Source organism: Streptomyces sp. NPDC090499, from assembly GCF_044769305.1.
GTDB lineage: Bacteria > Actinomycetota > Actinomycetes > Streptomycetales > Streptomycetaceae > Streptomyces.
In genome coordinates, this window is the sequence record NZ_JBIVXP010000001.1 from 242,639 (window position 1) to 300,309 (window position 57,671).

A 57,671-nucleotide genomic window follows, 5' to 3' on the forward strand; every position below is an offset into this window, starting at 1 on the left:
TGCCGCCCCGGACCGTACCCCTCGCGCACTCCCCCGCGCCCCGCGAGCCTCGTCGCGCGCCCTGCCCGGTGGCGGCTCAGCCCGCAATAGTGGCCGGCCGATCCCGCTGTACCTCGCGCTGTGCCGGGTGACCGGCACGACACCGGAGTGGTCCCGCCCCCTGAGCGCCTGACACCGCACGGCCCCGGCCGACAGTTCCGGCGCGACTCCCCAGCGACTCCGTGCCGCCCCGGACCGTACCCCTCGCGCACTCCCCCGCGCCCCGCGAGCCTCGTCGCGCGCCCTGCCCGGTGGCGGCTCAGCCCGCAATAGTGGCCGTTCGTCCACGGGCACGTACCCGGACACGGGCACGGACACCGCCGCGGACGGACACGGACGGCACGGACGGACACGGTCTCGGCCCCGGGGAGGATCGCGGTGAGGAAGAAGCGGGACACGGCGGCGCCCGAGACGTCGGAGTCCGAGCAACTGCTGTTCGGCGGACCGCTCCGCTACGACATGGGCTGGAGCCAGCACGGCAACGCCTTCCTGGAGCTGGACTTCCGCGCCATGATGACCCGGCTGCCCGGCATGCTCGCGTCCAGTCTGCGGCTGGCCCGGCAGGCGGACGCCGGGGCCGCGCGGATCGTGCTGGCCGCTCAGGTGGGCGTCGGAGTGACCCAGGCCGCGAGCCTGCTCGCCGTGAACAGCGTCCTCGCCCGGCTGATCGGCACCGGCTCCGGCACCGTCGAGGAACGGCTGCGCAGCGCCGCCCCCGCCCTGGTGGCCCTGGCCGTCGTCATGTCCGTGGCCGCCCTGCTGCGCGCCGCGTCCACGTACGCAACCGGCCGTCTGGAGCCCAAGGTCGAGCGGGTGGCGACCGCGATGTACCTGGAGCGGGCCGCGGCCGTCGAACTCGCCGCGATCGAGGACCACGCCTTCCACAAACTGCTGGACACCGCGCAGTACGGCGCCTCCTCGGCGCGCCGCATGATCATGTACGGCACGCGCGTGGTGAACGCGATGATCTCGCTGATCACCGCGGCCGGTGTGCTGACGGTGCTGCACCCGGCCCTGCTCCCGCTGCTGATCACGATGACAATCCCGAGCGCCTGGGGCGCCCTGACCAACGCCCGGCGGCGCTACGAGTCGTACCACACCTGGGTACAGCACGCCCGCGCCGGCCACCTGATCGGAGCCCTGCTCACCGAGCCGGAGGCGGCGCCGGAGATCCGGGTGCACGGGGTCGGCCCGTTCCTGCTGCGGCACTACCGGGCGATGTCGGAGACGGCGGAGGCGGAACAGGCCAGGTTGGCCCGGCTGGCGGCCCGTACCGGCCTGATCGCGGCGGCCTGGACCGGCCTCGCGACCGTCGCCACGTACGCGACGCTCGGCGGGCTGCTGCTGAGCGGGGCGATGGCCCTGTCGGTGGCCGGTACGGCGGTGATCGCGATCCGCAGCGGCTCGGCGAGCCTCAGCACCCTCGTGCTGGAGATCAACACGCTGCACGAGGAAGCACTGTTCGTGGGCGACCTGGAGCGGCTGTACGTCGAGGCGGCACAGCGGGCGATCCCGCTCGGCGGTGACCCGCTGCCCGAGGATCCCCAGGAGATCCGCTTCGAGAACGTCACCTTCACCTATCCGAGTGATCATCCGGACGAGAACGTCCGCCCCGCCCTGGACGACGTCACGCTCAGCATCCCCGTCGGCCGGATCGTCGCCCTGGTCGGCGAGAACGGTTCCGGCAAGACCACCCTGGTCAAGCTGCTGGCCGGGCTGTACCAGCCGGACCGCGGCCGCATCCTGTGGGACGGCGTCGACGCGGCTCGGGCCGACCGGCAGCGGCTCGCCGAACGCATCGCCATGGTCGCCCAGAACTTCAAGCGCTGGCCTTTCACCGCCAAGGTCAACGTGGCCGTCGGCCGCTCGTCGGCGCCGCTCACCGACGAGCGGCTGGCCGCGTCGGTCGCGGAGGCGGGCGCGCAGGACGTGGTCGAGGACCTGCCACGCGGTCTGGACACCCTGCTGGCCCGCCACTTCAGCGGCGGGCACGAGCTGTCCGGCGGCCAGTGGCAACGGCTGGGCATCGCGCGGGCCGCCTACCGGCGCGGTCACATCCTGATCGTGGACGAGCCGACGGCCGCCCTGGACGCCCGGGCCGAGCTGGAGGTCTTCGAGAAGATCCGCGCGCTGGCGGGCACCGGGCAGACCGTCGTGCTGATCACCCACCGGCTGGCGTCGGTCCGCCACGCGGATCTGGTGCACGTCCTCGACCAGGGCCGGCTGGTGGAGTCGGGAACCCCCGACGAACTGCTGGCCGGCGGCGGGGTCTACGCGGAGCTGTACGCGCTCCAGGCGGACCAGTTCGCGGCGAAACTGCCGGTCCGCGAAGCCGGTTGACGGTCACGGCCCGGCTAGGCCTCGACACCGCCGGTGCCGCGCACGATGACCAGGAACGTGTCCGTGGCCAGATCCATCACGACCTCGGCGGGCAGCCCTTCGAGCCGCCGAGCCTGCGCGAACTCCTCCGCAGGCCATGATCCTCGCGGTCCGCCTGCGGGAAAGCGTTCGAGCACGGTTCGCCCGTTCACCATCCTGCACCTCCAGAAATGCGTCTTACCTGTAGGAGTTAACGCTCTGGAGAACGCGAACGGCTCGCCCGGTGACGCTACTGAGACATACCCGACACACGGTCGGGGCGGACGGTGAGGGTCCGTTGACTCTCGGCATACTTTCGGCCACTTCCGTGACCGACTGTGTCAGTCTTCGTACTCGTCGTGATAACGGATGCGGTCACTGCCCTCCGGCAGCCGGCCGAGGGCCGTCAGGTCGAGCAGCGAGGTGGCCGGGCCGAGTCCGTCGAGACCGCGGCCGTACACCGAGTAGGTGTGGAAGACCCGGTCGTACTCGCGCAGGAAGCAGCTGATGCCGGGCCGTTCGACCGGTTCGTCGTCCACGACGATGGTCGCCTCGAAGTCGCGGTTGAAGTCGCGTTCGAAGTCGGTGTGGCAGGACGAGTACCAGGGCAGCGTCCAGCCCATCCGCGCCTTGAACGGCAGGATCCTGGTGAACGGCGCCCGGGAGACCGCCGCGAACGAGGTGCCGCGCGCCCGCAGATGGGCTAGGTGGCCGACCTGGTCGAGGAAGGCGGCGCAGCAGGGGCAGCCGGCCTCCCACTCCGGGGCGAACATGAAGTGGTGGACGACGAGTTGGGCCCGCCCCTCGAAGAGGTCCAGCAGGGTCGCCTTGCCGTCGCCGCCCTCGAAGACGTACTCGGGGTCCACCTCGACCATGGGCAGCCGGCGCCGCTCGGCGCTCAGCGCGTCCCGCGCCCGCGCGAGTGCCTCCTCCTTGCGCAGTAACTCCGCACGCGCGGCACGCCACCGCTCACGCGAGACGATCTCCGGAAGCGACATGGACCCTCCAGTACGACGGTCGGTTCCGGGTGGTGACCGCGGGAGGGAGGAGAACTCATCGGCGCGGCCGAGATTTTTTCCGTACCTTCCTCACTCCCCGCGCCGACGCAGCCGCGTACCCGTCAGGTGTCGTACTCCAGGATGCGCCGTCCGTGTCCGCGGCCGACGAGTCCGGCGGGAGCGGAGCCGCGCCCGGCCCGGCCCGGCGCCGCGGTCTGCGGGAGCGGAGCTCGTCGCCCCGACGTAGGGCACGGTCCCCGGCCCGTGCGAGCCGAGCCGCGCATCCGGTCCGGGCCCTGTCGCGAGGCGGCCCGGACGAGCACGCTGGCCGCACCACCTCCTGGAAGGAGCCCGGCATGCTCCTGGGCACCTGGAACCTCGAAAACCTCTACCGGCCCGGCAGCCCTTACGGCCCCAAGGACAAGTCCGCCTACGAGGCGAAGCTCGCCGCCCTCGCCGCCGTGATCGGCGCGCTCGACCCGACCCTGCTCGGCGTACAGGAGGTCGGCGACCCCGACGCCCTGGCGGACCTGGCCGAACTGCTCGGCCCGAACTGGCGGTTCGCACTCTCCTCGCACCCCGACGGCCGGGGCATCCGGGTCGGCTTCCTGGCCCGTACCGAGCTGACAGCGGCCGCCGACACGGCCGCGTTCCCGGCCGGCCTGCGCCCGGTGCAGACGGACGACTCGGGCGCGACCGCCACCCAGGCCGGGCGCGGCTTCCTGGCGGTCACGGTGCAGGGCCCGGCCGGACCGCTCACGGTGGCCGTGGCCCACCTCAAGTCCAAGCTCCTGACCTACCCCGGCGACCGCTTCTACCCGCACGACGAGGGCGAACGGGCACGTTACGGGGCGTACGCCCTCTACCGGCGCGCCGCCGAGGCGACGGCACTGCGGGCGCTGGCGGACGAACTGCTGGCCGGGCAGGGCGCGTCCCGCGACGTCGCGGTCCTCGGCGACCTCAACGACGAGGTACAGGCGGCCACCACCCAGATCCTCCTCGGCCCGCCCGGCTCCGAACTCGGCACCCCCGGCTACGACCACGCGGACAGGGGCGACGCCGTACGGCTGTGGGACGTCGCCCCGCGCATACCGGCGGAGCAGCGTTACTCCCGTGTCGACTCCGGGCGGCACGAACTGATCGACCACGTACTGCTCAGCCACCGCCTGGTGCACCGGCTGACGGAGGCGGGCACGGGCCTGCCCGGTACGACCGCGCCGCCGAGGCTGCCGTCGGTGGGCGCGGATCCGGCGGAGCGGCGGGGGGTCGCGGGGTCGGACCACGCGCCGGTGTGGGCGCGCTTCACGGACTGAGAGGTCCACGGCGGTCACCGGCTCCGGCCTCTGTCACCCGCTCCCGTGATAATCGTCCCGCCGACGTCCCCGAACGGCTGGAGCCCGCCTTGCCCGCACAGCCCACGCAGCCCGCACAGCCCGCACAGCCCGCACTGTACGACTTCGCCACCTGGGAACCGGTGCTGCGGCTGTTGCAGGCCGCCCCCGCGGAACGGCCCGCCGCACCGGACATCCAGGTGTCCGGACACATCGGCCGGTTCGGCTGGAGCCTGCTCCTGCGGCGACCCGCTCCGCAGCCGGGCCGGGCGGCTCAGGTGGAGGACGTCCAGGAGGAGTACGACGCGGTGGGGCGCGTACAGGCCGCGCTCACCGAGGCCGGTACCGACGCCATGTCCTTCGTCGCGGAGATCCGGCCGGACGGGCGGACCGTGCTCCACCTGATCGGCCCCAGCCCCGCCGTGACACCGGCCGGCGGGGGTCCGCACCCGGGTGCGCTCGTCCTGGTCGAGAACGCCGTGCCCCAGCCGTGGCGGCGGCTGCCCGACCCGGTCCCGGAAGCCCCGACGCACCCCTCCGCGGACCCCGCCCTGCTGGCGCGGACGCTGCGCGAGCGGCTCCCCGGCGCCGTCGGCGCGACCGGGGCGGAGCTCGCCGAGGCCGAGGCACGGCTCGGTGTCCCGCTGCCCGAGGAGCTCAGGGCGCTGTACCGGGTGACGCGGGCGCACTGGGAGCACTGGGACGACCCGGAGGACAGCTACGCGGCGGCCGGCTGCGAGCTCTTCCCGCTGGACGAGCTGTACCTGGCCGAGGCGGGGACCCGGCAGGCCGACTGGCGGTTCGCGGCGAAGGACGCGGTCGTCACCCCGCCCGACGCCGCCGTGCAGGGCCTGGTCGGCTCGCCGGGCTGGATCGTCTTCGGCGACAACGGCGGCGGCGACCGGATCGCGGTGGACCTCACGCCCGGCCCGTGCGGCCACACCGGCCAGGTCATCATGATCGGTCACGAGGACCACACCGGTGCCGACCTGCTCGCCGACTCCCTCACCGACCTGGTGGTGAACCTGCCGGAGGACGTCCGGCGGAGCGGCGCGGCCGGCCACCTGCCGCCGGCCGTGGCATACGTCAACCACCGGGGCATCGCCGGCGTCGAGGAGGCCGCGCACCCCGATCTGGAGGTGCTGAGCATCGGTGTGGTGGAGGAGGGCCGGCGGTTCGGGCTCGCCCCGGTCACCGGGCTGCCCCGGCTGCGTACCCTCAGCGCCTACCCGGACACGCTCGCCGACCCGCTGGAGATCGCGAAGCTGACCGGCCTCGAGTTCCTGGAACTGGGCCCGGAGGACTGGCGCGTCCTGCTCGACGCCTCGGCAGTGCCGCGCGGCCTCCTGGCGGCCGCCGTCGGGGTGCGCGGCAACCAGCCGCCACTGCCGGTCGTGGCGCTGGCCAACGAGATCCTCGCCCTGTGGAACCGCCCGCCCATACCGGTCACGGTGCTGGAGGGCGCTCTGGGGCAGTGAGCTAGGCGGCGACCGGCATCCGCGGCACCACGACCCCGAGCCGCCGCCCGCCGCGCTCCAGTTCTCCTGCCAGGTCTTCGAGTTGCCGGGTGTGCCGGTCGGTCAGCCGTCCCGTCTCGTCGAGGTGCACCGCGCACGCGGTGGTCGTGTCCACGAGCCGTTCGAGTACGGCGGCCACCGCCTCCGTGCCCTCGGTGCGGCGGGCGAGGGCGGGGAGTTCGGCGGCGCCGAGGGCGATGGCGGCACGGGCCTCGGCGAGGGTGCGGTAGGCCTCGCGGCGCAGGGCCCACCGTTCGCCGCGGTCGCCGGACCCGCTCAGGACGTGGTCGAGATAGGCGTGCGCGGCCCGCCCGGCCGCCGCGAGCCGGGCCCGTACCCCGCCGCCCCGCCGCCCCGCCAACGGCAGATGGCCGACGATCAGCACGAGCGCACAGGCCAGCAGCGTCTCGCCGATCCGGCTGACGGAGGCCTGCGGTTCGCCGCCGACCATGACCAGGGCGAGCACGAGGACGGTGACGACGGCGGTCTGGGCGCCGAAGTGCCGGGTGGCCACCGGGATCACCGCGCCGCAGACGGCGACCAGGGCGACGAGTCCCTCGGGCCTGGGCAGTACGGCGGCGAGGCCGGCGAAGACGAGGGCGCCGAGCACGGTTCCCGCGGCCCGGCACAGCACCCGGGAGGCGAGCGGCCCGAGGTCGGGCTTGACGAGGAAGACGGCGGTGGCCGGCAGCCAGTACCAGTGCTGGTGCTCGCCGTACCAGCGGGCGTGGTGCAGGGCCTGGGCGATGGCGGCGCTGGCCCCGAAGCAGAGGGCGACCCGCAGCCCGTACTCGCGCCCGCCGCTGCCGAACGCGGCCCGCACGATGTCGGCGGCGCTGCGGCGCCGGGCGGGCGGCCGCTGCCCGCCGCCCTCGGGCTCGGCCCGGTCGAAGGCCGCCGCGGCGCGCAGCAGGGCGTCGTCGAGGGCGCGCAGCGCGGGCGCGGACCGCGAGGGCGCGGGCAGCGGGCCGGTACCGCCGTTGGCCCGGACGGCGACGGCGAGCCGCCGGGGCCCCTCGGCCGCCCGCGCGGACACCGGCTCCCCGGCCCAGGCGAGCGCGGTGGCCGCCTCGGCGAGGGGCAGGGCCGCGGCGTACTGGGCGTGCAGCCGGCGTTCGGCGGCGGAACTGGCGTACCGCCGCAGCCGGGGACCGGTGAGCGCGTCCTGGGCATGGTCGAGCGCGGCGGTGAGGGCGACGCGCCGGCGGCCCGCGGCCTCGCCGCCCACCGCGTCGAGCAGGTCGGCGACGGCGTCGTACACGGCGGCGACGGCGGCCCGCTCCCCGTCGAAGCGGAAGTCACCGGCGAGGGCGCCCGGGGTGGGCAGGGCCAGCCGCAGCACCACCAGCCACCCGGCGCCGGCCAGAAAGGCGAGGGCCCGCTGCCAGCCCGCCTCGGCGACCGGCATCCCGGCGCCGATGGCGGCGGCGACCAGCAGCTGGGTCCCGGCCCCGGAGGCGACGGGCCCGACGGCACTCATGCCGCCGGCGACCAGCCCGAGGCCGGTGAGCAGCAGGGTCAGGGGGACGGCGGTCAGGTGTTCCCCGCCGTAGGTGCCGACGAGCAGCCCGAGCGCTCCGGCCGCGGCGGGCGCTCCGAGCCGTCGGACGGCGGACCGCCGGCTGCCCGGCCGGTCGTTGATCCCGGCGAGCATGGCGGCGATGGCGGCGACGACACCGAGGGAGGTGCGGTGCAGCAGGACCGCGGCGAGCAGCAAGGGCCCGGCGGCCAGCGCCCCTCGCGTCACCGCGCTCCAGGACACGGGCCCGCGCTGGGCGCGCAGGGCGTGGGCGAGCCAGGGCGGCAGGGCGATACGACGGGACACGGGGCTCCTGTCCGGACGAGGGCGGGGTGTGCCTTCGGGCGACGGTGGCCGGGCTGTTGGCTTCGGTGTCCACGGTAGATCGCGTTCCGGTACGAAAAGGTGCGTTCGCATTTCGCGGGTGTGACAAGTGCCCCGGAGAGCCGCGTTCATTATGAACGCAATTCCCCGCGGGCCCGGTTCGGAACGGAACGCGAGCGGGCCCGGGGGCGTAGCCTGCCCCCGGGCCCCGGAATGCCGCCCATCGTCACACGCCGGCACGCTTGAGAACCCGGGTCAGTCGTGAGGTCGCCGCGTCCTTCCTTTGGACCACCACGCATCGAGCTGCGCGGGCAGGACTTGAACCTGCATTTCGACGTGCTGGGGCCCGGGCCCGGTCGATCCGGCGATCGGCGGCGAATGCTGAGTCTGGAGCGAGAGTCTGAGATTCAACGCGGCCCGCCCGGTGTGCGCGGTGTGCGTTGTCCACACTGTGCGCACTGTGGGTTCGACCGCTCTTCACGACAAGGCTCAGCTTCAGCTTTGCGCTCCTCGCGCACCCCGGCCGCAGGGGCCGGGGAGTCTGGAAAGGCTATCCGAAGAGATAGCCGAACACGGCGTCCCCGACCCGCTGGTCGACGACGTCGGCGCCGTTCGCCTCCTCCCGGGCGAACTTGACGGCCTGCTGCAACTTCTCGACCCGGTCGAGGAGTTCGTTGACCCGCCGGGCGGGCAGGGCACCCGAGAACTTCACGGTGGTCCAGTACCCCACCGGCACGTCCTCGTAGTAGACCTCGACCTGGGCCGGATGCTTCTCGGTGGCCTCGGCCTTCACGTGGTTGCGGGGCACCTTCCTGGTGCGCAGGGTCCGCACCGGCTCGGTCTTCCACGCGTCGGTGGAGGGGTCCTGCACCCACGACTCGGAGGCGTCGAGGACGGGCAGCTTCCGCACAAAGGTAGTGAGGTCGACGAGCTGCTTCTCCAGGAACAGCAGGTAGGCGACGGGCACGTCGGCGACCAGCACCCGCCCGTCCACCTTCACGTCGGCCCTGGCCTCGCAGTTGGCCCAGTCCTTGGTGGCGGTCACGTCGAAGAGCCGCGTCAGCGTGGCCGAGGTCTCCCGCAGCACGTCCTCGGCCTTGACCTGGACCCGCGTGGACTCGGGCGGCAACTGCTCGCCCTCCTCGTCCTTCGGCTGGTACGTCCGCGAGATACCGGCCAGCAACGCGGGCTTCTGCAGCCCGTGATGAGCCGACGTCAGGTCCTGATGCGCCTTGGACTTGATGCCCTTCTCGACCGCGATGATCTGATTGAGTTTCGCCACGTGAGGGAAGGTAGCAGCGGCAACTGGCTTATTCCCAAGCATTTTTCGAGCAGCCCGAATAGGCCACGCGACGCCGGGCTGCGAGTCGGCCTCACTCGCGGCCCGGACCAACTCCCTGGATTCCGCGCGCAATCCGCCGAGGATGTCATCGCCTTTCCACAACCCGGCCCGCTCCACAAGCCGCTTCTCGTTCGTCACCCACTCGCCCCGGGCGCAGTGCGGAGATCCGGCCGGCGGCGGGGAACCGGGGCCGGCTGCCCCGCGCCCGGCCGGGAAATTCAGGTGCGGCCGCCCGGTGCGAGCGCGGATGATCGTCAGGTTGTCCGCCGTTCACCACAGGAGCCCCCGTGATCCAGCGCGTCACCACCCCGGCTCTCTTCCCGCCGCCCGGCTACTCGCACGTCTCCGTCGTGGAGGCCGGCACGAAGCTCGCGTTCCTCGCCGGTTCCGTTCCGCTGGACGACGAGGGGAAGCTCGTCGGCGAGGGGGATCCGCCGCGGCAGGCCGAGCGGGTGATCGCCAACCTGCGGGAGCAGCTCCGTTCGGTCGGCAGCGACCTGGAGCACGTGCTGGCGACGGACGTGTACGTCGTGAGCAGTGAGCCCGCGGTGCTGTCCAGCGTGTGGGAGGTCGTCGAGGCCTCGGGACTGAGCGCAGGGCCGCACTCGTCGACGCTGGTCGGGGTCGCCTGTCTGGGCTACACCGGGCAACTGGTGGAGATCACGGCCACGGCCGTCGTGCCCGACGGGGCGCGGGGGTGAACGACGGGGTCGTACTGCGCCGGGCAGCCGGGCCGGATGCCGCCGGGGTCGCCGACGTCTGGCTGCGGTCGTTCGACACCGCCCTGCCCACCGTCGTCCGGCCGCGTTCGGACGACGAGGTGCGCGCGTACATCCGGGACGTCGTGGTACCGGCGCGCGAGACCTGGGTCGCGGAGGCGGCCGGGCGCGTCGTGGGCATGATGGTGCTCGCGGAGGATCTGCTGTCCCAGCTGTACCTGGCCCCGGAGTGGCGGGGGCGCGGCATCGGTGACCGGTTCGTGGCGCTGGCCAAGGAACGCTCCCCGGCGGGGCTGACGCTCTGGACCTTCCAGGTCAACAGGCCCGCGCACCGGTTCTACGAGCGGCACGGCTTCGTCGCCGTCGAGCACACGGACGGGAGCGGGAACGAGGAGCGGGAGCCGGACGTGCGGTACGTGTGGCGGCCCTGAGCCGGTCCCGGCCCCTGTCCCGAGCGGGCACCAGCACTACGGCCGCCCCGGCGCGGCCCCCCACACCCGGCTCTTCGCCAGCGGCTTGCGGTAGCTGCCCGCCCGGCTGGTCGTGAGCCCCAGCGTCACCAGCGACTCGGCCAGCTTCACCGCCGCGCCGACCCCGTCGACCACCGGGACCCCCAGCTTCTCCCCCACCACCCGCTGCAGCCCCGTCATCCCGGCGCAGCCGAGGACCAGGACCTCGGCGCCCGCGTCCCGGACCCGCTCGGCGGCGGCGAGGAACGCGGCCTCCGTGCGCCCGGGGTCACCGGCGAGGTCGAGGACGCCGAGTCCGGTGCCGGCGACGGCGACGCAGTTGCGGGCCACTCCGGCGGTCTCCAGGCTGTCCTCGATCTGCCCGCGCGACCGGTCCAGGGTGGTGACGACGCCGTAGCGGCGGCCCAGCAGGCAGGCGAGATGGGCGGCGGCCTCGGTGATGTCGACGACCGGCACGTCCACCAGCTCCCGGACGCCTTCCCGCCCGTGCTCGCCGAAGCCGGCCATGACCACCGCGTCGTAGGCCGGACCGGTGTACGTCCGCAGCGCGTCCAGGACCGCCGCCGCCGACAGGTAGCTGTCCAGCCAGCCCTCCGCCGACTCGGGCCCCCAGTGCGGGGTCAGCCCGGTCACGGCGGTGCCCGGGCCTGCCGCGGCCCGGGCACCTCGTACGATCTCCTCGGTCATCTCCTGCGTGGTGTTGCAGTTGGTGACGACGATCCGCACGTTCGTCAGACCTCCTCGGCGACGGGGGCGGGGACGGGGGCCGGCGCGCGGTCACCGCGGCACAGTGCCAGGTACAGGCCCGCGGCCAGGGCGGTGCCGATGAACCAGGAGTACGGCGCCACGTCGCTGAACGTCTTCACCAGCGCGAGCACGGCCGCGACCGCCGCCGCGGGCAGGAACGCCCACAGAGCCTTGGGGTTGACGCCCGTGCGGTAGTGGTACGGGGAGCCGGGGGACGCGTCGAAGAGCTGCTGGACGTCCACCCTGCCGCGCTTGATCACGTAGTAGTCGACCATGATCACGCCGAACAGCGGGCCCAGGAAGGCGCCGAGTCCGCCGAGGAAGTAGTTGACGACGGTGGGGTTGGAGAAGAGGTTCCAGGGCGTGACGACCAGCGCGGCCACCGTGCTGATCATGCCGCCGACCCGGAAACTGATCTTCTGTGGCCAGACGTTGGCCAGGTCGTACGCGGGTGAGACGAAGTTGGCGACGATGTTGACGCCCATGGTGGCGACCGCGAAGGTCAGCGCGGCCACGACCAGGACCCAGGTGTTGCCGACCTTGGCGACCAGTTCGGCCGGGTCGGTGATGGCCTCGCCGAAGACCTCCAGGGAGCCGGCGGTGACGATCACGGAGACGACCACGAAGGCCGTGGAGTTGATCGGCAGGCCCCAGAAGTTGCCGCGGCGGACGGTGCGGTAGTCGGGCGCGAAGCGGGAGAAGTCGCAGAAGTTGAGCATCAGGGTGCCGTAGGTGGCGAGGATCAGGCCGATCGCGCCGAACCACTGCCGCCACTGCTCGCCGGTGGAGACCGGGTGCGGGGTGGAGGTGAGCGAGATGGTCCAGTGCGCCTTGGCCAGGATCCAGACCGCGAGGGCGATCATGACCAGCCAGATCGCCGGGCCGCAGAAATCCTGGAACCTGCGGATCGTCTCCATGCCCCGGCTGATGATCGCCGCCTGGACCAGCCACAGCGACACGAAGGAGATCCAGCCCAGCGTGTCGAGGCCCAGGAAGGAGCTCTCCGTGAGGGACTTCAGACCCGGCCAGGCCGCCAGCAGCATCACGTTGACGGCGACGGACGCCAGGTAGGTCTGGATGCCGTACCACATGATGGCGATCACGGCCCGGATGAGCGCCGGGATGTTGGCGCCCCAGACACCGAAGCTGATGCGGCTGACCACCGGGAACGGCACGCCGTGGCGCTGGCCGATCCGGCCCATCCAGTTCATGCCGACGTAGATGAGCACGAAGCCGACGAGGAGGGAGGTGAAGACCTGCCAGACGTTCATGCCGAGGACCAGCAGGCCGGCGGCGAAGGTGTAGTTGCCGAGGTTGTGGACGTCGGACATCCACATGGCGAAGAGGTCGAAGACCTTCCAGTTCCGCTGCTCGGCGGGGGCAAGGTCTTCGTTGGTGAGCCGGGGGTCGGGGACGAACACGGTTGCGCCGGTGGCTTCGGCGCGGTCGGCGAGGGACACGGGGCCTCCAGGGAACCAACCGGTGTACCAGCTTTTGGTATACCAAACTGCGGTCATGGTGCTCCCGTCAAGCGTTCCGACCGATGTCCGTCCCGTTACGGCTCCGTAAAAGCCCTCCGGGTCGGCGAAAATGACCTCATGGGCTCCCCCACCACGAAGATCGAACCTCTCGGCGCGGTACGCGAACGCGTCCTCGCGACCCTGCGGCAGGACATCATCGCGGGGCGGCTGGGCCCGGGCGACCGGCTGGTGGAACGCGAGCTCGCCGAACGGTTCGGGGTGTCCCGGGTGCCGGTCCGGGAGGCGATCCGGGCCCTGGTCGCCGAGGGCTTCGTCCTCTTCGAGTCGGCCCGCCGCACGGTCGTGCGCCGGCTGACCCCGACCGACGTCAAGGAACTCTTCGAGCTGCGCGAGGCGTTGGAGGTGTACGCGGCCGGGCTGGCGGCGGCCCGGGCCACCCCGGAGGCACTGGCCGAGCTGCGGGAACTGCTCGACCGCGCGGCCGGGGCGACCGCGGCGGACGACGCCGAGACCATCACCGACATCAACACCCGTTTCCACGACCGGATCCTGGCCCTGGCCGGCAACAGCCTGCTCATCTCGGTCATGGAGCCGGTGGACGGCCGACTGCGCTGGCTCACCCGGCGCAACGAGGAGTGGCCGCAACTCCTCACGGAACACCGCGAGTTGTACGACGCGATCGCCTCCGGCGACCCGGACCGCGCCCGCGCCCGCGCACTCGGCCACGTCCAGGCCAACTACCGGTCGACCGTCCGGCACCTGTTCGGCGAGGACATCGGCGACCAGCCGCGGGATCCGGCCGCCGAGTAGCCATCCACAGGAACACCAGTTCGCACAGGAATCTCCTAGAGTTCTCCTCACCAATGAAGATCGAAACGGATCCGCACGGACCGGAGCCGGAACCGAGAGGACCGGAGACGGATCGGCACGGACCGAACGGGGAGGGCATGACCATGGTGAGCAGGCGGGGGCTGTTGAGCGGGGCCGCGCTGGCGGGCATGGGCGCGGTGGCCGGCATGACGGTGGGCACGGGGAGTGCCGCCGCCGACGAGCCGCTGGACACGCCGTTCACCCCGGTCGCCGCACCGCATCTGGCCGAGGCCGAGCAGCTGGTGCGGTACCAGCGGCTGCTGGCGGCCGGCTACCTGCCGACGGGACCGGCCGGGCACTGGCCGCTGGACGGCACCGGCGCCGACCGCTCCGGCCTGGAGCACCCGGTCACCCTGGGCCCGGGGGCGAGCTGGACCGCGCTCCGCGCGGGCGGCGAACTGAGCTTCGACGGCACCGCCGGTGCCTACGCCGCCACCGCCTCCGTCCTGGACACCACGGCCCCGTTCACGGTCACGGCCTGGGTCCGGCTGGCCGAGGACGCCGTGCTCACGAACATGTACACGGCCGTGAGCCAGGACGGCGGCAGCGTCAGCCGCTTCCTGCTCCAGTACGACGACACGGCCGGGACCTGGGCGTTCAAGGTGCGCAGCGAGGACCAGAGCACCAAGGTCTCGGCACTGGCCGCGGCCCGGGTGACGAAGACGGGCGTCTGGACCCACCTGGCAGGTGTCTGGGACGGCACCCGCGTCCAGCTCTACGTGAACGGCGTCCTGGAAGGCAGTGCCGACACCGCGCTGTCCTGGGCGGCGACCCAAGGTTTCAGCATCGGCCGGGCCCGCTGGGACGGCGGTTACGCGAACCGCTTCAAGGGCGCGGTCGACGACGTCCGCGCCTACGGCCGTGCCCTCGACGCCGATGAGATCGCCCTGGTCAGCGGGCGTACGGCACGTGCGAACAACGTCTATCTGATGGACACGGCGGCGACCGTGACCTGGGGCCGCCCGGACGACCTGGCCGGCTGGGTGGCCCGGGCCCGCTGCTCGTCCTTCGTCACCGCGGTCCTCAGGCACACCTACGGCTGGGCCACCGACACCTACTTCCTCCAGTACTTCCAGGAGAAGGGCCCGGAGGCCGCCGACTACTGCTCGGCGTTCCGCAACGGCACCGCCGGACCGCGCTTCCGCCGCATCCGCAAGGTCGCCGACCTGCGGCCGGGCGATCTGATCGCCGTCGACTACAACGGACAGGACGCGGAGAACACCGGGCACATCGTCATGGTCCGCGAGGTCAAGGGCGTCTTCAGCGGGGTCACCGACTTCACCGGCGAGACCCAGTACGCCGTCGAGATCGTCGACTGCACCTCCGACCCGCACGGCGTCTACGGACTCAGCAACTACCCGCGCTACCCGGACACCCGCATGGTCAGCAACGTGGCCGGCGAGAACTTCCAGGGCGTCGGCATCGGCCACATGATGTTCTACGCCTCCGACGCCACCGGCGAGTTCTCCCGGTACCGCTGGAGCGTCAACTCCTCCGCGTCCACCGGCACCCACACGGTGGACGACCGCCCGGTGGCGGCGGCCCGGATCGTCTGAACCCCGCCGCTCACGCCGGTCACCGTGTCGGCCGTCAATCCAGTCCGGCCGCCTCCGCCGCCGCCCGCAGCACCTCGCGGAGCATCTCGGGGGTGAGGCGGCCGGTGAAGGTGTTGCGCTGGCTGACGTGGAAGCAGCCGAAGAGGTCCAGGCCGCCGAGGCCGACCCGGGTGCCGTGCGCGAAGGCCGGGCGGGGCCGGGGCACGGTCCAGCCCGCCTCCGCGAACGCCGGCAGCGCGGCCTGCCAGCCGAAGGCGCCGAGCACGACGGCCGCGCGCAGGGTCGGCCGCAGCAGCGTCAGCTCCTCGGTCAGCCAGTGACGGCAGGTGTCACGCTCCCCGGGGGTCGGCTTGTTGTCGGGCGGGGCGCAGTGCACGGGCGCGGTGACGCGCACGCCGTACAGCTCCAGGCCGTCGTCGGCGCGCACCGAGGTCGGTTGCGAGGCGAGCCCGACGTCACACAGCGCCTGGTACAGCACGTCGCCGGAGCGGTCGCCGGTGAACATCCGGCCGGTGCGGTTGGCACCGTGCGCGGCCGGGGCGAGGCCGATGATCAGCAGCCGGGCGTCCGCGGGCCCGAAGCCGGGGACGGGCCGGCCCCAGTACGTCCAGTCGGCGAATGCGGCCCGCTTGGTACGCGCCACGTCCTCCCGCCAGGCGACCAGACGGGGACAGGACCGGCAGCCGCCGACGCGCTGGTCGAGGCGGGCGAGCCGGGTGCGAGGGGCGTGGTCCACGTTTCAACGGTAGGGCCGGGGCCAGGTTTGCCGAAGCGGCTCGGGCGGGGGCGGCGGGGGTACGCGAGGGCGCCGTGTCGGTCTGTGCGGGGGGCGGGCGCGGGTGGTGTGTGGCTGGTCGCGCAGTTCCCCGCTCCCTGCCGGGGCGCGGTGGTGGGCCTCGGTAAAACGGTTCCGTCGCTTTCGGCCCGGAGAGCTAAGGTCGGGACATGGCTTCTGAGGATGCGGACGACGGCAGGGAGCAGACGAGCGGCGAGGCAGCCGAGGCTCCCGCGCCCCCGGCTCCCGACCCGGCCGCGATCGCCGCCGCCGTCGCCGCTGCCGAGGCCGCGGGTCCCGCCCCCGGTGAGAACGTGCGGATCGACAGCTGGATCTGGGCCGTCCGACTGGTCAAGACCCGCTCCCTGGGGGCCACCGCCTGCCGGGGCGGACATGTCCAGGTGAACGGCGAGCGGGTCAAGCCCGCCCACTCCGTGCGCGTCGGCGACGAGGTGCGGCTGCGTCACGAGGGGCGGGAGCGGGTCGTCATCGTGAAGCGGCTGATCCGCAAGCGGGTCGGCGCCCCGGTGGCCGCCGTGTGCTACATCGACAACTCCCCGCCGCCCCCGCCCCGCGAGGCCTTCTCCGCCATCGGCATCCGCGACCGCGGTACCGGCCGCCCCACCAAGCGAGACCGCCGCGAGCTGGAACGACTGCGCGGCCTCGGAGGCATGGGCGGCATGGGCAGCATGGGCGGAGCGGGTGGGGCCGGCGCGGGCGGGATGGGCCCGGCAGGCCGGACGGGCGGTGGACGCCCCCACGGACGGTGATCCACCGGCCGGCCCGGTCGGCGTCCGGCCCGTCCGGGGAACCCGGCCCCGCGTCCGCTCGGCGGGGTCACCCGCGCCGGGTCGCCGGTACCGCCTTCACCCACGTCCCGTCCTCGGTCAGATACTCGGCCACCTCCAGTCCCGCCTCCGCGAGCGCCTCCTCGAACTGCTCCGGTGTGAGCGGCCGGGTCAGGAAGGTCTGGGTCCAGGTCGCGTCCGGGAACTCGTACTCCGCGTGCACCGAGTTCACCCCGTCCCCGACCGGCTCGGCCGACAGGATCCGGACGGTGTAGCCGCCGGGGTCGACCCGCTCCCTCGGCACCTTCGCGTGGTAGTCCGCACCCTCCCGCTGGATGAGCACGAAGCCGCCGTCCGCCACGTGCGCCGCGCAGGTGCGCAGCATGCCCCGGCGCACCTCCGCGTCCCCGGTGTGCACCAGGAACGACGCGAGCATCACCACGTCGAACTTCTCGCCCAGGTCGAGCCCTTCGATGGTGCTGCGTATCGTGCGCGCCCCGCGCACGCGCGCCAGCATCTCCGCCGACTCGTCCACCGCTGTGACCGTGAACCCGCGCTCCAGGAGCGGATGCGTCATGCGCCCCACACCGCTGCCCAGCTCCAGGATGCGGGCACCGGCCGGGACCGCCGCCTCGATGATGTCCGGCTCGGCTCCCGCGGTCAGGCGCGAGTAGAGCTCGACCGCGCAGCCGTCGGGGGTGATCGCTCCCGGACCCGTCCCCTCGTACCCCTCACGCATTTCAATCGTCATGCCCGGACAACGGCCGGTCCCCGCGCCGCCGTTCCCGCACCCCGGCAGTTCACTCGTTCGAGCAGTTCGAAAGCCCGACGGGAACTTTCCTGCGGAGGCGGCGGTTGACGGCCGTCACCGGTCCCACGGGAACCATCCGTGCCCGACGTACCAGTGGCCGCCCGCCCGCAGGTGGTCGCCGACCGCACGCTCCACCGACGTCCGCCGGGGCAGGTCCCGTACCGGCAGGTCCGGGTCGCCGAAGACGAACCCGACCGGTGTGGCGTCGGCCGGCTCCGGGTCCTCCCAGCCGGGCCGGAACCGGTCCTGGAAGCGGACGATGTTGGAGTCCGCCGCGAGGTGCCGGCGCAGCTGCGGATCGAGCAGCCAGGAGTGGCAGGTCGCGACGGCGTGGGGCTCCTCGGGGAAGTGCCGGGCGAAGAACTCCCGGGCGTGGTCCAGGGAGCGGTCGCAGGCGGCCGGGGTGAGCGGCCCGAGGAAGTCGGGGATGTGCAGGTCCAGGGAGGGCTCGCCGCCGGTCACCTCGGTACCGGCCGATCTGATCGCCTGCGCCGTGCGCTCGCCGAGTCCCGTCCGCTCGTACTGCAGCCGTCCCAGCTGGTAGAGCCGCCCGCAGAAGTGCCGGGTGAGCCAGTGCCCCTGGCGCGCTCCGAGCCCTCCCCTGCCGTGCCGCCTGCGGTGCAGTGCCATGCCGCGGCCGAGGTCGGCGAGCGTGTGGCGGGAGACGTCGTCGGGGATGCCGCGCGCCCGGTGCACCGCGCGGGCGTGCGGCACCGCCGCGAGGAAGACGTACACGAGGAAGTACTCGCCCAGGGCGGCCGGGGCCTGGGCGGCCCGGTCGGCGAGCCCGGACGGGTCGTCCACCTCCCGGACGGCACCGGTCACGTCCTCGGCGCCCGCCGCCACCAGCCGCCCCACCCCGGGGTCGGCGGCCACGGCCCGCCGCAGGGCCACCACCTCGTTGATGTCCTCGTGCGGCACGGCGAGGTCGAGGAGCAGGTCGGGCAGGTCGGCGGCGTCCGGCAGCACGGCTGGGTCCCCCTTGGTGAACGTCCGGTCGAGGAGTACGTTGCAGAAAGGAACGGTGATCCGGGATGCGAACAGGCAGTGAACCGGTGACCGCCCGCAGTGCCCTGCGGGCGCGGTTGTGGCTGAGCGTGTGGGGGCTGGCCTGGGCCGTCTTCGGCACGGTGGTGTTCGCGCTGGTGGGGCGGCCCGGCTGGGCTGCCGCCTGCGGGGTGCTGTGGCTGGTGGCCACCGTCGACATGGCCGTGGTCCTCAGGCACATCCGGCAGGGCCCGCACTATCAGCCGGGCCGCGATGTGCCGCCGTACCAACCCGCGGACAGCCGCCCCCCGCCGTTCCGGCACCCGCCGCAGCACGGTCACCCCTGAGGGAGCGTCCGGACACGTTCCGTCGGCTCACGCGTCGCTGTCGAAACGGGCCGCTTTCAGGTACTCCGGGTTCGGGTCCAGGGCGGCCGCCAGCCGGAAGTGGCGTATCGCGAGGTCGGCGCGGCCCTGGCGCTGGTAGGTGCGGCCGAGCGCGAAGTGGGCGAACGCGTTGTCCGGCTCGCGCTCCAGGACGATGGTGAACTCCAGCTCGGCGGGGCGCAGTTGCGCGGCGGCGAAGAAGGCACGCGCGCGCAGCAGCCGAGCGGCGGTGTTCTCGGGGTGCGCGCCGATCACTCCGTCGAGCAGCTTCACCGCGCCCCGCGGGTCCCGTGCGTTGAGCAGCTGCTCGGCGGCACGGAAGTCGATGACATGCGTCTCCGGAGTACGTCCGGTCGAACCGCTGGTCTCGGGCACGGCAAAGTCCTTCCCTCACTGAAGCGGTTCAACGCCCGGACGGGTGCCCGCTATTTCGTGGCCGCATTCGGCTCGTCCGGACCGGCCGTCCGCGCGCGGCGCAGGAGGTCGGCCCACACCTCCCCGACCCGCTGCCGCAACGCGTCCAGGGGCACGTCGTTGTCGATCACGATGTCCGCGACCGCCAGGCGCTTCTCGCGCGTCGCCTGCGCGGCCATGCGGGCGCGGGCGTCCTCCTCGGTCATCCCCCGCAGCCGGGTCAGCCGGTCCAGCTGGGTCTCGGGAGCGGCGTCCACCACGACCACGACGTCGTAGAGCTGCGCGAGGCCGTTCTCCGCGAGGAGCGGGACGTCGTGGACCACCACGGCGTCGCCGGCGGCCGCGCTCTCCAGCTCGCGGGACCTGGCCCCGACGAGGGGGTGCACGATCGCGTTCAGTACGGCGAGTCGCGCGGGGTCGGCGAAGACGATCGAGCCGAGCCTGGGCCGGTCCAGGCTGCCGTCGGCGGCCAGCACCTCCGGGCCGAAGGTCTCGGTCACGGCGGCCAGACCGGGGGTTCCGGGCGCGACGACCTCACGCGCGATGCGGTCGGCGTCGATCAGCACCGCGCCGTGCCCGACGAGCAGCCGCGACACCTCGCTCTTGCCGGCTCCGATCCCGCCGGTGAGGCCAACTTTCAGCATGCCCCGAAGCTTAGGCCCTGCCACCGACACCGGCCGGGACAGGGCCCGGTCGCCGTCGCACCGGCCGGGGGCGGCGGGCCCCGGCCGGTGCGTGGTCACGTGCGGGCGCGGTGCGGGTCTCAGTTCTCGCCCTCCCGCTCCGCGAGGAAGCGCTCGAACTCGAGGCCGATCTCGTCCGCCGAGGGGATCTCCACCGGCTCGGCGAGCATGTTGCCCCGGGTCTCGGCGCCCGCGGCCGCGTCGTACTGGTGCTCAAGACCCTGCACGAGGGCGGTCAGCTCCTCGTCGCCCTCCTGGATCTGGCTGTCGATCTCCGTCTGGGTGCGGTACGCGTCCGTGCGCAGGGCGTGCGCGATGCCCGGGAGGACCAGGCCGGTGGCGGCCGTGACGGCTTCCAGGACGGTCAGGGCGGCGTCCGGGTAGGGCGAGCGGGCGATGTAGTGCGGCACGTGCGCGGCGACGCCCAGGACGTCGTGCCCGGCCTCCATGAGGCGGAATTCGAGCAGCGACTCGGCACTGCCGGGCACCTGGGCCTCGTCGAAGGGGCTGCGGTGTCCGGGGACCAGGTCGGTGCGGTTGCCGTGCGGGGTGAGGCCGACGGGGCGGGTGTGCGGGACGCCCATGGGGATGCCGTGGAAGTTCACGGACAGGCGGACGCCGAGCCGTTCCACGATCTGCCGTACGGCCGCGGCGAAGCGCTCCCACTCGACGTCCGGCTCGGGGCCGGACAGCAGCAGGAACGGGGCGCCGGTGGCGTCCTGCACCAGGCGGACCTCGATGCTGGGCTCCTCGTACTCGGTCCAGCGGTCCCGCTTGAAGGTCAGCAGCGGGCGGCGCGCCCGGTAGTCCACGAGCCGGTCGTGGTCGAAGCGGGCGACGACCTGGTGGGGCAGCGAGTCGAGCAGCCGGTCGACGATCTGGTCGCCGGTCTCGCCCGCGTCGATGTATCCGTCGAAGTGGTAGAGCATGACAAGACCGGCCGACTCCTGGGCCAGCGCCATGTCGACGACGGCCAGCCCCTTCGGCTCCCATGCGTACAAACCCTGCGGATCAAGCACTGTGACCGCTCCTCCTCGTGTTCGTACGGGTCAACGCGGCACTGGCCACAGGCATTCCCGCCGCCCCACCGAACAGGCCCCTCTCACCGCCTTCTCATACCGGGAGGCCTGCTGGTACCGGAGTCAGGCCGTCATCACGCGCGCGTGGAGCGCCGTCACCGCCTTGCGTGCGGAGCTGAACGCGCCGTGCTGCCAGGCGTCCGTGTAGCTGAGCCAGTCGCCGGCGAACCAGACCCGGCCCGCGGGCTCGGTCAGGGGCTTGTAGCGCGCGTCGTCGGGGCCGCCGGGGGTGTCGTGCCAGGCGGCCTCCAGGTGCGGTGTCTGGCGCCAGTGGTGGGAGAAGGAGGAAGCGAGTTCGGTGCGGTACTTGTCGCCGTAGATCTTCACTCCGGCGGCGACCGCGCGCCGTTCCCGCTGGGCCGGGGTGAGCCTGGCGTAGGAGTCGGCGTCGTCGTCGTAGTTGTAGTAGCCGATGAGTACGCCCCGTTCGCCGTGGAAGCCGTACGAGGGGTGCCAGATGTGGGTGACGTCCTGGTCGGTCTCGGTGATGCCGCCGTAGATGCGGTGGTCCAGCTCCCACCAGCGGGAGCGGTATTCGAGGCCGATCTTGGCGGCCGACGACGGGGTGACGGCCGCCAGGGCGTTCTGCACGCCGGAGCCCAGGTTGTGCGGGACCTTGGCGAGGATGTTGGGCGGCATGGCCGCCACGCAGTAGTCGGCCTCGACGGCCCTGGTACGGCCGCCCTGGGTGTACGTCACGGTGACGCCGTGACCCGTGTCGGTGATCCTGGAGACGACGGCTCCGGTATGTATGCGCCGGTCGCCTATCGCCCGGGTGAGCGCCTTCGGTATCCGGTCCATGCCGCCGACCGGCTGGAACATCAGCATCGCCTGGTCGAAGCCGAACTCGAAGGAGAAGTAGCGCCCGACTCCGCTCGCGAGCACCGCGGAGGCGGTCGGGACGTCGCCGAGGAGCACACCGGGGGTGCCTGCGGCGGCCGGTACGGTCGTGTATCCGCGCCGTTCACCGCCTTCGTAGGTCAGTTTGTCGCCGAGTTCGCCCCAGTCCTTGAGGAACTCGACGAGCCGCTCCTGGTCGGTGGCCGTCAACGCCCCGTCCAGCGCGCCCTTGTCGGTCGCCTTGGCGAGCAACTCGGAGACGTAGCCGTACACGTCGGCCTTGGCGGTGCGGTACCGCTCGGGCTTCGTCATGCCGGCGGACTCGTTGTACAGGTACGCGTCGGCGTTGACGTTCGTGAACACCTCGATGGGGACGCCGAGTTCGCGACAGTAGTCGAGGGTGATCATCCACTGCGGGATCCGGGCCGGCCCGGCGTTCATGTAGTGGCCGTCGGCGAACCGCGCGGTCTGCGTGTTGCCGTACAGGTCGGTGGTGGAGTCCCCGCCGCGCACGGTGAAGTTGCGTCCGCCGGTGCGGTCCCTGGCCTCCAGGATCGTACAGTCGTAGCCGGCCTTGCCGAGTTCGTAGGCGGTCGCGAGGCCGGCGATGCCGCCGCCGAGGACGACGACCTTGGCCGCGGCGCGCCCCGTGAGGGTGAAGTCGCTCGCGCTGGGCGCCCGGAACGGCTGTTCGCGCTGGGCGGCCTGGGCGGTGGGGGCGAGACCGAGCGCTCCCATGGTGGCGAACATGGCGCCGGCGCCACCGGTGAGACCGACGTTTCTCAGAAACGACCGCCGGCTCGTCCCCGACCCGTACTGAGGCTGTGTCATGACGCGACTCCCCTTCCGATCTTGAACGAAGACCGGGGAAGCGTCCCAGCGCCGCGTTACGGCCCGGCGGCTGTTCGTGTATCCCACACGTTTCGACGGTCGGGAGCGCGACGGCCATCAACTCCCTTGGGAGCGCGGGGAACTGCGCGCCCGGCCCGCACCGGCCGCCGGCCGAAGTGCGACCGGACCGCACGAAGCCGCAGTGCATCCGGACCGCACGAAGGGGCCGCACCTCGAAAGGTGCGGCCCCTCAGTTACCGGCTAGGCCCAGCGGCCTGCGATCAGCTCTGGCCGCCGGCCAGCTTCTCGCGCAGCGCGGCCAGCGCCTCGTCCGAGGCCAGCGCACCGGAGGTGTCGGCGCCCTCGGAGGAGTACGAACCGCCACCGGCGGCCGGAGCCGCACCCGCGGCGTCGCCGCCCTCGGCAGCGGCAGCGGCGTCGGCCTCGCGGCTCTTGATGACCTGCTGCTGGTGCTGCTCGAAGCGCTGCTGCGCCTCGGCGTACTGGCGCTCCCACTCCTCGCGCTGCTTCTCGTAGCCCTCGAGCCAGTCGTTGGTCTCGGGGTCGAAGCCCTCGGGGTAGATGTAGTTGCCCTGGTCGTCGTAGGACGCGGCCATGCCGTACAGGGTCGGGTCGAACTCGACCGAGGCCGGGTCGGCACCGAAGGACTCGTTGGCCTGCTTCAGCGAGAGGCTGATGCGGCGGCGCTCGAGGTCGATGTCGATGACCTTGACGAAGATCTCGTCGTTGACCTGGACGACCTGCTCCGGGATCTCCACGTGGCGCTCGGCCAGCTCGGAGATGTGGACCAGACCCTCGATGCCCTCGTCCACGCGGACGAACGCACCGAACGGAACCAGCTTGGTGACCTTACCCGGGACGACCTGACCGATCTGGTGGGTCCGGGCGAACTGCTGCCACGGGTCTTCCTGGGTCGCCTTCAGCGACAGGGAGACGCGCTCGCGGTCCATGTCGACGTCGAGGACCTCGACGGTGACCTCCTGGCCGACCTCGACGACCTCGGACGGGTGGTCGATGTGCTTCCAGGACAGCTCGGAGACGTGGACCAGACCGTCGACGCCACCCAGGTCCACGAAGGCACCGAAGTTGACGATCGAGGAGACCACACCGGAGCGGACCTGACCCTTCTGGAGGGTCGTGAGGAACGTCTGGCGGACCTCGGACTGGGTCTGCTCCAGCCAGGCACGGCGGGACAGGACCACGTTGTTGCGGTTCTTGTCCAGCTCGATGATCTTCGCCTCGAGCTCCTTGCCCACGTAGGGCTGGAGGTCGCGGACGCGGCGCATCTCGACCAGGGAGGCCGGGAGGAAGCCGCGGAGGCCGATGTCGAGGATGAGACCACCCTTGACGACCTCGATGACGGTACCGGTGACGATGCCGTCCTCTTCCTTGATCTTCTCGATGGTGCCCCACGCGCGCTCGTACTGGGCGCGCTTCTTCGAGAGGATCAGGCGGCCTTCCTTGTCCTCCTTCTGGAGGACGAGGGCCTCGATCTCGTCACCGACGGCGACGACCTCGTTGGGGTCGACGTCGTGCTTGATCGAGAGCTCGCGGCTCGGGATGACACCTTCGGTCTTGTAACCGATGTCGAGCAGGACCTCGTCCCGGTCGACCTTCACGATGACGCCGTCGACGATGTCGCCGTCGTTGAAGTACTTGATCGTCTCGTCGATCGCGGCGAGGAAGGCTTCCTCGTTACCGATGTCGTTGACCGCTACCTGCGGGGTGGTGGCGGTGGTCTCGGTGCTGCTCGTCATGTGAGAAAGGGCTCCGGTACGGACATTGAAGTCGTAGGTACTGCTTACGCCGGGAGCCTGTTTCGCTCTGTAGAAGCCGGACAGCCTAGGAAGCGCCACCTGAAACCACTGGTGGCGCCTCGACAACCGAGGGGACATACAACAGATGCGAGCGCAGCCTGCTACGTCTGAGGTGCGCAGGCCCGCAGCGCAACTTGTAGCATACGGGGGCAGCCGGGCAGGGTCAATGCGCGAAGGCGCACACCCGGGGCGGAACACCGCATACCCGGCACAAGAAACGTCCCACCAGGCCACGCACGCCTGAAACACCTCGTCCGTGACACGCCCGTGACGGGGTTGCACGGAAGAGTACGACGAGGGAGCCGATCATCCAAGAGCCCGATTCGTTCGACCTGGAAGCGGCCGGTGCGACGGCCGGCGCCGAGGCCGAACCGGAAGCCACCCGGCGTGCCGCCGGGGTCGCGGAGAGCAGCCGGGCCAACCGGGGCTGGTGGGACCGCAACGCCGACGAGTACCAGGTCGAGCACGGCACGTTCCTCGGCGACGACCGTTTCGTGTGGGGTCCCGAGGGCCTCGACGAGGTGGAGGCGGAGCTGCTCGGCCCCCCGGAGGAGCTGAAGGGCAAGGACGTCCTGGAGATCGGAGCCGGCGCGGCCCAGTGCGCGCGCTGGCTGGCCGCCCAGGGCGCCCGGCCGGTGGCCCTGGACCTGTCGCACCGCCAGCTCCAGCACGCGCTGCGTATCGGCGGATCGTTTCCCCTGGTCTGTGCGGACGCGGGCGCGCTGCCCTTCGCGGACGCCTCCTTCGACCTGGTGTGCTCGGCGTACGGGGCGCTTCCCTTCGTCGCCGATCCGCGGCTGGTGCTGCGCGAGGTGCGCCGCGTGCTGCGGCCGGGCGGCCGGTTCGTCTTCTCGGTGACCCACCCGGTCCGCTGGGCGTTCCCGGACGAACCCGGCCCCGAAGGGCTCACGGTCTCGGCCTCCTACTTCGACCGGACGCCGTACGTCGAGCAGGACGAGGACGGCCACGCGGTCTACGTCGAGCACCACCGGACGCTCGGCGACCGGGTCCGGGACATCGCCTCCTCGGGTCTCCGGCTCGTCGACCTGGTGGAGCCGGAGTGGCCGGCCTGGAACACCTCCGAATGGGGCGGCTGGTCCCCGCTGCGCGGCAATCTCATCCCGGGGACGGCGATCTTCGTGTGCGAGCGGGACTGAGCGGCACAAGATCACAAGATAAAAGATCACGCGCGCGTGCGCGATCAGCTGAAGCGCACGCGTGAAGCGCACGCGCGCGTACGGGCCTCCCCGGGGGCGTACGACACTAGGGGGCGTGATCCGTTACGACGCCCTGGACGCGCTGCCCGTGCGGCAGGCCCTGCCCGGCCTGCACGACGCCCTGGACGGGCACGGCACCGCCGTCCTGGTGGCACCGCCCGGCACCGGCAAGACGACGCTGGTGCCGTTGGCACTGGCCGGGCTGCTGGGCGAGGGGCCGACACGGCGGGTGGTGGTGGCCGAGCCGCGCCGGATCGCCGCCCGCGCGGCGGCCCGCCGGATGGCCTGGCTGCTCGGCGAACAGGTCGGGCGGAGCGTCGGCTACACCGTGCGCGGCGAGCGGGTCGTGGGGCGGCACACGCGCGTGGAGGTCGTCACGACCGGTGTGCTGCTGCAGCGCCTGCAGCGCGACCAGGAGCTGTCCGGCGTCGACGCCGTGATCCTGGACGAGTGCCACGAACGCCATCTGGACGCCGACACGGTGGCGGCCTTCCTCTGGGACGTGCGGGAGACGCTGCGGCCGGAGCTGCGTCTGGTGGCCGCGTCGGCGACCACGGACGCGCAGGGCTGGGCGCGGCTGCTGGGCGGGGCGCCGGTCGTCGCGGCGGCCGGTGTTCCGTACCCGGTGGAGGTGGTGTGGGCGCCACCGGCCCGGCCGGTCCGGCCGCCGCACGGGATGCGGGTCGACCCGGCGCTGCTCGCGCACGTGGGGTCGGTGGTGCGGCGGGCCCTGGCCGAGCGGGACGGGGACGTGCTGTGCTTCCTGCCGGGCGTGGGCGAGATCGCGCGCGTGGCGGGCCGGCTGGGCGACCTGGGAGACGTGGCGGTGCTCCAGGTGCACGGCAGGGCACCGGCCGCCGTCCAGGACGCGGTGCTGGCGCCCGGGACCGGGCGCCGGGTGGTGCTGGCCACGGCGGTCGCCGAGTCCTCGCTCACCGTCCCCGGCGTACGGGTGGTCGTCGATGCGGGGCTCGCGCGGGAGCCGCGGGTGGACCACGCGCGCGGACTGAGCGCGCTGGCGACGGTACGGGCGTCCCGCGCGGCCGGGCGGCAGCGGGCGGGGCGGGCCGGGCGGGAGGCGCCGGGGGCGGTGTACCGCTGCTGGTCAGAGGCCGAGGATGCCCGCCTGACGGCCTTTCCGGCCCCGGAGATCAGGGTGGCCGACCTGACCGCGTTCGCCCTTCAGACGGCCTGCTGGGGCGATCCGGGGGCCACCGGACTGGCGCTGCTGGACCCGCCGCCGGCCGGGGCGATGGCGGCGGCCCGGGAGGTGCTGACGGCGATCGGCGCGGTCGACTCCGCCGGCCGGGCGACGGACCGGGGGGTAGGGCTGGCCCGGCTGGGGGTGCATCCGCGGCTGGGGCGGGCGCTGCTGGACACCCCGGGCGGGGGCGCCGAGGTGGTCGCGCTGCTGAGCGAGGAGCCGCCGCGGGAGTACGGGGACGACCTGGCGGCCGCGCTGCGCGCTGCCCGGCGGGGCGGTGACGCCTACGCCGGACGCTGGCTCGCGGAGGTACGGAGGCTGAAGGCGGACGGCGAGCGTGCTTCGGCGGACGGCGTGGACGACCGCACCGTGGGTCGCGTCGCCGCGCTCGCCTTCCCCGAGCGTGTCGCCAGGGCCGACGGCGGGTCGTATCTGATGGCCTCCGGCACCCGGGCCGAGCTCGGTGAGGGCAGCCCGCTGGGCGGTGCGCCGTGGCTCGCGGTGGCCGTGGCGGACCGTCCGGTCGGCAGCGGACACGCGCGCGTGCGGCTCGCCGCGGTGGTGGACGAGGACACGGCCAGGTCGGCGGCGGCCCCGCTGTACGCGGAGGACCAGGAGGTCCGCTGGGCCGACGGGGACGTCGTCGCGCGGCGGGTGGAGCGGCTGGGGGCGATCGAGCTCGCGGTGCGGCCGCTGCGGGACGCCGACCCCGCCCTCGTACGCGAGGCGCTGCTCGACGGGTTGCGGCGCGAAGGACTCGGCCTGTTGCGGTGGACGCCGGACGCCGCCGTGCTGCGGCAGCGGCTCGCTTTCCTGCACCTGCACCTCGGGGAGCCCTGGCCCGACGTCTCCGACGACGCGCTGCACGCGCGCGTGGACGAATGGCTGGAGCCGGAGCTCGGCCGCGCCCGCCGACGGGCCGATCTCGGGCGGATCGACGCCGGGGAGGCGCTGAGGCGGCTGCTGCCGTGGGCGGGCGGGGAGGCCGGGCGGCTGGACGAGCTGGCGCCCGAGCGGATCGCCGTACCGAGCGGGTCGCGGATCCGGGTCGACTACGGCACCCCCGAACAGCCGGTGCTCGCCGTGAAGTTGCAGGAGATGTTCGGTCTGCAGGAGTCGCCCGCGGTGGCCGGGGTGCCGGTGCTGGTGCATCTGCTGTCGCCGGCCGGGCGCCCCGCCGCGGTCACCGCCGACCTCGCCTCGTTCTGGCAGGACGGCTACAAGGGCGTACGGGCCGAGCTGCGCGGGCGGTATCCGAAGCATCCCTGGCCCGAGGATCCCGCCACGGCCGAGCCGACCCGGCACACCAACGCACGGCTCAGGCGCTGACCGGTTCCGGGACCGGGGTGCCTGCCGGTGCCGGGTCGGCGGGGCGGCGGCCGCGGGCCTCCAGGCAGAGGGAGAGGGCGAGCAGGGCGACACCGAGGGACAGGAACCCCCAGGGGAGGTAGGAGGTCAGCATCAGGACGAGGGTGCGGTTGTGCTTGACCAGGGCGACCGTGCTCTCGATGTAGTCCTCGCGCATCTTCACGTCGCCGGCGAAGGCCGTCACCTTGGCGCGGCCGCCCAGCAGGGTGCCGCCGCGCAGCTCCTCCTTGTGGATCTCCTCGCCGTAGACGGGCGCCCCGGTGGCGGGCTCGACCCAGAACTTCCGGACCGTGGTGTACCACCGTGTGGTGCCGGTCTTGGCGATGCTCTCCGGGGTGATGCCCTGCACCGGCAGCTTCTTGGGCATGGGGACCTTGGTCCAGGGGATGGTCTGCTCGAAGTAGTAGACCTTGACGCCCCGGAAGGTCTGCGTCCCCTTGTAGTGGATGGGGTTGGTGGTGCGGGTCTGCGCGTCGAAGTACTCGTAGTCCCGTTTCTCGGTCAGGAACGGGAACTTGAACTCGATGCCGTCCCGGGTCACCGGGTCGCCGTCGACCATCTCGCCGGTGGCGTGCACGGGTTCCTGGCTGTGGGCGTCGAAGATGTAGCGCTCGGGGATCTCGGAGACCATCTTGCCGTCGGGCCCCTGGACGTAGGACAGGCCGTCCCAGACGACGACGTCCCGGCCCGCCGTCTTCTCGATCTTCTGCGCGGCCGCCACGTTGCCCTTGAGGGTCTGCACGATGGTGACCTGGGGGACCTTCTTCGCCTTCATGGTGCCGTAGTCGAGGAGCGTGGCGTCCTTCGCCACCAGGACCATGTCCTGGTACTGGTTCGCCGGGATCTTGGCGAGCCGCGGGAAGGCGTACCAGCGCAGCAGCGGGGACAGCGCGGCGAAGAACACGGCGAAGGCGAGCAGGACCAGACTGGCCTTGCGGCGCATCTCGGCCTCCCGGGGCGGCGGTTACGGGTGTGAGGGCACCGTCGTGAGCAGCGGCTTCGGGGACGTCCTTCCGTCCGGCGACCCGAGGGCGCTGACCGTCACCACCAGGACGAGCGCGACGGCGAGACCGGTCGCGGCGGCGATCAGGGCACGCATACGGGACCTCCCTACGGCCGACGACTTCCTGATGGATCGTCAGGTCCGGGGGCACCGTAGCAACGGGAGGGTGAGATGAGAACAGGTCGTACGACGACGAGGGCGCCGTCCCGCGTCGGCGGGAGGGCGCCCTGGTGGTCGTACGGCGGTGGGTCAGGAGGACGCGGAAGCGCTCGGGGAGGCGGAGGCCGACGCCGATGCGGAGGCGCTCGGTGACGGGCTCGGCGAGGGGTCGGCCGCGGCGACCGTCAGTTCCACGGTGAGCGTGGCGCCGCCGGTGGTGGTGATGCGGAGCAGGAACGTGCCGGTGGTGTCGTCCGCGTACAGCTTGGGCAGCGTGAGCCCGCCGTCCGCGTCCGTCTGGAGGTCGGTGAGGGTGCGGACGGCGTTGCCGTTCGCGTCCTTGAAGTAGGGGCCCTTGTCGTTCTCGCTCGTGTCGTCCGCCGACTTGATCAGCGTGGCGGTGGCGGCGACCTTGTCGGCGACGGCACCCTGGTAGGTGGCCTTCGCCTGCACCTGGTCGGTGAACTCGCCGCCCGGGGCGCAGGTCGGCGCGGTGGTGTTGACGAGGGCGAGGGTGTCGGCGGCGCGCGCGGTGACGGTCGCGTCGTAGTCGACGCCCTTGACCGTGCGGCCGACCACGCTGGCATGGACCGTGAAGTCGCCGGTCTTCTCGCCCGCCTGGAGTGCCGGGGCGACGGCGACGCCCTTGCTGTCGGTGGCGACCGCGGCGGTGTTCTCGCCGCCGCTGAAGGTCGCGTCCGTGTCCCCGACGATGGTGAAGCGCACCCGGACCTTGGCGACGGCCCGGCCGGCCTTGGTCTCCGCGCGCGTGCTGATCTGCTTGCCGAACGCGTCGCCGGCCGTCGCCGTGAGCGTGGCGGTGCCCGCGTCCTCCAGGTGGTCCACGGTGTCGGTGGCCGTGGGCGGCACGGTCGGCGTCGTGCTGGGGGTGCTCGGCGTGGGCTCGGTGGGCTTCGGTGCGCTGGTGGTCGGCTTCGTCGTGGAGCCGTCGGATCCGGAATCGCCGGAGCCGGTGGAGCCGTCGCTGCGGTGCGTGGGCAACGTTCCGGTGCCGTTCGGGACCGAGTGGGTGCCCTTGCGGTAGAACTCGTACCAGGACAGGACCAGGTTGAGGTAGTCCTGCGAGTTGTTGTAGCTGAGGATCGCGCTGTTCATGTCGGCCTGGACGGACAGGTCCCAGCCGTTGCGGCACAGGTAGTGGCCGGCGGCGAGGGCCGCGTCGTAGACGTTGTTGGGGTCCTTGACGCCGTCGCCGTTGCCGTCGCGGCCGGCCCACGCCCAGGTGGACGGGATGAACTGCATGGGGCCGACGGCCTGGTCGTACTGGCCGTTGCCGTCGTACTTGCCGCCGTCGGTGTCCGGGATGAGCGCGAAGCCGTTGCCGTCGAGCTGCGGGCCGAGGATCCGGTGCAGGGTGTTGCCCTCGGCGTCCACGTCACCGCCGCGGGCCTGGCCGGACTCGACCTTGCCGATGGCCGCGAGCAGCTGCCAGGGCAGGTTGCAGCCGGGCTTGGAGCCGCGCAGCTCCGCCTCGGCCTTCTTGTAGGCGTCGAGCACGGTGGCGGGGATGCCGGCCTCGGCATCCCCGCGGGAGACGGCGGTGCCGATGCTCGACGAGGAGGCCGTGGGACTCGCGCCGGGGTTCGGGCTGTTGAGCGGCGGCAGGTCCGTGAAGTACGGCGAGTTGCCGGTGGCGCCGTCGGCCGATCCGGCTCCGTCGGGCGCGGAGGTGCTGGCGCCGGCGTTGGCCTGTCTGCCCGTGTCTCCGGACGTGGCGCCCGGTGCCTGGGACGCGGACAGTGCCGCTACCGCCAACGCGGCCGCGGCGGTCGTCGCCGCTCCCTTGCGCAGCCGCCTGCCGAATTGCGCCGCCATAAGGTGAACCCCTCCCATGGACGCCTTCTGAGCGTCCGTCTCCGTCTGTCCGCTCGCCCCTGGTGTGACGGTCGACCCGGTGCTGTGGTTGCCCCCTGTTACCTCTTTCGCGTGGTGAGGTAGCGCATCCGGCCGTGCACGCCGGGGCGGCGACCCAGGCGACCCTACGACAACTTCCCTTCCGCGGACACCCGCCGGTGCCCGATTTTCACCAGTTGGCCATCCCCCGTTGAACGATGGTGGTGTGGCGGATACTTGTCGTACGCGATCACTTGTTCGGCGCTCCGGCCGACGACTGCTCCAGGGGGCCCGGATGCCGTTCACTCTCAGCCATGCCGCCGCCGTGCTGCCCGCCGTGCGCGGCGACGGGACCGGACGCGGACGGCTGGTCCCGGCGGTGCTGGTCGCGGGGTCCTTCGCGCCCGACCTCACCTACTACGCGGCGAGCGCGGTGCCGGACGCGATGGAGTTCGGCGACTTCACGCACTCCTTCACCGGTGTCCTCACCGTCGACGTGCTGTTCGCCTGGGCACTGGTGGCGCTGTGGCTGCTGGTCCGGGAACCCCTCGTGGCCCTCGCGCCCCGAGCCCGCCAGGGGCGGACGGCCGCGCTGCTGCGCTGCGGGGCGCCACGCACGCGTGCCGGGCTCCGCACGGCCGCCTGGTGGTACGCCTCCGCCGTGCTCGGCGGGCTCACGCACGTCGTCTGGGACGCGTTCACGCACCACGACCGCTGGGGGACCCGGCTGGTCCCGGCCATCGGCCACGACTTCGCGGGCATGCCGGTGTACACCCTGCTCCAGTACGGCAGTTCGGCGGCCGGCGCGGCCGTGGTCGCCGTGGTCGCGGTCCGCGCGGTACGGCGGGCGCCGGCCGGGGAGCCGGTGGGGGTGCCGCTGCTGTCGGTGCGGGACCGGTGGTGGGCCGGCGCCGGAGTCATCGGCTGCGCCCTGCTTGCGGCGGTGCAGCGGGCGGTGCGGTGGTGGGAGTACTGGGGGGCCGCGGCGAAGCCCTGGGAACTGCTGCCGACGGTGCTCTTCGGAACGGGCGCGGGGCTGCTGCTCGGGGTGCTGGGGTACGCCGTGGCGGTCAGGGTGTGGCGTCCGGCTCCGACGGCCGACGGCGTGCGGCGGAGTGCCTCGGCCGTTCGGTGAGGCTCGCCACGAACACGGTCATGGTGCGGGGGCGGCGGGGGCCGGGGAGTGCGGTGAGGAGCAGTGCGAGGTAGCTGCGGGCGAGGTCGAACCACTGGCGCAGGTCGGGGCGGGCGCGGAGCCTGCGCCGGAGGCGGGTGACGGCCCGGCGGACGGTGACGGCGAGGTCGGCGGGGATGCGGGCGGTGCTGGCGCCGGCCGCGAGCGCCGGGGCCAACGGGGACGCCGTGGCCTGAGCGGAGGCAGAGGCGGAACGGGCCTTGGCCGGCGGCCTGCTCTGGGGCGTCCGGCGGTGAACCATACGTATACCCATGGCCGCATCCTTGCCGGTGGCGGAGACCGGGGCGTTCTGACGGGGTCCACGCGAGTGACGTGTCAGCACCCCTTCCACTCCTCCGCCCCGCCCCCTCGCTCCGCCACCTGTCCCCTCTCGCCGTAGGCGTCAGTGCGCCGCCGATTCCCAGTCCGGGCCCACGCCCACCGAGACGTCCAGGGGAGCGCGGAGGTGGACCGCGTTGGACATCTGGTCGCGCAGGACGGATTCGACCCGGTCCCGCTCGCCAGGGGCGATCTCCAGGACGATTTCGTCGTGGACCTGCAGGAGCATGCGGGACTTCAGGTCCGCCTCGCGCAGCGCGCCGTGCACCCGGAGCATGGCGATCTTGACGATGTCGGCCGCCGTGCCCTGGATGGGCGCGTTGAGTGCCATCCGCTCGGCCGCCTCCCGGCGCTGCCGGTTGTCGCTGTTGAGGTCGGGGAGGTAGCGGCGGCGCCCGAAGAGCGTCGCCGTGTAGCCGGTGGCGCGCGCCTCGTCGACGACACGGTGCAGGTAGTCGCGGACTCCGCCGAAGCGCTCGAAGTACGTGTCCATCAGGGCCCGCGCCTCGCCCGCGTCGATGTTCAGCTGCTGGGAGAGGCCGAAGGCGGAGAGACCGTACGCGAGGCCGTACGACATCGCCTTGATCTTGCGGCGCATCTCCGCGTCGACGGCCGAGCGGTCGACGTCGAAGACCTGGGAGGCGACCGTGTTGTGCAGGTCCTCCCCGGAGGTGAACGCCTCGATCAGGCCCTCGTCCTCGGAGAGGTGGGCCATGACGCGCAGCTCGATCTGGCTGTAGTCGGCGGTCATGAGCGACTCGAAGCCCTCGCCGACGACGAAGCCCCGGCGGATCGCGCGGCCCTCGTCGGTGCGGACCGGGATGTTCTGGAGGTTCGGGTCGGTGGAGGAGAGGCGGCCGGTCGCGGCGACGGTCTGGTTGAACGTGGTGTGGATGCGGCTGTCGGCGGCGACGGTCTTGATCAGGCCCTCGACCGTGACCCGCAGCTTGGCCTGCTCTCGGTGCCGGAGCATGATCACCGGCAGCTCGTTCTCCGTCTGGCCGGCGAGCCAGGCGAGCGCGTCGGCGTCGGTGGTGTAGCCGGTCTTGGTCTTCTTGGTCTTCGGGAGCGCCAGTTCACCGAAGAGGACCTCCTGGAGCTGCTTGGGCGAGCCCAGGTTGAACTCGTGGCCGGCCGCCGCGTGCGCCTCCTTCACGGCCTGCTGCACCGCGCCCGCGAACATCTGCTCCATCGCTTCCAGGTGCGCGCGGTCGGCCGCGATGCCGTTCCGCTCCATCCGGGCGAGCAGGGCGGAGGTGGGCAGCTCCATGTCACGCAGGAGGTCCGCGGCGCCGACCTCCTGGAGCCGGGTCCCGAAGGCTTCGCCGAGGTCGAGGATCGCGCGGGCCTGGATCATCAGGGCCTCGGCCTCGGCGCCGTCGTCGGCGCCGAACGCCAGCTGGCCGTCGGCCGCGGCGGCCGGGGCCAGCTCGCGGTGCAGGTACTCCAGGGACAGCGCGTCCAGGTCGAAGGAGCGGCGGCCGGGCTTGACCAGGTACGCGGCGAGCGCGGTGTCCATGGTGACGCCCTCGATGGTCCAGCCGTGCTCGGCGAAGACCCGCATGGCGCCCTTGGCGTTGTGGAAGACCTTGGGCCGGGCGGCGTCGGCCAGCCAGGCCGCCCACGCGTTCTCGTCGGCCTCGTCCAGCTCGGCGGGGTCGAACCAGGCCGCCGCTCCCCCGGCCGCCGCCAGGGCGACCTCGGCGACCGAACCGGTGCCGAGCGCCCAGGTGTCGACGGTGGCGACACCCAGCGGCTGCTCCGTGCCGTGCCCGGCGAGCCAGCCGGCCAGCTCGCCGGTGCCGAGGACGGTGCCGTCGACCTCCACGCCCGCCTCGGCGACCGGCGTGGACTCGGCCTCCTCGGCGCCGGGGTCGACGGCGTAGAGCCGCTCGCGCAGCGACGGGTTGCGGATCTCCAGGGTGTCCAGGATCATCGCGACGTTCTTGCGGTCGTACGGCGCACGCTCCAGCTCGGCGACCGTCCTCGGCAGCTCCACACCGCGCTCCAGCTCGGTGAGCCTGCGGTTGAGCTTGACGGACTCCAGGTGGTCGCGGAGGTTCTGGCCGGCCTTGCCCTTGACCTCGTCGACGCGCTCCACCAGCTCGGCGAAGGAGCCGAACTGGTTGATCCACTTCGCGGCGGTCTTCTCGCCGACGCCGGGGATGCCGGGGAGGTTGTCGGACGGGTCGCCGCGCAGGGCCGCGAAGTCCGGGTACTGGGCGGGCGTCAAGCCGTACTTCTCGAAAACCTTCTCCGGGGTGAACCGGGTCAGCTCGGAGACGCCCTTGGTCGGGTAGAGGACCGTGGTGTGCTCGGTGACCAGCTGGAAGGAGTCGCGGTCGCCGGTGACGATCAGGACCTCGAAGCCGGCGGCCTCGGCCTGGGTGGCGAGGGTGGCGATGATGTCGTCGGCCTCGAAGCCGTCGACGGCGAAGCGCTGCGCGTGCATGGCGTCGAGCAGCTCGCCGATCAGCTCGACCTGGCCCTTGAACTCGTCCGGGGTCTTGGAGCGGTTCGCCTTGTACTCGGTGAACTCCTCGGAGCGCCAGGTCTTGCGGGAGACGTCGAACGCCACCGCGAAGTGCGTGGGGGCCTCGTCACGCAGGGTGTTGGCCAGCATCGAAGCGAAGCCGTAGATCGCGTTCGTCGGCTGCCCCGTCGCGGTCGTGAAGTTCTCCGCGGGCAGCGCGAAGAACGCGCGGTACGCCAGCGAGTGCCCGTCCATGAGCATCAGCCGGGGACGGGGGCCGCCGGGGGTCTTGTCGGTCTGCTTCGCTGCTGTCTCTGCCACGCCCCCGATCCTGCCACGCCGCACTGACAGTGAGGGCCGACGGTTCGGGTTGCGCTGAGCTCGGCGCCGCCGGACTGCACCGTCGTGGCTGATCGCCGTTGCGGGCGGGAAAGATCTGCTGCGGCGAGAAGGATCCGGGGACCGAAGGCGGCGGCCCCGCAAGCCACGGGTTCCGTTGCCAGCCACGGGTTCCGTTCTCCGCCGCAGGTTCCGTTCCGAACCGCGGGTTCCGTTCCCAGCCACGGGCTCCGTTCTCCGCCGCCGCCCGTGCTCGATGGTTGCGCCGCCCGTGCTCGATGGTTGTCGGTGGCGCGTGCGAGTATCGGGTGCACATGGCATTGGTGCCGGCGTAGAGGGAGAGCGTGCGATGGCGACGAAGCCGCCCAAGGAGGACCCGGTCCAGGACGCCCCGCAGGTCGCGGAGCCGAAGCACGCCGCCGCGGGGCTGCCCGCGATCGGGCACACGCTGCGCATCGCCCAGCAGCAGATGGGTGTGAAGCGCACCGCGCTCACGCTGCTGCGGGTGAACCAGAAGGACGGCTTCGACTGCCCCGGCTGCGCCTGGCCGGAGCCCGACCACCGGCACGCGGCCGAGTTCTGCGAGAACGGCGCGAAGGCGGTGGCCGAGGAGGCCACCCTGCGGCGGGTGACCCCCGACTTCTTCGCCGCGCACTCGGTCGCCGACCTGCACCACCGCAGCGGCTACTGGCTCGGCCAGCAGGGCCGGCTCACCCACCCCATGTATCTCGCCGAGGGCGCCGAGCACTACGAGCCGGTCGGCTGGGAGCAGGCCTTCGACATCATCGGCGAGGAGATCGCGGCGCTCTCCTCCCCCGACGAGGCGGTCTTCTACACCTCGGGGCGGACCAGCAACGAGGCCGCGTTCCTGTACCAGCTGTTCGCGCGCGAGCTGGGCACCAACAACCTGCCGGACTGCTCCAACATGTGCCACGAGTCCTCGGGCTCGGCGCTGAGCGAGACGATCGGCATCGGCAAGGGCAGTGTCCACCTTGAGGACCTGTACAAGGCCGACCTGATCATCGTGGCCGGGCAGAACCCGGGCACCAACCACCCCCGGATGCTCTCCGCGCTGGAGAAGGCCAAGGCCAACGGCGCGAAGATCATCAGCGTGAACCCGCTCCCGGAAGCCGGCCTGGAGCGGTTCAAGAACCCGCAGACCCCCCAGGGCATGCTCAAGGGCGCCGCGCTCACCGACCTGTTCCTGCAGATCCGCATCGGCGGCGACCAGGCCCTGTTCCGGCTCCTCAACAAGCTCGTGCTGGAGAGCGAGGGCGCGGTCGACGAGGAGTTCGTGCGCGAACACACCCACGGGTTCGAGGAGTTCGCGGCGGCCGCCCGCGCCGCCGACTGGCACGAGACGCTCACCGCCACCGGACTCACCCGCGAGGAGATCGAGAAGGCCCTCGCCATGGTGCTCGCCTCGGAGCGCACCATCGTCTGCTGGGCCATGGGGCTCACCCAGCACAAGCACTCGGTGCCGACGATCCGGGAGGTCGTCAACTTCCTTCTGCTGCGCGGCAACATCGGCCGCCCCGGTGCGGGCGTGTGCCCGGTCCGGGGCCATTCGAACGTGCAGGGCGACCGCACGATGGGCATCTTCGAGCGGCCGGCCCCGGCCTTCCTCGACGCCCTGGAGAAGGAGTTCGGCTTCGCGCCGCCGCGCGAGCACGGCTTCGACGTCGTCCGGGCCATCCGTGCGCTGCGCGACGGCGAGGCGAAGGTCTTCTTCGCGATGGGCGGCAACTTCGTCTCCGCGACGCCCGACACGGAGGTCACCGAGGCGGCGGTGCGGCGGGCCCGGCTGACCGTGCACGTGTCGACGAAGCTCAACCGCTCGCACGTCGTCACGGGCGCGCGGGCGCTGATCCTGCCGACGCTCGGCCGCACCGAGCGCGATCTCCAGGGCAGCGGCGAGCAGTTCGTCACCGTCGAGGACTCCATGGGCATGGTGCACGCTTCGCGCGGCCGGCTGGAGCCCGCGAGCCCGCACCTGCTGTCGGAGCCGGCCATCGTGTGCCGGCTGGCCCGCCGGGTGCTCGGCGAGAACAGCCGTACGCCGTGGGAGGAGTTCGAGAAGGACTACGCGACGGTCCGGGACCGTATCGCGCGCGTGATCCCCGGCTTCGACGACTTCAACGCGCGTGTGGCGCACCCGGGCGGCTTCGCGCTCCCGCACGCCCCGCGGGACGAGCGGCGCTTCCCGACGGCCACCGGCAAGGCGAACTTCACGGCGGCCCCGGTCGAGTACCCCGAACTGCCCGAAGGGCGGCTGCTGTTGCAGACGCTGCGCTCGCACGACCAGTACAACACCACGATCTACGGCCTGGACGACCGCTACCGGGGCATCAAGAACGGCCGCCGGGTGGTCCTGGTGAACCCGGAGGACGCGCGGCTGCTGGGCGTCGCCGACGGGGCGTGCGTGGACCTGGTCGGCGAGTGGAAGGACGGCGTGGAGCGCCGGGCGCCGGGCTTCCGGGTGGTGCACTACCCGACCTCCCGGGGCTGCGCGGCCGCGTACTACCCGGAGACCAACGTGCTGGTGCCGCTCGACTCGACGGCGGACATCAGCAACACCCCGGCCAGCAAGTCCGTGGTGATCCGCCTGGAGGCCGGCGTGCCGCACCCGAGAGCCGCCGTCTGAGCGCCCGCTCAGTGCGTCTGGAAGAATCGGCGGCCGACTGAGCGTTTGCTCAGCCGAGACGGACAGCCGCACGACGAACGGAGCCGGCCCATGGGCGAGCAGCAGCACGTGAAGTTCCCGCAGCAGGTCATCGACGAGTACGCCGCGCTCGGCGTCGACCTGCAGGCCCTGTTCTCGGCGGGCCACCTCGGCAACCGGATGGGCGTGCAGATCGTGGAGGCCTCGGCGGAACGGGTCGTCGGCACCATGCCGGTGGAGGGCAACACCCAGCCGTACGGGCTGCTGCACGGCGGTGCCAGCGCGGTGCTGGCGGAGACCCTGGGCTCGGTCGGTTCGATGCTGCACGGCGGCAGTTCGAAGATCGCGGTCGGTGTCGACCTGAACTGCACGCATCACCGCGGCGCCCGCTCCGGCCTGGTCACCGGCGTGGCCACGCCGGTGCACCGGGGGCGTTCCACGGCGACGTACGAGATCGTGATCAGCGACGAGGAGGGGCGGCGGGTGTGCAGCGCGCGGCTGACCTGCCTGCTGCGTGACGTGCGCCCGGGCGACGAGGTCCACCTCCGGGACGCCGGCGCCTGACCGGCACCCCGGCGGGGCGGACGGCCTCGGCAGCGCGTGCCGAGGTCAGCGCCCGGTAAGAGAACGCCGGGGAAGCCCCGCGGACGGCCGGCGCCGCCGCCGCGCACCCCGCCGGGAAATGCGAAAAAGTTCCGAAGGCTTGACTTTCTTTCCTCGACGTAACTCTACGTAATACGCATGTAATCCCCATTCGCTGTTTCACCCCAGTTCCCGGGGCACGCCGCGGTCCTCGCCCACCTCGAAAGTCGCCCACAGCAACGGCCTGACGTAATGCCCAAAACCGCCGAGACGCCTGAACGGATCATGCCGGGTCCTGCGGGTTCTCAGAATGCGGACGGGGCGAATCGGGCTCAATTCCTGCTTTCCCCCCACGATGTACCGCTCTGCATTACCTCGTGTCATAACAAGAGCGTCACAGCCTTCGACAAGCACTCCTCCACGTTCCTCACCCGCGCTTAGAGTCACGGCCAGTCACCGCTCCATAGGGAGTTCGGTACCGGCGCGGCACCCGTCGTTCCCCGCGAGGGGGCGCATGCCCGCGGAAAGGATCGATTGTGCGACAGCGTTCTCTGGTGATTCTTACCTCCGTGCTGACCACCGGAGCCCTGACCCTCACCGCCTGCGGCTCCCGCGACGACAACAGCAAGAGCGGCGACAGCGGCAACGTGACGGTCACGATCGGCGTCGACGCCCCGCTGACCGGTCAGAACTCCGCGACGGGTCTCGGCATCCAGTACGGCGCCCAGATCGCCGTCGACGACGCCAACAAGAACAAGACCGTCCCTGGCGTCACCTTCAAGATCAAGGCGCTGGACGACAAGGCGATTCCGGCCACCGGCCAGCAGAACGCCACCCAGCTCGTCTCGGACAAGACGGTGCTCGGCGTCGTCGGCCCGCTCAACTCCGGTGTGGCCACGCAGATGCAGCAGGTCTTCGCCACCGCCAACCTGGTGGAGATCTCCCCGTCGAACACCGCGCCCGAGCTGACCCAGGGCAAGAACTGGCAGACGAGCAAGTCCCGCCCGTTCAAGACGTACTTCCGCACCGCGACCACGGACGCCCTGCAGGGCGCCTACGCCGCGGACTACGCCTACAACGTCGCCAAGAAGAAGAAGGCCTTCGTCGTCGACGACAAGCAGACCTACGGCGCGGGTCTGTCGAAGATCTTCCAGGAGCAGTTCGCCAAGCAGGGCGGCAAGGTCATCGGCACCGACCACGTCAACACCGGCGACCGCGACTTCTCCACCCTGGTCACGAAGATCAAGAACTCGGGCGCCGACATCCTCTACTACGGCGGCCAGTACGACGAGTCCGAGGTGCTGACCAAGCAGCTCAAGGCCGCCGGTGCCAAGATCCCGCTGTTCGGCGGCGACGGCATGTTCAGCGACACCTACATCAAGACCGCCGGCGCGTCCGCCGAGGGCGACCTGGTGACCTCGATCGGCGTCCCGGTCGACACCCTGCCCGCCGCCAAGGACTTCGTGGCCACCTACAAGGCCAAGAAGTACCCCGGTGACTACGGCACCTACGGCTCGTACTCCTACGACGCCACCACCGCGATCATCAAGGCCGTCGGCCAGGTCGTGAAGGACGGGAAGATCCCGGACGACGCCCGCTCCCAGATCGTCGGCGCCGTGCAGAACACCTCTTTCGACGGCATCTCCGGCAAGATCTCGTTCGACGAGTACGGCGACACCACGAACAAGCAGCTGACTGTCTACCAGGTCAAGAGCGGCAAGTGGGCGTCCGTCCAGAGCGGTACGGCCAACCCGAAGTAGTCGGCCGAAGCACATCGCAGCACCCGGGCCGCGCGGCACAGACCACCGTCACCGCGCGGCCCGCCCTCTACCGCCCCCCTGACTCTCCCCACCACATGGAGGCCATGCGGTGAACACCCTGCCGCAGCAGCTGGCCAACGGGCTGTTCCTCGGCTCGATGTACGGTCTGATCGCCATCGGCTACACGATGGTGTACGGCATCGTCCAGCTCATCAACTTCGCCCACGGCGAGATCTTCATGACCGGAGGCTTCGGCGCCCTCACGGTCTACCTTCTCCTGCCGGACGGCATATCCATGTGGGTAGCCCTGCCGGCGATGCTCATCGGCGGCGCCCTCGTCGCCGTCCTCATCGCCGTCGGCGCCGAACGCTTCGCGTACCGACCACTGCGCGGCGCACCACGCCTCGCCCCGCTGATCACCGCGATCGGCCTGTCGCTCGCGCTCCAGCAGGCGGTCTTCAACTGGTACCACGTCGACGGCGACGCCAAGACCGCCCGGGTCTTCCCGCAACTGCCGTTCGGTCCGGTGCACATCGGCTCCGTGACCGTGCAGAGCGGTGACATCTTCCTGATCATCGCCGCGCCGCTGTGCATGGCGATCCTGGCCCTGTTCGTCCGGCTCTCCCGCACCGGCCGCGCCATGCAGGCCACCGCCCAGGACCCGGACACCGCCCAGCTGATGGGCATCGACACCAACCGCATCATCGTCATCGCCTTCGCGATCGGCGGCTTCTTCGCGGCCGTCGCCGGTGTCTCGTACGGCCTCAAGTACGGCTCCGTCTCCTACGACATGGGCTTCATCGCCGGTCTGAAGGCGTTCACCGCGGCCGTCCTCGGCGGCATCGGCAACATCTACGGCGCCATGCTCGGCGGGCTCGTCCTCGGCATCGCCGAGGCCATGGCCACCGCCTACATCGCCAACATCCCGGGCATGCAGCAGCTCGGCGGTGGCGGCTGGGCCTCGGTGTGGGCCTTCGTCCTGCTGATCCTCGTACTCCTCTTCAGACCACAGGGTCTGCTCGGCGAACGCGTCGCGGACAGGGCGTGAGCAGCATGACCGACACCACGACCAACTCCCCTGCCGCACCGGAGCGCGGGCCGATCCGGCTGCCCCTGTCCGTCGCCCGGCTGCTCATCGCCGTCGGTGCGGTGGGCACCGTCGCCAGCACCTTCATGAGCTGGACCTGGACCTCCGAGTTCCCCGGTGACCTGACCGTCTACGGCTACCCGGCCGGCCTGCAGATCCTCGCCCTGGTGGGCGGCGTCCTCACGCTGCTGTTCGGGCTCACCCTGTGGGACGTCAAGGGGCTGCGCTGGCTGAACCCGGCGGGCGCCACCTCCCCGGTCTTCCTGACGGCCCTGTCGGCGTTCGCCGTCTGCTGGTTCACCGGCATCGCCATCGCCGTCGACCTCGGCGGCCTGGTCAACCTCGACCCCGGCGCCTACGTGGCGATGGCGGCCTCCGCGCTGCCCGTCCTCGGCGCCCTCGCCCTGCCCCACCCCGCGCCGGGCACCGGCGTCCGCGGCTACCTCGCCAAGCCCCAACTGCCCGTTCCCGGCAAGGCGACGCCGCTCGCCGAACGCGGCATCATCACCGCCGGCGTGGCGATCGCCCTGGTGGCCTTCACCTACGGCATCGGCATCGACAACGACGCGAGCGAGACCTTCATCGGCTTCCTGCTCCTGGTCGTCTTCGCCGCCTGGGGCCTGATGCACACCGGCCTCGTCGACCGCTTCGCGACCACCGCGGCGCACCACAAGGGGTTCGCCTCGGCGCTCGCCTTCGTCGCGGCCGTGATCTTCCCCTTCACCCAGAGCGACGACCACAACGCCAACGTCGGCGTGAACATCCTGATCTTCGCCACCGTCGCCCTCGGCCTGAACATCGTCGTCGGCCTCACCGGCCTGCTCGACCTCGGTTACGTCGCGTTCCTCGGTGTCGGCGCCTACGCGGCTGCCCTGGTCTCCGGTTCGGAGTACTCCCGGTTCTCCGGTGTGCACTTCCCGTTCTGGGCCGCGGCCCTCACCGGCATGGCCGCCTCGCTGGTCTTCGGTGTGCTGATCGGTGCGCCGACCCTGCGGCTGCGCGGCGACTACCTGGCCATCGTGACGCTCGGCTTCGGTGAGATCTTCCGCATCACCGTCAACAACCTGGACGGCGACTCCGGTCCGAACATCACCCGCGGCCCGAACGGCATCACCCAGATCCCGGACCTGAACATCTTCGGGTTCAACCTGGGCGAGGCGCACGACGTCGGCGGTTTCACCCTGGGCCGGTTCGCCAACTACCTGTTCCTGATGCTCATCGTCACCGCGATCGTCGTGCTCGTCTTCACCCGTGCCGCCGACTCCCGTATCGGCCGCTCCTGGATCGCCATCCGCGAGGACGAGACCGCCGCCACCGCCATGGGCATCAACGGCTTCCGCGTCAAGCTGATCGCCTTCGCCCTCGGCGCCTCCCTCGCGGGCCTCGCCGGCTCCGTGATGGCGCACGTCAACTACAGCGTCAACCCGCAGCCGTACCAGTTCGCCGGCGCCGCCCCGCCCAACTCGGCCTTCCTGCTGGCCGCCGTGGTCCTCGGCGGCATGGGCACCGTCAGCGGCCCGCTGCTCGGCGCGAGCGTGCTCTACCTGGTCCCGGAGAAGCTCCAGTTCCTGCAGAACTACGAGCTGTTCGCCTTCGGCGTCGCGCTGATCCTGCTGATGCGGTTCCGGCCGGAGGGCATCATCGCCAACCGCCGCCGCCAGCTGGAGTTCCACGAGACCGGCCAGCTCGACGTACCGGCACAGGCGACGCTGAGCGACGATCCGGCCGTCACCAAGGCAGGGGCGTAAGGAACCATGACGACACCTGTACTCGAAGCCCGTGACGTCACGATGCGCTTCGGTGGTCTGACCGCCGTCCGGTCCGTGGACTTCACGGTCAACAGCGGCGAGATCGTCGGCCTGATCGGACCGAACGGCGCCGGCAAGACCACCTTCTTCAACTGCCTCACCGGCCTGTACGTGCCCACCGAGGGCACGGTCTCCTACCAGGGCAAGGTGCTGCCGCCCAAGCCGCACCTGGTGACGCAGGCGGGCATCGCCCGGACGTTCCAGAACATCCGGCTCTTCGCCAACATGACCGTCCTGGAGAACGTCCTCGTGGGCCGCCACACGCGGACCAAGGAGGGCCTGTGGTCGGCGCTGCTGCGCGGACCCGGCTTCCGCAAGGCCGAGAAGGAGTCCGAGGCGAAGGCCATGGAGCTCCTGGAGTTCATCGGCCTGGCCGGCAAGCGCGACCACCTCGCGCGCAACCTGCCCTACGGCGAGCAGCGCAAGCTGGAGATCGCGCGGGCGCTGGCCAGCGAACCGGGCCTGCTGCTGCTCGACGAGCCGACGGCCGGCATGAACCCGCAGGAGACCCGGGCCACCGAGGAACTGGTCTTCGCCATCCGGGACATGGGCATCGCCGTCCTCGTCATCGAGCACGACATGCGCTTCATCTTCAACCTGTGCGACCGGGTCGCCGTCCTCGTGCAGGGCGAGAAGCTCGTCGAGGGCACCTCCGACGTCGTCCAGGCGGACGACCGGGTCATCGCCGCCTACCTGGGCGAGCCCTTCGAGGGCGACCCCGGGACGGCGGAGGCGGCCGAGGTCGAGGCCGCGGAGGCCGCCGCCGAGGGCCGGACCGCCGACGCGGCTCCGCCCGCCGACGCAGCCCCGGCCGTCGACGCCGAGGCCGCGGACGCGGACACGGATGCCGACGCGGAGAGCACCGAGGCGGACAGCACCACCAAGGGAGAGGCCCAGTGACCGCACTGCTGGAGGTCGAGGACCTCAGGGTCGCCTACGGCAAGATCGAGGCCGTCAAGGGCATCTCGTTCAGTGTCGAGGCCGGTCAGGTCGTGACCCTCATCGGCACCAACGGCGCCGGCAAGACGACGACCCTGCGTACCCTGTCGGGGCTGCTCAAGCCCTCCTCGGGGAAGGTCGTCTTCGACGGCAAGCCGCTCGACGCGGTTCCCGCGCACAAGATCGTCGCGCTCGGGCTCGCCCACTCCCCCGAGGGCCGGCACATCTTCCCCCGCCTGACCATCGCGGAGAACCTGCAGCTCGGTGCGTTCCTCCGGAAGGACAAGGCGGGCATCGAGAAGGACATCCAGCGGGCCTACGACCTCTTCCCGATCCTGGGCGAGCGGCGCAAGCAGGCCGCGGGCACCCTCTCGGGCGGCGAGCAGCAGATGCTGGCGATGGGACGGGCGCTGATGTCCCAGCCGAAGCTGCTGATGCTGGACGAGCCGTCGATGGGGCTGTCGCCGATCATGATGCAGAAGATCATGGCGACGATCCTGGAGCTGAAGTCGCAGGGGACGACGATCCTGCTGGTCGAGCAGAACGCGCAGGCGGCGTTGTCGCTGGCCGACCAGGGGCATGTGATGGAGGTCGGCAACATCGTGCTGTCGGGCAGTGGGCAGGATCTGCTCCATGACGAGTCCGTCAGGAAGGCCTACCTGGGTGAGGACTAGAGGTCGTGGGTTCGCTGCGGGCCGGATGCGGCTGGTCGCACAGCTCCCCGCGCCCCTTACGGGGCGTTGATCCGCCCGGCGCCACAAACCACAAAGGCCCGCGCTCCTTTCTCCGGGGCGCGGGCCTTGTCGTGCGGGGGAAGGGGTTACGCCTTGCCGGACTTCTTCTCGTCGCTGTCCGCGATGACCGCCTCCGCGACCTGCTGCATCGACATGCGGCGGTCCATCGACGTCTTCTGGATCCAGCGGAACGCGGCCGGCTCGGTCAGACCGTACTCGGTCTGGAGGACGGACTTCGCGCGGTCGACCAGCTTGCGGGTCTCCAGACGCTGGGAGAGGTCGGCGACCTCCGCCTCCAGCTGCTTCAGCTCGCTGAAGCGGGAGACTGCCATCTCGATCGCCGGGACGACGTCGCTCTTGCTGAACGGCTTGACCAGGTAGGCCATCGCGCCGGCGTCGCGGGCGCGCTCGACGAGGTCGCGCTGTGAGAAGGCGGTGAGCATCAGGACCGGGGCGATGGACTCCTCGGCGATCTTCTCGGCCGCCGAGATGCCGTCCAGCTTGGGCATCTTGACGTCGAGGATGACGAGGTCGGGGCGGTGCTCGCGGGCCAGCTCGACGGCCTGCTCGCCGTCACCGGCCTCGCCGACGACCGTGTACCCCTCTTCCTCCAGCATCTCCTTGAGGTCGAGCCGGATCAGGGCCTCGTCCTCGGCGATGACGACACGGGTCGTCAGCGGAGGCACGTGCGACTTGTCGTCGGGTGCGTCGACTGGCTGGGGCGACTCGGCGGCGGTCACGGGGGCTCCTCGTTCAGGGCAGGGGCACTGCTGACAAGAGCCTACCTAGCTACGGTATGGTGGACGCGCGGAGGGTCGGGGTTCACCTTTGATTCTTCGAGCCCCGGTAGCCCAATTGGCAGCAGGCAACGGATTCAAAACCCGTACAGTGTCGGTTCGAGTCCGACCCGGGGCACTTTTCATTGGATTCCAAGGTCGCGTAATTGCGTGACCGAAGGGCCCCTCCGGTCGACCGGAGGGGCCCTTCGCACGTTACTTGGGGCTGTCGTCCTCGCCGATGTGGTGCACCCGGACCATGTTGGTGGAGCCGGAGACACCGGGCGGGGACCCCGCCGTGATGACCACGACGTCGCCCTTCTGGCAGCGCCCGTACTTCAGCAGCAGTTCGTCGACCTGGTCGACCATCTTGTCCGTCGAGTCGACGTGCGGGCCGAGGAGGGTCTCGACGCCCCAGGTGAGGTTGAGCTGGGAGCGGGTGGCCGGTTCCGGGGTGAAGGCGAGCAGCGGGATCGGCGAGCGGTAGCGGGAGAGCCGGCGGACGGTGTCTCCCGACTGGGTGAACGCGACCAGGAACTTCGCGCCCAGGAAGTCGCCGATCTCGGCGGCGGCCCGAGCGACCGCGCCGCCCTGGGTGCGGGGCTTGTTGCTCTCGGTCAGCGGCGGCAGGCCCCTGGCGAGGATGTCCTCCTCGGCCGCCTCGACGATCTTCGCCATGGTGCGGACGGTCTCGACCGGGTACTTGCCGACGCTGGTCTCGCCGGAGAGCATCACCGCGTCGGTGCCGTCGATGACCGCGTTGGCGACGTCGGAGGCCTCGGCACGGGTCGGGCGCGAGTTCTCGATCATCGAGTCGAGCATCTGGGTGGCGACGATGACCGGCTTGGCGTTGCGCTTGGCGAGCTTGACGGCGCGCTTCTGGACGATCGGCACCTGCTCCAGCGGCATCTCCACGCCCAGGTCGCCGCGGGCGACCATGATGCCGTCGAAGGCAGCCACGATGGAGTCGATGTTCTCGACGGCCTGCGGCTTCTCGACCTTGGCGATCACGGGAAGGCGGCGGCCCTCCTCGTCCATGATGCGGTGGACGTCCTCGATGTCCCGGCCGCTGCGGACGAAGGACAGGGCGATCACGTCGAAGCCGGCGCGCAGTGCCCACCGCAGGTCGGCCTCGTCCTTGTCGGACAGGGCGGGGACGGAGACGGCGACGCCGGGGAGGTTGAGGCCCTTGTGGTCGGAGACCATGCCGCCCTCGACCACCGTGGTGTGCACGCGGGGGCCGTCGACGCGGGTGACCTCCAGGCAGACCTTGCCGTCGTCGACGAGGACGCGCTCGCCGGGGGTGACGTCACCCGCCAGACCCGTGTACGTCGTCCCGCACTGGTGCCGGTCGCCCTCGGCGCCCTCCTCCACCGTGATGACGAAGGTGTCACCGCGTTCGAGGAGTACCGGGCCTTCGGTGAAGCGGCCGAGCCGGATCTTCGGGCCTTGAAGGTCGGCGAGCATCCCGACGCTGCGACCGGTCTCGTCGGAGGCCTTGCGGACACGCTGGTAGCGCTCCTCGTGCTCGGCGTAGCTGCCGTGGCTGAGGTTGAATCGGGCGACGTCCATGCCGGCCTCGACCAGGGCCTTGATCTGGTCGTACGAGTCGGTGGCGGGCCCCAGAGTACAAACGATCTTTGCTCGGCGCATGTTTCGAGCCTAGGCCTTACCGGCGGGTAGAGAATTGGCCGTACATGACGACCCAACAACCTTTGCGTGAAGGCCTATTGACAAGTGTTGAATGTGCGGCGTCCCGCTCCTATGAGCATCTCGCACTTGTTGAATGCGGCGTGTTCAGGTCATCGGATCGAAACCTCCCGGGCCTGTTGTCGGCGGTCATGCGCAGGACAGAATCTACGCGCGTCGTTGACCGAATCGCGAGGAGATCAAAAGATGCCCTTGAACCGTCGGAAATTCCTGGAGCAGTCCGCCGCGACCGGAGCGGGCGTGGCGATCGCCGGCGCGGCGGCGGCCCCGGCGCAGGCGTCGGGACGGCCGGCCCGGCACCCCAGGCGGTACTCGCTCACCGTCATGGGCACCACCGACCTGCACGGGCACGTCTTCAACTGGGACTACTTCAAGGACGCGGAGTACTCCGACCCGGCCGGCAACGCGATGGGCCTGGCACGCATCTCGACCCTGGTCGAACAGGTGCGCAGGACGAAGGGTCGCCGCAACACTCTGCTCCTGGACGCCGGTGACACCATCCAGGGCACCCCGCTGACGTACTACTACGCCAAGGTCGACCCGATCACCGCCGAGGGCGGCCCGGTGCACCCGATGGCGCAGGCCATGAACGCGATCGGGTACGACGCGGCCGCGCTCGGCAACCACGAGTTCAACTACGGCATCGAGACGCTCCGCAGGTTCGAGGACCAGCTGGACTTCCCGCTGCTCGGCGCCAACGCGGTCGACGCGAAGACCCTGAGGCCTGCCTTCCCGCCGTACCTCATGAAGAAGTTCCACGTCCCCGGCGCCCCGCCGGTCAGGGTCGCCGTCCTCGGCCTGACCAACCCGGGCATCGCGATCTGGGACAAGGCCTACGTCCAGGGCCGGCTCGCCTTCCCCGGCCTGGAGGAGCAGGCCGCGAAGTGGGTGCCGAAGCTGAAGGCGATGGGCGCGGACGTGGTCGTGGTCTCGGCGCACTCCGGCTCCTCGGGCACCTCCTCCTACGGCGACCAGGTGCCGTACGTGGAGAACGCGGCGGCGAACGTGGCCAGGCAGGTGCCGGGCATCGACGCGATCCTGGTCGGCCACGCGCACGTGGAGATCCCGGAGCTGAAGGTCGTCAACGAGGCCACCGGCAGGACCGTCGTCCTCTCCGAGCCGCTGTGCTACGCCGAGCGCCTCTCCCTCTTCGACATCGAGCTGGTGTTCGGCAAGGGCGGATGGGAGGTGGAGTCGGTCGCGGCCTCGCTGCTGAACTCCAAAACGGTCGCCGACGATCCGAGGATCACCCGGCTCCTGAAGGACGAGCACGCCAAGGTCGTCACGTACGTCAACCAGGTCGTCGGCACCGCGACGGAGACCCTCACCACGGTCGAGGCCCGCTACCGGGACGCCCCGATCATCGACCTGATCACCAAGGTCCAGGAGGACGTGGTCAAGGCGGCCCTGGCGGGCACGGAGTACGCGTCGCTGCCGGTGCTCGCGCAGGCCTCGCCGTTCTCGCGGACCTCCGAGATCCCGGCCGGAGACGTGACCGTCCGGGACCTGTCGAGCCTCTACGTCTACGACAACACGCTGGTCGCCAAGCTGATGACGGGCGCGCAGATCCGCGCGTACCTGGAGTACTCGGCGGGGTACTTCGTGCAGACGGCGGCGGACGTCACCGTCGACACGGACAAGCTGACGAACGCGAACAGCCGCCCGGACTACAACTACGACTACGTCTCCGGCCTGCGGTACGAGATCGACATCGCGCAGGCGGCCGGGTCCCGGATCAGGAACCTGACCTTCGAGGGCGCCGCCCTCGACGACGCCCGGCAGTTCGTGTTCGCCGTGAACAACTACCGTGCCAACGGCGGCGGCGCGTTCCCGTACGTCGCCTCGGCCAAGGAGCTGTGGTCGGAGTCGACGGAGATCCGCACCAGGATCGCCGAGTGGGTGACCGCCAAGGGGGTCCTGGACCCGAAGGACTTCGCGTCGGCGGACTGGAAGCTGACCCGCGACGGCACGCCGGTGTTCTGAGGGTGCCGGGAGGGCGCCGGTCCGGGACCGGCGCCCCGCGCTCAGTCGACCAGCGGGGTGAGCTGCCTCGGCTGCTGCTGCGCCGGGACCCGCTCGTCCGGCCGCTCCAGGCCGAAGCTGGTGAAAGCCGTGCGCGCGGGCAGCGCGTAGGGGTCCTTGCCGGTCAGGGTGTTGAGGATGGTCGCGCTGCGCCAGGCGGCCAGGCCCAGGTCCGGGGCGCCGACACCGTGGGTGTGGAGTTCGGCGTTCTGGACGTACGCCGTGCCGGTCACCGACGGGTCGAGGACGAGCCGGAACCGCTCGTCCACGCGCGGGCGTTCGCTGTTGTCCCGGCGCAGGTACGGGTCGAGTCCGGCGAGCAGGCGGCCGAGGGGGCGTTCGCGGTAGCCGGTGGCCAGGACGACGGCGTCGGTGGTGAGCCGGGAGCGGCTGCCCTGCTGGACGTGTTCGAGGTGGAGCTCGACCTTGGTGGTGGCGACGCGTCCGGCGGTGCGGACCCGGACCCCCGGGGTCAGGACGGCCTCGGGCCAGCCGCCGTGCAGCGTACGGCGGTACAGCTCGTCGTGGATGGCGGTGATGGTGTCGGCGTCGATGCCCTTGTGCAGCTGCCACTGGGCGGAGGCGACCCGGTCCCGGACGGGCTCCGATAGGGCGTGGAAGTAGCGGGTGTAGTCGGGGGTGAAGTGCTCCAGGCCGAGCTTGGAGTACTCCATCGGCGCGAACGCCTCGCTGCGCCCGATCCAGTGCAGCTTCTCGCGGCCGGCGGGCCGGTTGCGCAGCAGGTCGAGGAAGACCTCGGCGCCGGACTGCCCGGAGCCCACGACGGTGACGTGCTCGGCGGCGAGGAAGGCCTCGCGGTGGTCGAGGTAGTCGGCCGCGTGGATGACCGGGACACCCGCGGACTCCACGAGGGGTCTGAGCGGATCGGGCACGTACGGCACGGTGCCGACCCCGAGCACCACGTTCCTCGTGTACGTGCGGCCGAGCGACTCGGCCTCGCCTTCGGCGTCGAGCCGGGTGAAGTCGACCTCGAACAGGTCGCGTTCGGAGTTCCAGCGGACGGAGTCGACCTGGTGGGAGAAGCACAGTCCGGGCAGGCTCTCGGCGACCCAGCGGCAGTAGGCGTCGTACTCGGCGCGCCGGATGTGGAAGCGCTCGGCGAAGTAGAAGGGGAAGAGCCGGTCGCGGGCCTTGAGGTAGTTGAGGAACGACCAGGGGTTCGCGGGGTCGGCGAGGGTCACCAGGTCGGCGAGGAACGGGACCTGGATGGTGGCGCCGTCGATCAGCAGCCCGGCGTGCCAGCCGAAGCCCGGTCGCTGCTCGTAGAAGACGGCGTCGAGTTCGGCGAGCGGGTGGGCGAGCGCGGCGAGGGAGAGGTTGAACGGCCCGATGCCGACGCCGACCAGGTCGCGGGGTGCTTCGGGCTCGTGGCGTGGGGGGTTGGGCGTCGAGCTCATTGGGGCGTGGTTCCTTCCACGAGTTTCAGGAGGAGGGCCAGTTCGTCCGGCCGGGTGTGGGGGTTGAGGAGGGTGGCCTTGAGCCAGAGCCGGCCGTCGAGGCGGGCCCGGCCGAGTACCGCCCGGCCGTCGTGCAGCAGCCTGCGCCGGACGTCGGCGACGTCGTCGTCGGTGGCTCCGGTGGGGCGGAACAGCACCGTGCTGATGTTCGGCCGGTCGTACAGGTCAAAGGCGGGGTGTTCGCGGACGAGGGCGGCGAACTCCCGCGCGCGGGCGCACACCTGGTCGACCAGCGCGCCGAGTCCGGTGCGGCCCAGGGTCTTGAGGGTGACCGCGATCTTGAGGACGTCGGGGCGCCGGGTGGTGCGCAGGGAGCGGCCGAGCAGGTCGGGGTAGCCGGCCTCGGTGTCGTCGTCGGCGTTGAGGTAGTCGGCGTGGTGGTGGAGGACGCCGAGCTCGCCGGGGCGGGCGACGGCGAGGAGGCCGGCGGCGACCGGCTGCCAGCCGAGTTTGTGCAGGTCGAGGGTGACGCTGTGGGCGCGCTCCAGGCCGGCCAGCTTGTCCCGGTGCCGGTCGCTGAAGGCGAGGCCGCCCCCGTAGGCTGCGTCGACGTGCAGCCGGGCGCCGTGGGCGGCGCAGAGCCCGGCGATCTCGGGGAGCGGGTCGATGAGCCCGGCGTCGGTGGTGCCCGCGGTGGCGGCGACCAGCAGCGGCCGGGGCAGCTGGGTGAGGGCGGCGTGCAGGGCGGCCGGGTCGAGGGTGCCGTTCGGGGCGGGGACCACGACGGGGTCGGGCAGGCCGAGCAGCCAGGCCGCACGGGGCAGCGAGTGGTGGGCGTTGGCCCCGCAGACCAGCCGGAGGCCGCCCCCGAGGGCCTCGCGGGCCAGCAGCAGGGCGAGCTGGTTGGACTCGGTGCCGCCGGTGGTGACCACCGCGTCGGAGAGGCCGATGGTGTGCGCGAGGGTGCGGGTGACCAGGGCTTCCAGGGCGGCGGCGGCCGGTGCCTGGTCCCAGGAGTCCAGGGACGGGTTGAGGGCGCTCGCGGCGAGGTCGGCGGCGGTGGCGACGGCCAGCGGCGGGCAGTGCAGATGCGCCGCGCACAGCGGGTCGGCGGGGTCGGCTGCGCCCTCGGCGAGGGCGGTGACCAGGGTGCGCAGGGCGTCGGGGTCGCCGTCGTCCGGGAGGACGTCCCCCACGGCGTCCGCGACCCGCTCGGCCACCGCCTCGGGTCCGCCCGCGGGCAGCGGTCCGCCGCGCGCCCGGCCGCCCGCGCGCAGCGCGTCGAGCACGGTGTCCAGCAGAGGCCGCAGGGCGTCGGGGCCCTGGGGTCCGGATGCGAGAGGCGGCGTGCTCATGGGATCTCCTCGGGGCGCGGCCGAAAGGGGTTGTCCGAAAGGGGTTGTCCGCGGGGGGAGTTCCAGCTTGTACGGGATTGGGTCTGCGCGCCCCCAAAGTTCAACGATCGAAACCCGAAAGTGGGTACTGCCGTGCGGGGAAAACCTGTCGGGGCGGTGCGCCCCGGGCGCGTCGGAGCAAGCGGTGAAAGGGCGTTGAGACCCGGGCTGACCGGGGTTAGCGTCGGTCGCGTGGTTGACGCGTGGATGATCGACGTGCCCGGTGAGCGGGTGCTGGTGCGGGAACCGCGGCCTGCGGACGAGGCGCCGCTGCTGGACCTCTTCGAGGCCTGCGAGGACTGGTTCGTGGCGGCGACCGGGCTGCCGTCGGGGCCGGGCGACGTGCAGAGCCTGTTCTACGGGCTGCCCGAGGGCGCCGACCCCGCCGACAAGGTGCTGCTGGTGCTGGAGCGGGACGGGGTCGTCTCGGGCCTGGTGGACGCGGTACGGAACCATCCGGCGCCCGGCGCGGTGGCGGTGGGGCTGTTCCTGCTGGCGCCCTGGGTGCGGGGCCGGGGGCTGGGGCGGGCGCTGGCCGAGTCGCTGCTCGCGCATGCCGACGGGGTGTCCCTGGTGACGGCGTCGGTGCCGCCGGGCTGGCGTTCCGGGGAGTGCTTCCTGGAGCGCCTGGGTTTCACGCTGGGCGCGGAGGCGTCCCGGACGGCCGAGGTGGGCAACCGGCGGGCGGGACCGCGGGAGGGCGCGGTGCGCCGGGCGGAGCTGCGGCTGTCCGCGGGCTGACGGGGCCGGCCCTGGGAAGCGAGGACTTCACGGGCGGAAGCCGGCCGCGTGGTCGGCGGCCCGCTGTGCGAAGGTCCGTGCCGGCCGGCCGGTGATCTTGAGCTCCGGTGCTTCTCCGGCACCGAGCCCAGGAGCGGCGGCCGGTCCCCGCATCGTCGTCGGGGACCAGCCGTGCCCGGGTCGTCGTACGTCCGCCGCCCTACGCCTCGCGGACCCGCAACGCCCTTTCCAGGTCGTCCAGTTCGTCGACCAGGTGGCGGCGCAGGGCCGTCACCGGCTCGCCGTCGGCCAGGCAGGCCCGGCCGAGGGCGAGGTTCTCGGCGTCGACGGCGTGCGCGGGGAAGGCCTGCCGGCCGGTGACCGTGGCGATGCGGGGGCCGCGCCGGGCGGCGACGGCGACCGCGTCCCGGTAGTACCGCGGCACGTAGTCGCGGACCAGGTCGGCCTGCTCGGGGTGCCAGAAGCCCTCGGCGGTGGCGGTGAACAGGTAGTTGGACAGCTCGTCGCCGGTGAACATCGCCTCCCAGGCGGTGCGCTTGGCCTCGGGGTCGGGCAGCGCGGCCCGGCAGCGCGCGGCGCCCTCCTGGCCGCTGGCGCTCGGGTCGCGGGCCAGTTCGGCGGCGATCCGGGCCTCGTCGACGGCGCCGAGGACGGCGAGCCGGGTCATGATGCGCCAGCGCAGCTCGGGGTCGAGCTCGGGCCCGCCGGGCACGGTGCCCTCGGCGAGCCAGGCGGCGATGGTGTCGGGGTGGGCGGCGGCGGCGATGAAGTGCCGTACGGCGATCAGGCGCAGCCCGGGGTTGTCGCCGTCCTCGGTGCGCCGCATGAAGTCGCGGCACAGGGCGGAGACGGTGGCGAGGGCCGCGGGGCGGTCCTCGGGCCTGAGGTACCGGTCGACGACGTGGACCGCTGTGAAGGCCAGCACGCCCTGGACGAGGGCGAGGTCGGTCTCGCGCGGGAGATGGGCGCGGGCGGTCTCCAGGTAGGCGGCGGGCGGCAGCTCGCCGTCGCGGACCGCGTCCCGCAGGGCGTTCCAGACCACCGCGCGGGTCAGCGGGTCGGGCAGGCCCGACAGGTGGGCGCGGGCGGTGGCGGCGGACCCGGCGTCGAAGCGGACCTTGGCGTAGGTCAGGTCGCCGTCGTTGAGCACGAGCAGGGCGGGGCGCTTGCCGAGGACCTGGGGCGCGGTCTGCGGGATGTCGAGGTCGATGCGCTCGCGCAGGGTGAGCCGGGCCTCGTCGGTGAGGTCCTGGTCGTAGACGCCGACGCTGATGCGGTGCGGGCGGCTGCCGGTGCGCTCGACGGTGAGGGTGCGGGTGCCGTCGGCCGCGGCGGCCAGGACCGGGGTGAGGGTGTCGACGCCGGTGGTGCGCAGCCAGGTGTCGGCCCAGGCGTGCACGTCGCGTTCGGTGGCGGCGGCGAGGGAGTCGACGAAGTCGGCGAGGGTGGCGTTGCCGAACCGGTGCCGCCGGAAGTGGATGTTGATGCCGTCCAGGAAGTCCTTCTCGCCCATCCAGGCGACCAGCTGGCGCAGCGCGGAGGCGCCCTTGGCGTAGGAGATGCCGTCGAAGTTGAGCAGGGCGGCGGCGGTGTCGTCGACGGCCTCGGGGGCGACCGGGTGGGTGGAGGGGCGCTGGTCCGCGTCGTAGCCCCAGGCCTTGCGGGCCACGCCGAAGTCGACCCAGGTGTCGGTGTACCGGGTGGCCTCGGTGAGGGTCTGGTAGCCCATGTACTCGGCGAAGGACTCGTTCAGCCAGATGTCGTCCCACCACCTGAGGGTGACCAGGTCGCCGAACCACATGTGGGCCATCTCGTGGGCGATGACCATCGCGCGGGTCTGCCGCTCGGTGTCGGTGACGGCGGAGCGGTAGACGAACTCGTCGCGGAAGGTGACCAGACCCGGGTTCTCCATGGCACCGGCGTTGAACTCGGGGACGAACGCCTGGTCGTAGGAGTCGAAGGGGTAGGGCTCCTCGAACTTCTCGTGGTAGCGGTCGTAGCACGCGCGCGTGATGTCGAGGATCTCCTCGGCGTCGGCGTCCAGGTGCGGGGCCAGGGAGCGGCGGCAGTGGATGCCGAAGGGCAGTCCGCGGTGCTCGGTGCGCACCGAGTGCCAGGGGCCGGCGGCGACGGCGACCAGGTAGGTGGAGATCAGCGGGGTGGCGGCGGCCTGCCAGCGGCCCTCGCCGAGGTGCTCGGTGACGCCGTTGGCGAGCACCGTCCAGCCTTCGGGGGCGGTCACCGACAGCTCGAAGACGGCCTTCAGGTCGGGCTGGTCGAAGGCGGCGAAGACGCGCTGCACGTCGTCCATGAACAGCTGGGTGTAGACGTACGTCGCGTCGTCCGCGGGGTCCGTGAAGCGGTGCATGCCCTCGCCTGTGTGCGAGTAGCGCATGGTGGCCTCGACGCACAGTTCGTGCTCGCCCGCGGCGAGGTCCTTCAGCGGCAGCCGGTCCTGGTCGAGCGTCCCGGGGTCGAGGGGCTGTCCGTCGAGGGTGACGGCGCGCAGGGTGGCGGGCTTCATCTCGACGAAGGTGTCGCCGTCGGACCGGGCCGTGAACCGGATCACGGTGCGGGAGTCGAAGGTCTCGTCCCCGGTGGCCAGGTCGAGGTCGATCGTGTAGCGGTGGACGTCGAGGAGCTCGGCGCGGCTCTGCGCTTCGTCGCGAGTCAGTACGGACATGCGGGCCATGCTGCCTGATGACACCGACAACGCACAGGGGCGGGTGCGGTACGCGGCTTATGTCCGGCCCGGGTCATGGGGTGGCACGAGACGGCGCCGATGGGCGCCCCCTGCGCCTGGAGCGCCTGTTCGAGCGCCCCTCACCGCACGGGGGTCGCCCTGCGGTGATCGCCACCGCACGGGGTCCCCCTGCGGTGCCGGACGCTCGTCGAGGTGTGCGCCGGGTTCCCCGGATCAGCGGCCTTCGGTCTCCCGGCCGTTCACGGTGTCCTCGGCGATGGATTCGTGGTGCCTGATCACCTCGGCGATGATGAAGTTCAGGAACTTCTCGGCGAAGGCGGGGTCGAGCTTGGCGTTCTCGGCGAGGGCGCGCAGCCGGGCGATCTGCCGGGCCTCGCGGGCCGGGTCGGCCGGGGGCAGCCGGTGGACCGCCTTGAGGCGGCCGACCTGCTGGGTGGCCTTGAAGCGCTCGGCGAGCATGTGGACGACGGCCGCGTCGATGTTGTCGATGCTGTCGCGCAGCCTGCCGAGTTCCTCGCGGACGGCGGGGTCGACGTCACCGGTACCGGTGTTGCTGGTGGTCATGGGCGTCAACCCTAAAGGGGGCGGCGAGGTGATCCCTAAGGGCCGTCGGCGGATCCGGCCACCGGCGGACCCGGTTCGCCGTCCTCCTGGAGGCCCTCGTTCCAGTCGTCGGGCACGGCCCGGCTCTGCTGGGCGCGGAAGCGCACCGGGGCGGTGCCGACCCGGCGGGTGAACAGGCGGGAGAAGTAGGCCGGGTCGTCGTAGCCGACGCGGCGGGCGACGGCGGCGACGGAGAGTTCGGTGGTGGCGAGGAGTTCCTGGGCGCGGCCGAGGCGGATGCCGATCAGGTAGTCCTTGGGGCTGCACCCGGCGACCCGGCGGACGGCGGTGCGCAGCTCGGCCGGGGTCATGCCGTGCCGGGCCGCGTGGTCGGCGACGGTCATCCCGGTGCAGGCGTCCCGGGCGAGCGCGTGCAGCATCGGGTCGCCGTCGGGGGCGAGGTCGGCACGCGCGCGTCGCAGGGCGACCAGGAGTTCGTGCACGGCGGCGCCGGTCTCGACCTCCAGGAGGGGGTTGCCGCGGCGGGCGGCACGCGCGATACGGGCGATGACGTCCCGGGGGCCGGTGGCGTCCGCGAGCGGGACCACGGGCCGCTCGGGCTCGATGTAGCCGAGTTCCGTGTAGGTCACGGTGTCGGGTCCGGCGAAGGTCACGAACGCCTCGTCCCAGCCGCTGTCCTGGTCGGGACCGTAGTGGTGCGGGACGCCGGGCGTGAGCCACACCAGCGCGGGCGCCGTGACGGCGGTGCGGCGCCCGTCGGGCATCCGGTACCAGCCCCGGCCCGAGCTGATCACCACGGCGACGTGCCCGTCCAGCACACGCGGGCCGACGGCGGGCACCGCGCCGTACTGGAGGCCGACACCGAGGCAGACCAGGCCGAGCCGGTGGTGGACCGCGCCGGGCGTGAAGAACCGCATCCAGGTACGGAAGACCGGCG

The 57,671-nt window shown here is 71.9% G+C and carries 47 protein-coding genes and 1 tRNA gene; 22 read left to right on the forward strand and 26 right to left on the reverse strand.

All coding sequences use genetic code 11. From position 1 onward, the window contains the following. Positions 1–417 precede the first annotated feature (417 nt). Complete coding sequence (locus tag ACIQVL_RS01145) at positions 418–2,379, forward strand: ABC transporter ATP-binding protein (protein WP_403473944.1); 1,962 nt, start codon at positions 418–420, stop codon at positions 2,377–2,379. Between the two features lie 14 nt (positions 2,380–2,393). Here the strand turns inward: ACIQVL_RS01145 and ACIQVL_RS01150 are convergent, their stop codons facing one another. Both ACIQVL_RS01150 and ACIQVL_RS01155 read right to left on the reverse strand, forming a co-directional pair. Further along, positions 2,394–2,573 (reverse strand): hypothetical protein, encoded by a 180-nt coding sequence (locus tag ACIQVL_RS01150; RefSeq protein ID WP_384030322.1) that lies wholly within the window; start codon positions 2,571–2,573, stop codon positions 2,394–2,396. Positions 2,574–2,738: 165 nt separating this feature from the next. Continuing rightward, entirely contained in the window at positions 2,739–3,395 is a 657-nt protein-coding gene (locus ACIQVL_RS01155; protein WP_403473945.1) for a DUF899 domain-containing protein, read from the reverse strand. A gap of 356 nt (positions 3,396–3,751) precedes the next feature. Here ACIQVL_RS01155 and ACIQVL_RS01160 point away from each other — a divergent pair, with 356 nt between their 5' ends. Then, entirely contained in the window at positions 3,752–4,708 is a 957-nt protein-coding gene (locus ACIQVL_RS01160; RefSeq protein ID WP_403435108.1) for an endonuclease/exonuclease/phosphatase family protein, read from the forward strand. Between the two features lie 89 nt (positions 4,709–4,797). Continuing rightward, entirely contained in the window at positions 4,798–6,204 is a 1,407-nt protein-coding gene (locus ACIQVL_RS01165; protein WP_403473946.1) for an SMI1/KNR4 family protein, read from the forward strand. A gap of 1 nt (position 6,205) precedes the next feature. On the opposite strand, the gene ACIQVL_RS01170 is transcribed toward ACIQVL_RS01165, so the two are convergent. Further along, positions 6,206–8,068, reverse strand: a complete 1,863-nt coding sequence (locus ACIQVL_RS01170; RefSeq protein WP_403473947.1) for an FUSC family protein — start codon at positions 8,066–8,068, stop codon at positions 6,206–6,208. A gap of 568 nt (positions 8,069–8,636) precedes the next feature. Then, positions 8,637–9,368 (reverse strand): hypothetical protein, encoded by a 732-nt coding sequence (locus ACIQVL_RS01175; RefSeq protein WP_403435102.1) that lies wholly within the window; start codon positions 9,366–9,368, stop codon positions 8,637–8,639. Positions 9,369–9,715: 347 nt separating this feature from the next. On the opposite strand from ACIQVL_RS01175, the gene ACIQVL_RS01180 reads away from it, so the two are divergent. Continuing rightward, on the forward strand, positions 9,716–10,129 hold the full coding sequence (locus ACIQVL_RS01180) for a RidA family protein (RefSeq protein ID WP_403435100.1): 414 nt from the start codon (positions 9,716–9,718) through the stop codon (positions 10,127–10,129). Further along, positions 10,126–10,578: a GNAT family N-acetyltransferase gene (locus ACIQVL_RS01185; protein WP_403435098.1), complete on the forward strand. Its 453-nt coding sequence runs from the start codon at positions 10,126–10,128 to the stop codon at positions 10,576–10,578. The genes ACIQVL_RS01180 and ACIQVL_RS01185 overlap by 4 nt, the downstream gene beginning before the upstream one ends. Before the next feature lie 36 nt (positions 10,579–10,614). Here ACIQVL_RS01185 and ACIQVL_RS01190 read toward each other — a convergent pair whose 3' ends face one another. Further along, on the reverse strand, positions 10,615–11,343 hold the full coding sequence (locus ACIQVL_RS01190; RefSeq protein WP_403473948.1) for an aspartate/glutamate racemase family protein: 729 nt from the start codon (positions 11,341–11,343) through the stop codon (positions 10,615–10,617). Positions 11,344–11,348: 5 nt separating this feature from the next. After that, on the reverse strand, positions 11,349–12,824 hold the full coding sequence (locus tag ACIQVL_RS01195) for an NCS1 family nucleobase:cation symporter-1 (protein WP_403473949.1): 1,476 nt from the start codon (positions 12,822–12,824) through the stop codon (positions 11,349–11,351). Between the two features lie 138 nt (positions 12,825–12,962). Between ACIQVL_RS01195 and ACIQVL_RS01200 the strand changes: the two genes are divergently transcribed. Together ACIQVL_RS01200 and ACIQVL_RS01205 are read left to right on the forward strand one after the other, a co-directional pair. Then, entirely contained in the window at positions 12,963–13,655 is a 693-nt protein-coding gene (locus ACIQVL_RS01200) for a GntR family transcriptional regulator (protein ID WP_403473950.1), read from the forward strand. A 143-nt stretch (positions 13,656–13,798) separates the two neighbouring features. Further along, entirely contained in the window at positions 13,799–15,271 is a 1,473-nt protein-coding gene (locus ACIQVL_RS01205) for a LamG domain-containing protein (protein WP_403473951.1), read from the forward strand. 34 nt (positions 15,272–15,305) lie between these two features. Here ACIQVL_RS01205 and ACIQVL_RS01210 read toward each other — a convergent pair whose 3' ends face one another. Next, on the reverse strand, positions 15,306–16,007 hold the full coding sequence (locus ACIQVL_RS01210; RefSeq protein WP_403473952.1) for a uracil-DNA glycosylase: 702 nt from the start codon (positions 16,005–16,007) through the stop codon (positions 15,306–15,308). A 209-nt stretch (positions 16,008–16,216) separates the two neighbouring features. On the opposite strand from ACIQVL_RS01210, the gene ACIQVL_RS01215 reads away from it, so the two are divergent. Further along, positions 16,217–16,816: an RNA-binding S4 domain-containing protein gene (locus tag ACIQVL_RS01215; protein WP_403435086.1), complete on the forward strand. Its 600-nt coding sequence runs from the start codon at positions 16,217–16,219 to the stop codon at positions 16,814–16,816. A gap of 67 nt (positions 16,817–16,883) precedes the next feature. Here ACIQVL_RS01215 and ACIQVL_RS01220 read toward each other — a convergent pair whose 3' ends face one another. Beyond that, positions 16,884–17,573 (reverse strand): class I SAM-dependent methyltransferase, encoded by a 690-nt coding sequence (locus ACIQVL_RS01220; RefSeq protein WP_403435488.1) that lies wholly within the window; start codon positions 17,571–17,573, stop codon positions 16,884–16,886. Positions 17,574–17,699: 126 nt separating this feature from the next. Next, positions 17,700–18,614, reverse strand: coding sequence for an acyltransferase domain-containing protein (locus tag ACIQVL_RS01225; RefSeq protein ID WP_403435084.1), 915 nt, complete (start codon positions 18,612–18,614; stop codon positions 17,700–17,702). 65 nt (positions 18,615–18,679) lie between these two features. Between ACIQVL_RS01225 and ACIQVL_RS01230 the strand changes: the two genes are divergently transcribed. Next, positions 18,680–18,979: a DUF6343 family protein gene (locus ACIQVL_RS01230; protein ID WP_403473953.1), complete on the forward strand. Its 300-nt coding sequence runs from the start codon at positions 18,680–18,682 to the stop codon at positions 18,977–18,979. A gap of 27 nt (positions 18,980–19,006) precedes the next feature. Here ACIQVL_RS01230 and ACIQVL_RS01235 read toward each other — a convergent pair whose 3' ends face one another. The 5 genes from ACIQVL_RS01235 to rpsA form a co-directional block, all read right to left on the reverse strand. Beyond that, entirely contained in the window at positions 19,007–19,393 is a 387-nt protein-coding gene (locus ACIQVL_RS01235) for a tetratricopeptide repeat protein (protein ID WP_403435080.1), read from the reverse strand. Positions 19,394–19,443: 50 nt separating this feature from the next. Beyond that, on the reverse strand, positions 19,444–20,076 hold the full coding sequence (gene coaE, locus ACIQVL_RS01240; protein WP_403473954.1) for a dephospho-CoA kinase: 633 nt from the start codon (positions 20,074–20,076) through the stop codon (positions 19,444–19,446). 119 nt (positions 20,077–20,195) lie between these two features. After that, on the reverse strand, positions 20,196–21,134 hold the full coding sequence (locus tag ACIQVL_RS01245; protein WP_403435076.1) for a PAC2 family protein: 939 nt from the start codon (positions 21,132–21,134) through the stop codon (positions 20,196–20,198). Positions 21,135–21,257: 123 nt separating this feature from the next. Next, positions 21,258–22,784, reverse strand: a complete 1,527-nt coding sequence (locus tag ACIQVL_RS01250; protein WP_403435487.1) for a flavin monoamine oxidase family protein — start codon at positions 22,782–22,784, stop codon at positions 21,258–21,260. 362 nt (positions 22,785–23,146) lie between these two features. Further along, a complete protein-coding gene (gene rpsA / locus ACIQVL_RS01255) occupies positions 23,147–24,643 on the reverse strand; it encodes a 30S ribosomal protein S1 (protein WP_093504378.1) in 1,497 nt (498 codons plus the stop codon). A 368-nt stretch (positions 24,644–25,011) separates the two neighbouring features. Here rpsA and ACIQVL_RS01260 point away from each other — a divergent pair, with 368 nt between their 5' ends. Next, entirely contained in the window at positions 25,012–25,860 is an 849-nt protein-coding gene (locus ACIQVL_RS01260) for a class I SAM-dependent methyltransferase (RefSeq protein WP_403435485.1), read from the forward strand. Between the two features lie 115 nt (positions 25,861–25,975). Then, complete coding sequence (gene hrpB, locus ACIQVL_RS01265) at positions 25,976–28,453, forward strand: ATP-dependent helicase HrpB (RefSeq protein ID WP_403473955.1); 2,478 nt, start codon at positions 25,976–25,978, stop codon at positions 28,451–28,453. Here the strand turns inward: hrpB and ACIQVL_RS01270 are convergent. From ACIQVL_RS01270 to ACIQVL_RS01280, 3 genes are all read right to left on the reverse strand, one after another. Beyond that, positions 28,443–29,435, reverse strand: coding sequence for a DUF3068 domain-containing protein (locus ACIQVL_RS01270; protein ID WP_403473956.1), 993 nt, complete (start codon positions 29,433–29,435; stop codon positions 28,443–28,445). The two genes, hrpB and ACIQVL_RS01270, sit on opposite strands and share 11 nt — an antisense overlap. Before the next feature lie 21 nt (positions 29,436–29,456). Next, the gene (locus ACIQVL_RS01275) at positions 29,457–29,591 is read right to left on the reverse strand and encodes an SPW_0924 family protein (RefSeq protein ID WP_403435070.1); all 135 of its coding nucleotides are present in this window, start codon (positions 29,589–29,591) and stop codon (positions 29,457–29,459) included. Between the two features lie 153 nt (positions 29,592–29,744). Then, on the reverse strand, positions 29,745–31,490 hold the full coding sequence (locus ACIQVL_RS01280; RefSeq protein WP_403473957.1) for a lytic transglycosylase domain-containing protein: 1,746 nt from the start codon (positions 31,488–31,490) through the stop codon (positions 29,745–29,747). Between the two features lie 313 nt (positions 31,491–31,803). Between ACIQVL_RS01280 and ACIQVL_RS01285 the strand changes: the two genes are divergently transcribed. Beyond that, on the forward strand, positions 31,804–32,643 hold the full coding sequence (locus tag ACIQVL_RS01285; protein WP_403435066.1) for a DUF4184 family protein: 840 nt from the start codon (positions 31,804–31,806) through the stop codon (positions 32,641–32,643). On the opposite strand, the gene ACIQVL_RS01290 is transcribed toward ACIQVL_RS01285, so the two are convergent. After that, positions 32,579–32,956: a hypothetical protein gene (locus ACIQVL_RS01290; protein ID WP_403473958.1), complete on the reverse strand. Its 378-nt coding sequence runs from the start codon at positions 32,954–32,956 to the stop codon at positions 32,579–32,581. The genes ACIQVL_RS01285 and ACIQVL_RS01290 overlap by 65 nt on opposite strands. 129 nt (positions 32,957–33,085) lie before the next feature. Continuing rightward, entirely contained in the window at positions 33,086–35,815 is a 2,730-nt protein-coding gene (gene polA / locus ACIQVL_RS01295; protein ID WP_403435062.1) for a DNA polymerase I, read from the reverse strand. 367 nt (positions 35,816–36,182) lie between these two features. On the opposite strand from polA, the gene ACIQVL_RS01300 reads away from it, so the two are divergent. The 7 genes from ACIQVL_RS01300 (at position 36,183) to ACIQVL_RS01330 (ending at position 45,345) form a co-directional block, all read left to right on the forward strand. Then, the gene (locus tag ACIQVL_RS01300) at positions 36,183–38,477 is read left to right on the forward strand and encodes an FdhF/YdeP family oxidoreductase (RefSeq protein ID WP_403473959.1); all 2,295 of its coding nucleotides are present in this window, start codon (positions 36,183–36,185) and stop codon (positions 38,475–38,477) included. Positions 38,478–38,567: 90 nt separating this feature from the next. Next, the gene (locus ACIQVL_RS01305) at positions 38,568–39,059 is read left to right on the forward strand and encodes a PaaI family thioesterase (RefSeq protein WP_403435058.1); all 492 of its coding nucleotides are present in this window, start codon (positions 38,568–38,570) and stop codon (positions 39,057–39,059) included. A gap of 569 nt (positions 39,060–39,628) precedes the next feature. Beyond that, complete coding sequence (locus ACIQVL_RS01310) at positions 39,629–40,837, forward strand: branched-chain amino acid ABC transporter substrate-binding protein (RefSeq protein WP_403435483.1); 1,209 nt, start codon at positions 39,629–39,631, stop codon at positions 40,835–40,837. A 109-nt stretch (positions 40,838–40,946) separates the two neighbouring features. Next, complete coding sequence (locus ACIQVL_RS01315; protein WP_403435056.1) at positions 40,947–41,885, forward strand: branched-chain amino acid ABC transporter permease; 939 nt, start codon at positions 40,947–40,949, stop codon at positions 41,883–41,885. 5 nt (positions 41,886–41,890) lie between these two features. Then, entirely contained in the window at positions 41,891–43,672 is a 1,782-nt protein-coding gene (locus tag ACIQVL_RS01320; protein ID WP_403435055.1) for a branched-chain amino acid ABC transporter permease, read from the forward strand. Positions 43,673–43,678: 6 nt separating this feature from the next. Then, positions 43,679–44,632, forward strand: coding sequence for an ABC transporter ATP-binding protein (locus tag ACIQVL_RS01325; protein WP_403473960.1), 954 nt, complete (start codon positions 43,679–43,681; stop codon positions 44,630–44,632). After that, positions 44,629–45,345: an ABC transporter ATP-binding protein gene (locus ACIQVL_RS01330; RefSeq protein WP_403435051.1), complete on the forward strand. Its 717-nt coding sequence runs from the start codon at positions 44,629–44,631 to the stop codon at positions 45,343–45,345. Before ACIQVL_RS01325 ends, ACIQVL_RS01330 begins: the two co-directional genes overlap by 4 nt. A gap of 146 nt (positions 45,346–45,491) precedes the next feature. Here the strand turns inward: ACIQVL_RS01330 and ACIQVL_RS01335 are convergent, their stop codons facing one another. After that, complete coding sequence (locus ACIQVL_RS01335) at positions 45,492–46,145, reverse strand: ANTAR domain-containing response regulator (RefSeq protein WP_403435050.1); 654 nt, start codon at positions 46,143–46,145, stop codon at positions 45,492–45,494. Positions 46,146–46,245: 100 nt separating this feature from the next. On the opposite strand from ACIQVL_RS01335, the gene ACIQVL_RS01340 reads away from it, so the two are divergent. Continuing rightward, a tRNA-Leu gene (locus ACIQVL_RS01340) sits at positions 46,246–46,320 on the forward strand. 77 nt (positions 46,321–46,397) lie between these two features. Here the strand turns inward: ACIQVL_RS01340 and pyk are convergent. Further along, positions 46,398–47,834 (reverse strand): pyruvate kinase, encoded by a 1,437-nt coding sequence (pyk, locus tag ACIQVL_RS01345; RefSeq protein WP_403473961.1) that lies wholly within the window; start codon positions 47,832–47,834, stop codon positions 46,398–46,400. A gap of 243 nt (positions 47,835–48,077) precedes the next feature. On the opposite strand from pyk, the gene ACIQVL_RS01350 reads away from it, so the two are divergent. Next, the gene (locus ACIQVL_RS01350; RefSeq protein WP_403435046.1) at positions 48,078–49,874 is read left to right on the forward strand and encodes a bifunctional metallophosphatase/5'-nucleotidase; all 1,797 of its coding nucleotides are present in this window, start codon (positions 48,078–48,080) and stop codon (positions 49,872–49,874) included. 41 nt (positions 49,875–49,915) lie between these two features. On the opposite strand, the gene ACIQVL_RS01355 is transcribed toward ACIQVL_RS01350, so the two are convergent. Further along, positions 49,916–51,331: a lysine N(6)-hydroxylase/L-ornithine N(5)-oxygenase family protein gene (locus ACIQVL_RS01355; RefSeq protein ID WP_403473962.1), complete on the reverse strand. Its 1,416-nt coding sequence runs from the start codon at positions 51,329–51,331 to the stop codon at positions 49,916–49,918. After that, complete coding sequence (locus tag ACIQVL_RS01360) at positions 51,328–52,686, reverse strand: pyridoxal phosphate-dependent decarboxylase family protein (RefSeq protein WP_403435044.1); 1,359 nt, start codon at positions 52,684–52,686, stop codon at positions 51,328–51,330. The genes ACIQVL_RS01355 and ACIQVL_RS01360 overlap by 4 nt, the downstream gene beginning before the upstream one ends. A gap of 231 nt (positions 52,687–52,917) precedes the next feature. On the opposite strand from ACIQVL_RS01360, the gene ACIQVL_RS01365 reads away from it, so the two are divergent. After that, positions 52,918–53,466 (forward strand): GNAT family N-acetyltransferase, encoded by a 549-nt coding sequence (locus ACIQVL_RS01365; protein WP_403473963.1) that lies wholly within the window; start codon positions 52,918–52,920, stop codon positions 53,464–53,466. Between the two features lie 199 nt (positions 53,467–53,665). Here the strand turns inward: ACIQVL_RS01365 and pepN are convergent, their stop codons facing one another. The 3 genes from pepN to ACIQVL_RS01380 all read right to left on the reverse strand — a co-directional run bounded on the left by pepN (position 53,666) and on the right by ACIQVL_RS01380 (position 57,651). Further along, the gene (gene pepN / locus ACIQVL_RS01370; protein WP_403435040.1) at positions 53,666–56,149 is read right to left on the reverse strand and encodes an aminopeptidase N; all 2,484 of its coding nucleotides are present in this window, start codon (positions 56,147–56,149) and stop codon (positions 53,666–53,668) included. 234 nt (positions 56,150–56,383) lie between these two features. After that, positions 56,384–56,734, reverse strand: coding sequence for a chorismate mutase (locus ACIQVL_RS01375; RefSeq protein WP_403435038.1), 351 nt, complete (start codon positions 56,732–56,734; stop codon positions 56,384–56,386). Positions 56,735–56,769: 35 nt separating this feature from the next. Next, positions 56,770–57,651, reverse strand: a complete 882-nt coding sequence (locus ACIQVL_RS01380) for a helix-turn-helix domain-containing protein (RefSeq protein WP_403435482.1) — start codon at positions 57,649–57,651, stop codon at positions 56,770–56,772. Positions 57,652–57,671: the final 20 nt, after the last annotated feature.

Coding starts and splice junctions, on each gene's coding strand:
- ACIQVL_RS01250 (WP_403435487.1), bottom strand. CDS start 22,784: ATGTTCGCCACCATGGGAGCGCTCGGTCTCGCCCCCACCGCCCAGGCC.
- ACIQVL_RS01230 (WP_403473953.1), top strand. CDS start 18,680: ATGCGAACAGGCAGTGAACCGGTGACCGCCCGCAGTGCCCTGCGGGCG.
- ACIQVL_RS01150 (WP_384030322.1), bottom strand. CDS start 2,573: ATGGTGAACGGGCGAACCGTGCTCGAACGCTTTCCCGCAGGCGGACCG.
- ACIQVL_RS01360 (WP_403435044.1), bottom strand. CDS start 52,686: ATGAGCACGCCGCCTCTCGCATCCGGACCCCAGGGCCCCGACGCCCTG.
- ACIQVL_RS01380 (WP_403435482.1), bottom strand. CDS start 57,651: ATGCGGTTCTTCACGCCCGGCGCGGTCCACCACCGGCTCGGCCTGGTC.
- ACIQVL_RS01355 (WP_403473962.1), bottom strand. CDS start 51,331: ATGAGCTCGACGCCCAACCCCCCACGCCACGAGCCCGAAGCACCCCGC.
- ACIQVL_RS01305 (WP_403435058.1), top strand. CDS start 38,568: ATGGGCGAGCAGCAGCACGTGAAGTTCCCGCAGCAGGTCATCGACGAG.
- ACIQVL_RS01220 (WP_403435488.1), bottom strand. CDS start 17,573: ATGCGTGAGGGGTACGAGGGGACGGGTCCGGGAGCGATCACCCCCGAC.
- ACIQVL_RS01350 (WP_403435046.1), top strand. CDS start 48,078: ATGCCCTTGAACCGTCGGAAATTCCTGGAGCAGTCCGCCGCGACCGGA.
- ACIQVL_RS01375 (WP_403435038.1), bottom strand. CDS start 56,734: ATGACCACCAGCAACACCGGTACCGGTGACGTCGACCCCGCCGTCCGC.
- ACIQVL_RS01280 (WP_403473957.1), bottom strand. CDS start 31,490: ATGGCGGCGCAATTCGGCAGGCGGCTGCGCAAGGGAGCGGCGACGACC.
- pyk (WP_403473961.1), bottom strand. CDS start 47,834: ATGCGCCGAGCAAAGATCGTTTGTACTCTGGGGCCCGCCACCGACTCG.
- ACIQVL_RS01160 (WP_403435108.1), top strand. CDS start 3,752: ATGCTCCTGGGCACCTGGAACCTCGAAAACCTCTACCGGCCCGGCAGC.
- ACIQVL_RS01275 (WP_403435070.1), bottom strand. CDS start 29,591: ATGCGTGCCCTGATCGCCGCCGCGACCGGTCTCGCCGTCGCGCTCGTC.
- coaE (WP_403473954.1), bottom strand. CDS start 20,076: ATGCTGAAAGTTGGCCTCACCGGCGGGATCGGAGCCGGCAAGAGCGAG.
- ACIQVL_RS01300 (WP_403473959.1), top strand. CDS start 36,183: ATGGCGACGAAGCCGCCCAAGGAGGACCCGGTCCAGGACGCCCCGCAG.
- ACIQVL_RS01200 (WP_403473950.1), top strand. CDS start 12,963: ATGGGCTCCCCCACCACGAAGATCGAACCTCTCGGCGCGGTACGCGAA.
- ACIQVL_RS01155 (WP_403473945.1), bottom strand. CDS start 3,395: ATGTCGCTTCCGGAGATCGTCTCGCGTGAGCGGTGGCGTGCCGCGCGT.
- ACIQVL_RS01290 (WP_403473958.1), bottom strand. CDS start 32,956: ATGGGTATACGTATGGTTCACCGCCGGACGCCCCAGAGCAGGCCGCCG.
- ACIQVL_RS01320 (WP_403435055.1), top strand. CDS start 41,891: ATGACCGACACCACGACCAACTCCCCTGCCGCACCGGAGCGCGGGCCG.
- ACIQVL_RS01285 (WP_403435066.1), top strand. CDS start 31,804: ATGCCGTTCACTCTCAGCCATGCCGCCGCCGTGCTGCCCGCCGTGCGC.
- ACIQVL_RS01325 (WP_403473960.1), top strand. CDS start 43,679: ATGACGACACCTGTACTCGAAGCCCGTGACGTCACGATGCGCTTCGGT.
- pepN (WP_403435040.1), bottom strand. CDS start 56,149: ATGTCCGTACTGACTCGCGACGAAGCGCAGAGCCGCGCCGAGCTCCTC.
- ACIQVL_RS01215 (WP_403435086.1), top strand. CDS start 16,217: ATGGCTTCTGAGGATGCGGACGACGGCAGGGAGCAGACGAGCGGCGAG.
- ACIQVL_RS01270 (WP_403473956.1), bottom strand. CDS start 29,435: ATGCGCCGCAAGGCCAGTCTGGTCCTGCTCGCCTTCGCCGTGTTCTTC.
- rpsA (WP_093504378.1), bottom strand. CDS start 24,643: ATGACGAGCAGCACCGAGACCACCGCCACCACCCCGCAGGTAGCGGTC.
- ACIQVL_RS01205 (WP_403473951.1), top strand. CDS start 13,799: ATGGTGAGCAGGCGGGGGCTGTTGAGCGGGGCCGCGCTGGCGGGCATG.